Source organism: Pseudoalteromonas sp. H71 (genome assembly GCF_001468485.1).
GTDB lineage: Bacteria > Pseudomonadota > Gammaproteobacteria > Enterobacterales > Alteromonadaceae > Pseudoalteromonas.
Genome location: NZ_LODI01000046.1, coordinates 115344 through 168430 on the forward strand (window position 1 = coordinate 115344; position 53087 = coordinate 168430).

Consider the following 53087-nt stretch of genomic DNA (forward strand, 5'->3'; position numbering starts at 1 on the left):
TGTTTTTCATCAGCCAGTAAATAATCTGTTTGATTAAACAATACGCCCTGTATATCGTGATGCTCATGCAAGTAGCTGGCAAGTTCCGAAACGCTAATTTCGTTTTCAAAATCGCAATAGCAGTAGTCTTTAATGAGTTCATCAAACATCATTTTAACTAACTGGCGGGTGTTGGCCCCTGCAATTACTAGGGTGCTAGGGGCACCTCGCTTTGCACTATCAAAATAGTGACCAGCAAACGCTCTGCTAAACTCGTTATCTATATCAATTAATAGATAGTTAGTAACTTCAAATGGCATAATGTCCCAGTGCAATTAAGCAAAGTGTTATGTAAGCAGGTTTAGTGTAAGCCCAAGCGAAACATTTTTAATGTTAAATAGAAAACATGCTAATTAGTAAATAGCCTATCGCACAAAAAACGGCAAATTCAATACACGCTATACCTATGTTGTCTTGGTGATCAACTTCAAGTGCAGCATCAATATTAGGTAGCGATATTTTTTTTACAACAAATGTTAATGCATATAAGAGTATCCACATTACACCGCAATGCATTACCAGTGTAAACAGGTTTTCAACCATTTTACCGTTTTGAAACGTTGCACTTGATAAACCCGCATAGGACGCAAGTGCTAAACCAATTGATTTACCAGCATATCGAATACCAATTGAGGTGTTTTCTAAATTAAAATTACTTTGTAAAGACGCACCTTGATTGGCTTTTGCAAAGCGATGTTCACGAATTTTACTATCAAGTGCAAACATTCCTTGCAGTAAAAAAAAGCTAACTAACGCGATTAATAAGTTACTAAAACCTTGAGTGTGGGTCCATGTATAAATACCGAGTGTCATAATAAAGTTAGCTATTAACATGCCTGAATCAACCAATGCGGCGCATACATTTTGTTTTAAAATAGCGGCTTCTTCATTAAAGCGATGCAATATCCATTTTCGGTGAATTAAGTGTCCCACTTTTATAAATGAAAATAACAGTACAATTAATACAGCCACTTTAAGTGGATTGGACTGTGCGGTGTTGACACTTATTTCATCAAACAAAAAGGCAATGGTTGCAATAACAACCGAAATCTCTGATGCAAAGTTGATCCCCATAGCAAAGTTATCATGCTGGGCTAATTCATCTTTAAGCGCTTGTTTTAATTTAATTTGAGTTATTATTCTTAATAAAAAAATAGTTAAGCAAATAACAGCAAAACTAATAGTAATCGCAACAAAACTAGTGTTAGATAAAGATAAATATGACATGGTTATCCTAATTAGAGTTAACCTTTAAGGTTTTAATCATTCTAGTACGGTTACTGATGATATAAAAGAGAGGATTGATGAGTAACGTAATACAACTTCCTATTCAATTACAAAAACTTGGCCTGCAGCGTTATGAACAGCTTTACCCGCAGCACACGATAGAAAATGAAGTTGTAAGGTTATTAGCGTTAAGCGACTTTGCTTGGCGCTGTATTCAGTCGCAGCCGGATTTAAAAAGCGGGTTACTATGCGAAGCAGAAATTAAAAGCAGAGACATACCTTCTCCCTTTGAAAACTTAACATTGTCAGATATAAACGAAGCACAATGTCATCAGATACTTCGTAAATATCGTGAAAAATACTGGCTAAAAGTCGCTTTTCTAGATTTATGTTGTAACAACCCGATTGCAGATAGCATTGAATATATTAGCCTACTTGCAGATAAATTAATCCAAAGCGCTAACGAATGGGCGCACGCGCAAGTAGCCGCACTCAATGGTGAGCCTTTAGATGAGCAAGGACACGCTTTGCCTTTAATGGTGCTTGGTATGGGCAAGTTAGGCGGTAAAGAACTTAACTATTCTTCCGATATCGACCTTATTTTTGCATACCCTCGCAGTGTTAAAACTCAAGGCGGCCGAAAAAGTATCGAGGCGCAGGTGTTTTACACAAAAGTAGCCCAAAAGCTAATAGCTGCACTTAATCAAACCACAGGGGATGGACAGGTATTTAGGGTCGATATGCGCCTTAGACCGTTTGGTGAAAGTGGCCCGCTGGTCATGAGCTTTAACGCCATTGAAGATTATTACCAAGAGCAAGGGCGTGATTGGGAGCGTTATGCCATGCTCAAAAGCCGTTTAATTGGTACGCCTAATCATTACTGGGATGAATTTAATCAATTACTTAAACCTTTTGTATACCGGCGCTATATTGATTTTTCGGTGATTGAATCGCTTCGTAAAATGAAACTTATGATTGCGCAAGAAGTCCGCCGTAAACGTTTAACCAATAATATAAAATTGGGGGCTGGCGGGATTCGAGAAGTTGAATTTATTGTTCAAGCACTGCAAATGGTGCGCGGTGGGCGAGAGGCTAATTTACAAACGCAATCGTTACTCAATGCGTTAAACCAATTAGCGTTAAACCAAGTTATTGATGATAGCGAAGCAAAAGAGTTAAAAAGTAATTATCTTTATTTACGAAAAGTAGAGCAATACCTGCAAATATTTGACGATCAACAAACGCAAACTCTGCCAGATGATGACATAAACCAGCAGCGGTTAAATTACTTATTAGCAAAGCCAGACTTTGCTGCCTTAGTAAACGACATAGAGCGGGTAATGGGGCAGGTGCATAATGAGTTTATACAGGTAATAGGGGAAGAGACCGAGCCGCTAGATACCAATGAAGGCGCCTTTATAAGTGCGTGGGATCATGGCGATGTTAGTTTTTTAAATGAGCCTAAAGACGAATGGCAAGCTCCTTTACAAGACTTTAAGCTTCGTTTGTCTAAAGTCAAAGTAGGAAATAGAGGGCGTGAAATACTCGACAAACTCATGCCTGCCATGCTTAAACAGCTGAGCGACTTTAATGCCAGTGCAAGCGTATTTAGTACTGTGTGCCAAATTCTTAATAAAATTATTTCCCGCACGGCTTACTTAGAGTTGCTCTATGAAAACCCAGGCACGTTAAAGCAGTTGGTTTCTTTATGCTGCCACAGTAAGTGGATTGGCGAACATATTTCTCGCTATCCTATTTTACTTGATGAGTTAATTGACCCTGCCGTGCTTTATAAGCCAACACCATTAAGCGCCTATAAAGACGAGATTCGTCAGTATTTTTTACGAATAGAACACGACGATTTAGAGCTACAAATGGAGTCGTTGAGGCAATTTAAGCAAACTCATCAATTACGTATTGCCGCAGCAGATGCAACCGGTGTTCTTGATGTAATGAAAGTAAGCGATCACTTAACTGCATTGGCAGAAGCTATAGTTGAGCAGGCGGTAAATATTGCATGGCACAACACAGTAAAGCGCTTTGGTATGCCGCCCAATACCGACCACGAACATAAAGGGTTTGCTGTTATTGCCTATGGTAAAACGGGTGGTTTTGAAGTGGGCTACGATTCAGATTTAGATCTTGTGTTTGTGCATAATCACGATGGTTCGAGTCAAACCAGTGGCGATAAAGCAATTGATTCACGCCAGTTTTATTTAAAGCTTGCCCAACGTTTAATGCACTTATTTAATACGCGAACGGCATCGGGTATTTTATATGAGTTAGACACGCGTCTTCGCCCTGAAGGTGCCTCGGGGTTACTTGCTATTAATTTAGAGAGTTTTAATCACTATCAACAAACACAAGCGTGGACATGGGAGCATCAAGCGCTGGTTCGTGCACGTATTATTTTAGGTCAAGATGAGTTAGCAGAGCGCTTTTCACTAATTCGTAAAAATATACTTTGTCAGTCGCGTGAAACGGCTATGTTAAAAGATGATGTCATTAAAATGCGAGAAAAAATGCGCGGTCACCTTGCTAAAGGCAACAGCCAGCAATTTGATTTAAAGCAAGATGCGGGTGGCATGGCCGACATTGAATTTATTACGCAATACCTTGTTCTTAAAAATGCACATGATAACGAGCAGCTAAGTGTATTTTCTGACAATGTAAGAATACTGACTGATGCTGCTAAAATAGGGAGTATTACAAAAGAGCAAAAGCAGCAGTTAATTAAAGCGTATATTGACTACCGTTCGTGCTACCACGTATTAAGCTTAAATCAGCAAGGAAAGCTAGTTGAACGCGAACAGTTTTTACAAGATATAACGAATGTAACTGCAATTTGGAAAGCAGTTTTTGAACTGTAGTGATATGGATTTTTTAATCATATTCATTCGCTTTGTAAGCAAATAAGATTTAGTGATGTGCTGATATAAAAAATCACGCAAAAGCGTGATTTTTTATACAACTCAAATATTGAGTTTTAAACAATTAGCGCGCACATATTCAGAGGGTAATTCAGTAATAACAGCCGCTCTTTGCTTATTACAAAAGTAGGTATAGACCTCGTGTTCAAAGTCATCATTTATAGCTCTGCCCACTTGGTATAGGGCTGAGGTGAAATTACTGTCGACCCTAAAATGATCTTTAACGACATAGTCTTTACTTAAGTACCAATAAAGCTCAATACCTTCACTTTTAGCGTACTCAATTAAAACATCTTTTAATGTTGAACCGTTTTCGAAGCGTCTAGGCTCCACACTCCCTGTCCAACTTGCAGGCATGGGGGTAACAGTGCGGGTGCGTTCAGCTAAAACTCTATCGACAGTTTGATCTGGCTTCTTTAAACTCAATACGTATTGATCGCGCTCTTTGTTGCTTTTAACTTGATTTCGAATAGAGGCGTAAAAACGGGATAATCCTTCGGCAGCAGCATTTTTAGATTCTTTTAAATCTAATGTAGGCACATTTCCCATTAAAAAATAGGCCGCAAGCGCTATTAATATTACCGCAAATGACAAATATCTAATCCAAAACCACATTACAACGACCACCCTTATTTATTCTTATTATTGTTATACCATTACTACTTGTAAAATGAAGGAGTATTTTTATCAGGTCGTGTTTTAAAGCGGCGGTGAAGCCACATATATTGCTCTGGCGCTGCATTAATTGAGAGCTCCATGCGTTGGTTTACGCGTGTAACATCGGCTTTGTCATCACCGCTTGGGAAGTTTTCAAGCTCTGGGATAATTTCTAAATGGTACTTTCCATTTTCGTCTCGGCGGGTAATTAAGCTCATTGTTTCGCAATTTTTACTGCCAGCAAACATCAGCGTACCGGTCGTGGTGGCGGTATCTTGTACAGCATAAAAAGGCACAAATTCGCAGCGGTTACGGCCGTAGTCTTGATCGGGTAAGTAGTAACACACCTTTTTATTTTTTAATGCTTTTAGTAAGCCTTTTACGTCTTTTTTACCGACCAAATATTCATTGGAGCGAAGGCGACCATTAGTCGTAAAGTATTCCATTAACGGGTTATTGTGCGGCCGATAAAAACCAATACCCATACAGCCTAATCCCATTAATCGGCCTGCCATTTCAAGGTGTAAAACATGGGGTACTAATAATAAAACCCCTTTGCCAGAGCGCTGCACTCGCTCAAAGTGTTCAAGCCCTTTTAAAGACCCTAACGCTTTTTGTGCACGCCACTTTGGCCACCACCATGCCATTCCGGTTTCAACCATCGCAATGCCGGTGTTTTCCATATTTTTTAGCACTAATGCTTTTTGATCTTCGTCACTCATTTCAGGAAAGCAACGTTTAATATTTACTTCGGCGATGTGTCGGCGGCGTTTCATGTATTTATGAACTAAACGGCCAAGTAGTTTGCCCAAGGCTAATTGAAGTTTTTGCGGAAGCCAAGAAATTAGGTATAAGAAAAAAACGCCAATCCACGTCAGCCAGTATCGAGGGCCTAAAAAAGATGCTTTAAAAGGAGATGAGGTGACCACAAAAATTGCTCTAAAATTAAAAACGCTAGTTTAACGCTAAGCGCTGCAAAATACAAAAAGCCAGCATGTAGCTGGCTTTGTATGTGTTTTGTGACTGTTTAGGCTGCTTTTAAACCCTGATTTATAGCTGCTAGGTCTTTGCTTGTTAGTGTACCCGCCGCTTGCTTTAAACGCAGAGTAGACAGCACATAACGATAACGTACATCAGCAAGGTTACGCTTAGCATTGTATAGATTTCGTGTGCTTACAAGTACATCAACAATTGTACGTGTGCCTACTTCAAAGCCTGCCTCTGTTGCTTTTAAAGCACTTTGGGCAGATACAACAGCTTGCTCTAGCGCTTTATAGGTTGCTATGTCAGACACTACTTGATTGTAAGACGTAATAACCGTGCGGGTAATTGCGCGGTAATTGGCTTCGTAATCTTGGCTAGCAGCAACGTAAAATGCACGTGCTTGATCGGTAGCTGCAACTGTTGCACCCCCAGAGTATAGAGGGAGACTAAAGTTAAGCCCTACTGAGGCAGAATCTGCACGAGGTGTTCTAGTTAGGCTTGTACCGTCTATATCTGTATCTGTTAAAGAGTCGCCATAACTTGCGCTTAGGGTTAGCTTTGGATAGTGACCCGCTCTTGCCAGTTTAATTTGATCTTGCGCTATATCTACGGTTACTTTAGCAACTTGCAAGCTAATATTTTTATCTTTAGCCATATTTAAAAAATCGCTAGAGTCTCGAGCTGGCTTAGTTGTAGAAAATGTCTCTGTGTTTAAAAAGTCTAACTTTGCGTGGTATTTACCCGTAATTTCACGCAGTTGCTCACGTGCTGTTTCCACTGAGTTATTAGCAATAATTTCTTGTGCAACTGAATTATCGAACTGTGCCTGTGCTTCGTGTACATCGGTAATAGCCGTTAAACCAACAGCATAGCGTTGTTTAGTTTGTTCAAGCTGGCGCTCGATGGCGCGTTTTTCCGTTTTAATAAATTCAAGGTTATCAATCGCACTTAAAACATTAAAGTAGCCTTCAGCAACACGAACAATTAAATTTTGCTTAGCTGAATCGTATTGAGCATTTGCTTGCAAGGCTTGTTTGTCTGCAATGTCTAATGAGTTCCATGCGCCTAAATCAAACAAAGTTTGGCTTAAGCTAAGGCCACGTGTGAACTGATCGGAGTCGCTTTCGACTTTAACTTGGTTTGATAAATCCGTCACACTTTGAAAAGAGGTTGAGTCACTTTTTGTGTAACCCATTGTTAAACCAATTTGCGGCAATAATGCAGCCATTGCAGTGTCTGCTTGGTAAGATTGTGCGTCTGCTTGGGCTTTTGCTTTTAAAACGGTAGGATCGTTGGCCGTTGCAATTTCAAAAACTTGTAGTAAATCTTCAGCGTTTGCTGCTGTTGTGCCTAATGCGCATGATAAACTAACTAGCGCCGCAAGAATGTTCTTTTTCATGTGTTGTTCGGTCCTTAGACAATTTTTATACTAAAACCATGGTAACCTGTTTTACGTAATAACTAAAAATAAAAAGAGTAAAACAGTGCGTCGAAATGTAACAGAATATATTAACGTACTTCAAAGTTTTTAATAAGTAGAGGATGCTTACGTGCCAGATAAAAAACTTGTTCAGTTTACGCATAAAGATGTCAGTGTAAAGCCGGTTAAAAATTTGTATAAAGGCTTTTTTCAGGTTGATTTGTATCAGTTTGAACACGCCTTGTTTGCGGGTGGTAAATCAAAACTTATTAGTCGCGAGATTTTAGAGCGTGGAGACGCCATTGCCGTGCTGCCTTACGATCCGGTGTCAGATACTGTGCTTTTAATAGAACAAATACGTATAGGGGCTATTAAAAGCAAGCATTCTCCCTGGCTACTAGAATGTATTGCTGGCATGACTGATGGCAGTGACGATTACGAATCGGTAGTAAAAAAAGAGGCGTATGAAGAGGCTGGGCTTAATTTAACAGAACTTGAATTTATGCTTTCGTATCTTTCAAGCCCCGGTGGTACAACAGAGCGACTACATTTGTATCTTGCTCGAGCCGATTTAAGTGAGGTTGAATCTGGTGTGTATGGCCTTGAAACCGAGGGTGAAGATATAAAAACTCACGTACTTAGCGTTGATGATGCACTCGCTCGCCTCAATAACGGTGAAATGGATAATGCCGCAACGGTTATTTGTATGCAGTGGCTTGCGCTTAACCACGAAAAAATGAAACACAAGTGGACAGACTCTTCTTCATAGCCGCAAATGGGCTAACAGTATAATGGTGGTATTTTGACAGTACAATTAGCAACAAATCGATATATCCAAAGCCTCCCAAAGTATTTAACGCTTTGTGAGCACAATTACTTACGACTTTTAAAATTATTACCGCCTGAGCGAACGGTTGGCAACAGCCGAGAAGTAAAGCTGGGCAGCAGTGAGTTTGCGACTAAAGTTGATGGTAGTGCAAAATACACCATGGATATTTCGATTAAGCAGCTAAGCGGCATGCTAAAAGGGATTGCACCGCTTTATTTAACGGTTAGGTTGTATCACGATGCTAAAGTGGCTGAAATTATTCATCACGATTATCATCAGCGCATTAAGCCTTCTTATGGTTATCCTAATCCCAAAATGCATCAAAAAGATGAAAAGTACCAACTTAATGCATTTTTATACGACTGGCTTGTCGCCTGTGTAGAGCATGGACAAGCAACATTAAATTGGGATGTAAACAATGGCTTGGTTTGATGACCCTTATCGCATTGATAAATCGTCGCTACGCATAGCACACATTACCGATTGCCATTTATTCTCTGATAAAACGGGTGAGTACTTTGGCGTAAATACCGCACATTATTTTGCACATGCGCTGGCTCATATGGTTAAGCAATCCCTTGATTTTGTAATATTTGGCGGCGACCTCACGCAAGATCACAGTGCAGAGTCCTATTTTTTGTTTAGTGAGCTTATTGAGCAAAGCGATTTAACGTGCCCTGTTTTTTGGGTGCCGGGTAATCACGATGACATCATGTTACTCAACAGAATGAGTGGTGGGCAAATAAATCGCGCTAAACATATAGTCGCAAATGGCGTTGAGTTATTACTTATTAATTCAAAAGGGCCAACCCCTGCAGGGTGGGTGAGTGGGGCACATTTGGACGAAATGACTGAGCGCCTTATCGCATCTTCTAGCCCCAAAATAATATTTTGCCACCATAATCCACTCCCCATTAATGGCTACTTAGACAAACACATGCTGGAAAACGGACCACAATTACTTAATATATTAGTTAATAGCGAAAACGTTTTTGGTTTGTTTCACGGCCATGTTCACAATGAATACATGCAAACATTTAGAACGCTCCCCATCTACGCGACTCCTGCCAGCTCGGTACAGTTTAAAAAACACAGTCCTGATTGGATACAACAAGACATAGGGCCAGCATACAGGCTGATATGTATAAGCACGAAAAAAGATAATATAAGCACAGATATGGAAGTAGTATGGCTAAACGGGTAATCTATATTCATGGTTTTAATAGCTCAGATAAATCATATAAAGCTGTGCGCTTTGGCGAGCTTATGGCACACTATGACGTTGACTATTTTGTACCGTGCCTAAACCATGAGCCCATACAAGCCATCATAGCGCTTGAGCAATTACTTACACCTAATACTGTTTTATTAGGAAGCTCATTAGGTGGATTTTTTGCCACGTATTTATCGCAGCGTTATCAAATTCCTGCAGTGGTTATAAATCCCGCGGTTGCGCCATATAGTTTATTAAAGCCGTTGCTTGGTTTAAATTATAATCCGTATCAAGATTATCATTATGAATTGAATAACAGCCACATAGCGGCTTTAAAAGCATTGGCTGTAGATGACTTAAAACACCCTGAATTGCTGTATTTATTACAGCAAACAGGCGATGAAGTATTAAATTTTCAGCACGCAGTAAATTATTATTCGCAATGTAAACAAAGGGTCGAGTTTGGTGGCGATCATAGCTACCTTGGTTTTGAACAAACCTTTGCAAGTATTGTAGATTTTCTTAAAATCACGTAAAACTAGTTAAGCATAGCCTTAGCGCATATAAAGATAAAAACTATGAGTGATCAAAATTATAACGCCGAAGCCATTGAGGTACTCAATGGATTAGATCCGGTAAAAAGACGCCCAGGGATGTACACTGATACTGTACGTCCAAACCATTTAGGCCAAGAGGTTATCGATAACAGTGTCGATGAAGCTATGGCGGGTCATGCAACTAAAATTGACGTAATTCTACACGAAGACAATTCGCTTGAAGTCAGTGATGACGGCCGTGGTATGCCAATCGATATTCACCCAGAAGAAGGTATTCCTGGGATAGAGCTTATTTTTACTAAGCTGCATGCCGGTGGTAAATTCTCAAACAAAAACTACCAGTTTTCAGGTGGTTTACACGGGGTAGGTATTTCGGTTGTAAATGCATTATCTACACGTGTAGAAGTAACCGTTCGCCGCGATGCACAGCAATATAGAATGGCGTTTGAAAACGGCGATAAAGTTGAGGATCTAAACGTTATAGGCACTGTCGGTAAACGCAACACCGGGACTACCGTGCGCTTTTGGGCCGATGCCAGCTATTTTGACTCTGCTAATTACTCCATAGCCAAGCTTAATCATTTATTGAAAGCCAAAGCGGTACTTTGCCCAGGTTTGCGTATCAAATTTGTTAATAAACAAACAAAAGAAACCCAAGAGTGGTTTTACGAAACCGGCTTAAAAGATTATTTAATTGAAGCGGTTAAAGGTTTTGAAACGCTGCCACAAGACCCATTTGTTGGTGAGTTTAAAAGCGCTATTGAAGGCGTAGATTGGGCCGTAGTATGGCTGCCAGAGGGCGGTGAATCTATCGCTGAAAGCTACGTAAACTTAATCCCCACTGCGCAAGGCGGCACGCATGTTAATGGTTTACGCCAAGGCTTACTTGAAGCCATGCGAGAGTTTTGCGAATTTAGAAACTTATTACCTCGTGGTGTAAAGCTTACCCCAGACGATATATGGGAGCGCTGTAGTTATGTGCTTTCGGTTAAAATGCAAGACCCTCAGTTTGCAGGCCAAACAAAAGAAAAACTATCTTCACGCACCTGTGCGGCGCTTGTTTCGGGCGTTGTAAAAGATGCATTTAGCCTTTGGTTAAATGAACACACAGATACAGCAGAGTTGTTAGCTGAACTGTGTATATCTAATGCACAAAGTCGTTTAAAAGCCGCTAAAAAAGTAGTGCGTAAACGCGTTACAGCAGGCCCTGCATTACCGGGTAAACTTACCGACTGTAGTGCAGCCGATAACGACCGCACCGAACTATTTTTAGTAGAGGGTGACTCTGCTGGTGGCTCGGCAAAACAAGCCCGTGACCGTGAATTTCAGGCAATTATGCCTTTGCGTGGTAAAATTTTAAATACGTGGGAGGTAGAGTCTGGGCAAATACTAGCATCACAAGAGGTGCATGATATTTCGGTTGCTTTAGGTATCGACCCCGACTCAGCCGACATGAGTGGGCTACGCTATAATAAAATTTGTATTTTGGCTGATGCAGACTCTGATGGTCTTCATATTGCCACTTTGCTGTGCGCCTTGTTTGTTCGTCACTTTCCGCAGTTAGTAAAAACGGGTCATGTATACGTAGCAATGCCGCCATTATTTAGAATCGATATTGGTAAAGAGGTATATTACGCTCTTGATGAAGAGGAAAAAACAAGCATCTTAGCGCGCATTGAGGCAGAGAAAAAACGCGGTAAAGTTAACGTACAGCGATTTAAAGGATTGGGTGAAATGAACCCACTGCAGCTTCGCGAAACCACCATGGATCCAAATACCCGACGCTTAGTTCAATTAACACTGGATGAAGAAGCACAAACTATGGAAATGATGGATATGTTGCTTGCTAAAAAACGTTCACCAGACAGACGCCAATGGCTCGAAGATCATGGTAATAAGGCGCAAGTATAATTACTGGTGTTTGTCATTAGGAGATATAAATGAATAAATTACTAGCAAGTGTATTGTTGCTGTTTATAACAAGTGCCCCTGTTATGGCTAAAAATATACTCGATAAGCTCACTGTAGCACCTGGTTTTGAACTTAGCTTATTTGCAGATGACGTTGAAAATGCGCGTCAAATTGCGGTATCTAAAAAAGGTCTTGTTTATGCGGGCTCTCGTAAAGCGGGCAATGTGTATGCATTAATAGATCATAATAGTGATGGTGTAGCAGACAAAAAAATTGTGGTAGCGAGTGGCTTAAACATGCCATCAGGGCTCGCAATTAAAGAGGGGGATTTATACGTTGCTGAGGTGCACCGTATAATTCGATTTAAAAATATTGATACCCAATTAAAAGATCCAAAATTTGATGTGATTTACAGTGCACTTCCATCAGAGCGCCACCATGGCTGGAAGTTTTTACGCTTTACACCCACAGGGGAATTACTCATTCCGGTTGGTGTGCCCTGTAACATTTGTGCTGAAGATGAGCGCTTCGGTCGTATTTTCTCACTTAATGTAGAAACCAAACAAATTAAAACTGTAGCGCAAGGTGTTCGCAATTCGGTTGGGTTTGATTTTCATCCAAGTACTCAGGCTTTGTGGTTTAGTGATAATGGCCGCGACATGATGGGCGATGATATTCCACCAGATGAAATAAACCGCGTTAGCACTGAAGGTGAGCATTTTGGTTTTCCTTATATTCACGCCGGTGCAATTGTTGATCCTGAATTTGGTGAAGGTAAAAATATTGCTGATTACACTTCTCCTGCGCTGTCACTCCCTGCCCATGTTGCCCCATTAGGTATTCATTTTTACAATGCAAAACAATTTCCAGCAAGCTATAAAGAGCAATTGTTTGTTGCCGAGCACGGGTCGTGGAATCGTAGTAAAAAAGCAGGCTACAAAGTCGCTGTAGCAAACATAGAGCAAGGCCGTGTGACTAAATACACACCGTTTATTACCGGCTTTATGAAAGACGAAACAACATTTGGACGCCCAGTTGCATTTGCAGAGTTAGGTGACGGCAGTCTGTTAGTAAGTGACGATTACGCCAATGTAATCTACCGCGTAAGCTATAAGAAAAACTAGGTAAGCTTTAATGAGTGATACAGATACCTTGCTGATGCAAGGAATAGAGCAACAAACAATGGGGCGCTTTACTGAAGACGCCTATTTAAACTATTCCATGTACGTGATCATGGATCGTGCTTTACCCCATGTGGGTGATGGCTTAAAACCCGTGCAGCGTCGTATTATTTACGCGATGAGCGAATTAGGTTTATCGGCCGCTGCTAAATATAAAAAGTCAGCCCGTACCGTGGGTGACGTACTCGGTAAATATCACCCGCATGGAGATAGTGCCTGTTACGAAGCGATGGTACTTATGGCGCAACCGTTTTCGTATCGGTATCCACTTGTTGACGGCCAAGGAAACTGGGGCGCTGCTGATGATCCTAAATCATTTGCTGCAATGCGTTATACAGAAGCGCGTTTATCTAAATTTTCAGAAGTACTACTAAAAGAGCTTGGCCAAGGCACTGTTGATTGGACGCCAAATTTTGATGGCACAATGGATGAACCCTTAGTATTACCTTCGCGCTTACCGCATATTTTACTTAACGGCATTACCGGTATTGCTGTTGGTATGGCGACTGATATTCCGCCGCATAACGTGCGAGAAGTTGCCAGTGCATGTTGTTTATTACTCGATAAACCAAAAACAGAACTTGATGAATTATTAGAGCTAGTACACGCACCTGACTACCCAACCGATGCAGAAATAATTACCCCAAAAGCCGACATTCATAAAATATATAAAACCGGTCGAGGCTCGATTAAAATGCGTGCGGTGTATACCGAAGAGCAAGGCGATATAGTGATCACCGCGCTTCCGCATCAGTGTTCAGGCGGTAAAGTACTTGAGCAAATAGCAGCGCAAATGAACGCGAAAAAACTGCCTATGATTGCTGATTTACGTGACGAGTCAGATCACGAAAATCCAACACGTATAGTGATTATACCGCGCTCTAATCGTATTAAAGCTGAGCCATTAATGGCTCACCTGTTTGCGACCACCGATTTAGAGAAAAACTACCGTGTTAACTTAAACATGCTCGGGCTAGATGGCCGCCCGCAAGTCAAAGACCTGCGTAGTATTTTAAGTGAATGGCTCATGTTTAGGCGCGAAACTGTTCGTCGTCGTTTGCAGTATCGTTTAGATAAAGTACTCGCACGCTTACATATTTTAGAAGGCTTATTAGCAGCGTTCTTAAATATTGATGAAGTGATTGAGATTATCCGTAGTGAAGATAAGCCAAAGCCTATTTTAATGCAGCGCTTTGATTTAACCGATATACAAGCAGAAGCTATTTTAGAGTTAAAACTTCGCCATTTAGCTAAACTAGAAGAGTTTAAAATTCGTGGCGAGCAAGATGAGCTTGCCAAAGAGCGTGATAAGTTAGAACTAACACTTGGTTCAGATCGTCGTATGTCAACGCTGCTTAAAAAAGAAATTCAAGAAGCTGCAGAAATGTATGGCGACGATCGCCGTTCACCAGTTATTGAACGTAGCGAAGCTAAAGCCCTTAACGAAAAAGATTTAATTCCATCGGAATCAGTGACTGTTGTTCTTTCAGACAAAGGGTGGGCACGTGTCGGTAAAGGCCATGACTTGGATGCAGAAGGCTTAAGTTATCGTTCGGGTGATGCCTATAGGGCTTCTGCTCGTGGCAAGAGTAACCAGCCTGCTGTGTTTTTAGACTCCGCTGGGCGCGCGTTTGCTACTGACGCACATAGTTTACCGTCGGCACGTAGCCAAGGCGAGCCTATGACGGGGCGCTTTAACTTAACATCAGGTGCTAACTTTGAGCATGTTGTTATGGCTGAAGATAACCAAGTGTTACTTATGGCGTCAGATGCCGGTTATGGTTTTATCACTGATTTTAAAGATCTTGTGAGTAAAAATAAAAACGGTAAAGCGTTAGTGAGTGTACCTAAAGGCGGTATTTTATTACAGCCAATAAGGGTGAGCGATGTAGCTAGCGATTACTGTATGGCTATTTCTAATGAAGGGCGGATGCTTTTATTTCCACTGCGCGATTTACCTAAACTAGGTAAGGGTAAGGGTAATAAAATTATTTCTATTCCTGGTGCAAAGGTACAGGCTCGTGAAGAATTTGTGAAGGTACTGGCTGTTGTTCCGCTTGGAAGTAGCGTTACATTACATGCCGGCAAACGCAAGCTAACCCTTAAACCAACAGATTTAGAGCATTACCATGGAGAACGAGGTCGTCGAGGTAATAAATTACCGCGAGGCTTGCAACGTGTTGATGAAGCCGTTGTTGAGTTAACACCTCAAGATGAAGAGCCTGTTGAAAGTGCAACAGATGAATCATAAACGTTGAGTTAAAGTATTACGGCCTGCAATTGCAGGCCGTTTTTGTTTATAGAACTCTATTTTTATCATCTTATTGTTTTGTGTTAGGCAATTAATTTTAGTATCGACTCTATTTCAGCGTACAGTTGTTCGCTATTGTCTCGTCTGTGTCACAAAATAACGCTATAATAGTGTCATAGTGCGTAATGACACGCGCACCGCACACAATTGATTTGGAGAACGAGTTTGTTAGCTGTAATACGTGTTTTTATTATGTTTATGTTTATATTATTGAGTTGTATTTTTGGTTTATTGCTTTCATTAGTTAGGCCCTTTCACCCAAATAATGTTCATATAATTGCAGGTTGGTTTGGTTCTATGGCCAAAATGATCGGTGTTAAATTAGTGCTTACACGCCATAAAGATGCTGAAAATATTGGCCCTGCAGTGTACGTTGCTAATCATCAAAATAGCTATGATTTATTTACAGTACCAGCAATGGTACCAAAAAACTGTGTAAGCCTTGGTAAAAAGAGCTTAAAGTGGATCCCATTTTTTGGCCTGCTTTATTGGCTGTCAGGTAATATTTTAATAGATAGAGCAAATCGTTCAAAAGCGGCTGGTACTATTTCAAAAGCAGCTGAAAAAATAAAGAAAAATGGTTTATCGGTTTGGGTTTTTGCTGAAGGTACTCGCAGCTATGGACGCGGTTTATTGCCTTTTAAAACAGGTGCTTTTCATACCGCTATGAGCGCCGATGTGCCAGTGGTTCCCGTATGTATGAATACAACGCATAAAAGCATTAAGCTAAATCGCTGGGATAATGGTACAATTTATATAGAAATGTTAGCGCCTATATCACTTGATAAAAGTATAAGTGCGCGAGAGCACGCTCAAAACGTACATACTGTTATGGCTGCTAAAATAAACGAATTAGATGCTCAAGTGAGAGAGAAATAATGGAAAACTGGCGCGAAATAAGTGAAGACATCGTAAGTTCATTACTTGAAGATGGATCAGATCCTGAAATACTTTATGAAGTAGAACACCACTTTGTGTGTGAAGACTTCCCTAAGCTAGAGCAAGCTGCATTGGCTGCATTTAAACTAGGCTACGATGTTGAAGAGCCAGCAGAGCTTGAGCTTGAAGATGGCAGCAAAATTTGGAGCTTCGACATAGTAGTAGAAGCTGAGCTAGACGTAGACGTCATTATGGAAGACGTTGATAAACTAGCGGCGCTTGCTGTTGAATGCGACGTTGAATACGACGGTTGGGGCACTTACTTTCAAGAGTAATTAATAGCTCTATACAAATATCAAAAAAGGCGAGTATTTAACAATGCTCGCCTTTTTAGTTTTTAATTGATTGCTATATCAGGTTCATATCAATACTTAATAAACTTGAAGGGCTAAACCTTGGAGGCCATGGTTTAAACTTAGGTATTTAGAATAACTAAACATTTGCCTTGTCATCGACATGATTTTTCAGCCTCAAGATAGATTACTTAATACTATTAGAGCCATTTTTTATTTTTAAAATACACGCCAATACCACCGGTAAGTATCACTAAAAACACAATAAATAGCGTAAATGCGTAAGGGTTGTCTGTTCCAGGTATACCGCCTACGTTAACCCCAAGCAAACCAGTTAAAAAGCCTAAAGGTAAAAACAAGGCTGCCACTACTGACATCACATACATACGTTGGTTTAACTGCTCAGAGACATGGTTAGTGACTGTTTGTTGAATAATTTGTGCGCGCTCTATTGAGCTGTCTAGCTCTTCAAGGTAGCGAATTAGTAGGTTAGTGGTTTCGTTTAGTTTTGCTTTATCGTCATCCAAAAGCCACTCATAATTACCGTTTACCATTGTAGTGAGCGCCTCTTTTTGAGGTTTTAAATAACGTTTTAGCGCAATAGTTTGGCGGCGTAACTGCGATAGCGCTTGGTTGTCAAAGCGCTTACTTGGCTCGTCAATTTCTTCTTCAAAGTCATCAAGTGTTTCATCTAAAGAATCAATAACACTTTGCATGCGTGAAGTCAGTTTTTGTGTAATAGCGCACACAAGCTCAGATATAGAGCACGGGCCTTTATTATCCTTTAATGAAGTGAGTACATCGTCAATAGATAAAAGGCGACGCTTACGAGAAGTAATAACTATATTTTCGTTAATAAATAAACGTACCGACACCATGTCTTCTGGGCTTTGCGCCGGATTTAAGTTTACACCGCGCAAAAACAGCAAGTGCCCATTTGTAGACTGAGTAATACGTGGGCGTGTTTCATCTGCTATAAACGATTCTAATTCGTAATCGGTTAAAAGCTCACAGTGTTTGAGCCAGTTCACAACATCGGTTTGGCTATAATCCATATGGACCCATAACTTACCTTGCTCAGGTTGCCAGTTGTGAAGATCTTCGCTGCTTTGTATAGCGCGAGCACCGCCTTTTTCATCAAGCACTAGGGCGTGAAGCAAACCGTTAATCATAATAATGTCTCATAATAGTGTAATTTTAATACTATAAACTATAGTGTATCTAACTGACCAAAACATATTTACTTTTAATAAGTTAAGATACTTTTTAAATTATTGGTCTAGACTAAATGCTGGCTTAATTATATTGCAGCAAGACGTGCATTGTGAGACTAATAGGCATGAAAGATCAATCAAATCGATTCATCGGTAAGATAAATTTATTTTGTTGGTCTTTTTATTTCTATAGCGTATAAACCTCTTTTTTACTAAGGGCACATTTATGACGACAAAAATAACAATAGGTTGGCGTGAGTGGTTAAGTTTACCTGAGCTTGGTATTGAGCGGATCAAGGCTAAAGTTGACACCGGAGCACGTACTTCATGTATTCATGCTATTAACATTGAAGAATACGAAGTTGATGGCGAAAAGTGGGTTAAATTTATAGCTCAACCATTACAAGATGACGAAGAGACTCAGATTACTTGTAATGCTAAAGTGAAAAAAATGAAATACGTAACCAGCTCTAGTGGTGAAAAGCAATTGCGTTATTTTATAGAAACAATATTACACGCGGGTGAACATAGCTGGCCTATTGAAGTCACCCTCACAAGCCGCGCAACCATGAAGTTTAGAATGTTGCTAGGTAGAACAGCCATGGAGAATCGTGTCGTTGTTGACACGGCATTATCTCATTTATTATAAAAAGTATTGGGCTTATGCTGCAAAAAGCAGCCATTAAGCACCAATGCTGTAAAATTTAGTTAAGGTTTTAACTATGAAAATCGGTATTTTATCTCGTAACAGAAAGTTATATTCAACACGTCGCTTAATCGAGGCTGCAGAGGCTCGTGGGCACGAAGTGAAAGTAATAGACGCACTTCGCTCTTACATGAATATAAACTCTGAACAGCCAGAAATTCACTATCGTGGTGAAAATTTAAAAGATTTTGATGCAATTGTGCCGCGTATTGGCGCATCAGTCACCTTTTACGGCTGTGCAGTTTTACGCCAATTTGAAATGATGGGGGTATACCCAGTAAACGAATCTGTGGCTATTTCTCGTTCGCGCGATAAATTGCGATCATTGCAGTTATTGTCACGCAAGGGCGTAGGCATGCCTGTTACAGGTTTTGCGAGTAAACCAGATGATGTAAAAGATTTGTTAGAAATGGTTGGTGGTGCACCGGTTGTTATTAAATTACTCGAAGGTACACAAGGGATTGGTGTTGTACTGGCTGAAACGCGTAAAGCTGCAGAGAGTGTAATTGAAGCATTTATGGGCTTAAAAGCTAACATTATGGTCCAGGAATACATTAAAGAAGCGGGTGGTGCGGATATTCGCTGTTTTGTATTAGGTGATAAAGTAATTGCAGCAATGAAACGTCAAGCACAAGAAGGTGAGTTCCGTTCAAACCTTCATCGTGGCGGTAGCGCAACATTAGTACGTATTACTCCTGAAGAGCGTAAAACAGCAGTTGCTGCTGCTAAAGCGATGGGATTAAACGTAGCGGGTGTGGATTTACTTCGTTCATCTCGTGGGCCTTTAGTGATGGAAGTTAACTCATCACCAGGTCTTGAAGGTATTGAAATAGCAACAGGTAAAGATATTGCAGGTATGGTGATTGATTTCATCGAAAAGAATGCCTCAAGTAAAGGAACCGCAACTCGTGGCAAAGGTTAAAATTAACCGCCCTTTCACTTTACTAGGTGAAAGTATTGGTGTTGGTGAACGTAAAACGTTAGCTTTAGAAGCTGCAAAACTTTATACCCACTCACCCCTTAATATTCCTATAGAGGTTGTTAATGGCGTAATGGAAGGCCCTGTACTGATGGTATGTGCCGCTATCCATGGCGATGAGCTAAATGGGGTAGAAGTTGTTCGTCAATTACTGGCTAAAATTGATCCAAACCAGTTACGTGGCACGCTTATCGCTGTGCCAATTGTGAATGTGTTTGGCTTTATTCATAAGTCGCGCTATTTACCTGACCGTCGCGATATGAACCGCAGTTTCCCTGGTTCTGAAAGAGGGTCGCTAGCGGGTCGTATGGCGTATATGTTTTTCAATCAAGTTGCGGTGCATTGCACGCATATTATTGATTTACATACAGGGGCTATTCACCGAACAAACTTGCCACAAATACGTGCAAATTTGGCGGATGAAGCTACTGCGCAGATGGCCAAAGCCTTTGGTACACCGGCGGTGATTGATGCTTCGCTACGCAATGGCTCACTAAGAAGTGAAGCGGCTAATTTAGGCATACCGGTTATTACTTATGAAGCGGGTGAGGCACTGCGTTTTGACCCAATTGCAATAGCCGCCGGCGTGCAAGGGGTTGACTATGTAATGCGCCATTTAAAAATGATGCGCGGCAAACGCCCTAAAAAACTACCAGAGCCTGTTATTGCAAGCTCTACAAGCTGGGTACGTGCTGAAGTAGATGGCATTGTACGTGCTCAAGTGTCGCTGGGTGAGCGCGTAACAAAAGGGCAAATACTTGCTTATATAAGTAGCCCCCTTGGTGACTCTGAACTTGAGTTACTAGCACCACGAAGTGGTATTGTAATTGGTCAGCAAACTATGCCATTGGTTAATGAAGGTGATGCAGTTTTTCATATTGCTTATTTTGCTCATGCTAATAGCTTGGTTGAGCAGCAATTAGAAACATTTATTGATGAAATAAATGATTTAGATGAAGAACTAAAAACGGCAGAGTTAAATAACTAACCCTTTAGCAGCCATTAAAAAGCCGTTTTAGTTACTAAAACGGCTTTTTTTATGCAAAATTTATGATTTTTTAGGGCCTATAATTCGCTTAATTACCGGCGCTTTTGATGGTTTAGGCTCTGCGTTTAAAACGAGTACAGGGCGCGTAACAAATAAGTTATTTGGGTAAATTACGCGGTGCCCATCAATATGTTCAAGTACAACATTCATTAAGCCCATCTCGACAATTCTACCTTCAACATGATTTGCGCCGTCAATAATACGTACCCAAAAACCAACACGGCAGTCGTTTTGAATAAACATTAATAAAAATGCGGTTAGATTGCTCAGTAATGACCATGCTGCAAATAGCGCGACACCTAACATTGCAAAGAGTGACGAGCCCAGAACCAGTAGCCCTCGTAGTTCAATACCCCAAAATACTAACACTAAACATAACATGACAAAGGCGAGAATAATTTTAAGTAGTAACTCTGCGCGGTATTTACGATGTAAATCTACTTTACCTTTAATGGCTTGCTCAAGTAACTTTTTAGTTAGCTTTAATAGCACTGGAAAAAGTAACAAGGCAATAACGGTCACGATGAGTTTATATTGATCGGTGAGTAATTCTAAAACATCTAAAAATTCCAAAATAGCGCCTTTTACAGTTATGTGGTAGTTAAAAGTAGTAAATAAAGCAACACGTTAGGTTGAATTTCAACTAGCTTAAAGGCCTTAGTTTAGCGTGTTATTTTGGCGCTAAGTAGCAATTTAAAAAGATTTTTTTACACTGACAAGCCACTGCACAGAGTCGACATCATCAGCGCTATCTATGGGAGCGGCTATATCAAGATGGATCATAGTGCCTGCATTTGCTCTACTCGGCGCTAGGCGCAAACCAACGCCCACATTTTTGAGTACATGATTATTTTCGCCATTTGTTTGGTTATTAAACCATGCTCTACCAATATCTATAAAGCCCGCGCCACCTACTTTGAATAGTTGTAGTAAATCGTACTCCCAGTAGTAGCGTTTTTCTAGGCTCACTAAAAAGCTACGGTCGCCATGTTGGTAATCCATAGGGTAGCCACGCAGGCCTGTTTCGCCACCTAAGGTAAGCTGTTGGTCGGCAGTTAGGTTTTTTGTGTATTGCACGCGGCCTTTTACATACCAAGATTGATCAACACTTGTATTTAGATAATATTGTACTTGCGATGTCGCTTTAAAGTTTTCGAGTTGCTTTTGTTCTTCGTTCCAAAATCCCTCTAAATCCGTGCTAAAACGCCAAAGCGTATTATCGCCAGAAAAATGCGCTGTTTTCACATTAAGCGAATAAACAAGGCGGCTATCATCGTTACTCAACGATTCATCTGAATAACCCAGCAGTGCTTTTGCATTCCAACCTAGGTTTAAATCTTCAGTGCGATAAATGCTGTCAAAATTACGCACCTTAATAAAATTATCCTCAAACCAATGACCACTAATATAGGGATAACTGTAGCTTCTATCTTTAGCTAAAGGCTCAAATGTGGTTTGAATAGCAGTAAATGTATGCTGCTCATCTACATAACCTAAGCTAATTCGCTGAGTCCAGCTATTACTGAGTGCCTTAGAGTGGCCGATAAAAATGCGATTTAGATCAGTTGTTTGATCAAACTCACTGATCTCTTTACCACGTCGGTATAGTGATTCTTCTCGTTGTTCTGAATAGCTTAAAATACCGTAACTGTAAGGTGTATCTATGGCATAAAATGGATAAGTAAGCTCAAGTAAATGACGCTTACCATCGCTGTTATCTGCATACTCTATGCGACCACGGTAGCGGCTAGAAAAAATATTAGGATCGTCGTAAACAAATAAGTAACCACTGCGGTCGCTGTCGGTTGTGCGAGAAAAAGACAATCTTTTTCCCCAGCCAAACAAGTTTGATTCTCTAAAACCAATACTCGATTTATTTTCTCCACCGCTGCGGCTAAAGTTTATTTCTGGCAAGAGCGTCCATAAATCACGGGTAATTACTTTAACATCTATATCGCCATCACAGTTTTCTGTTGCGCTAATTTGTGCGTCGTAAAGGTAGTTTTCTTTTCGCAGCAGGCGCTCCGATTCAGAAAGTTTTTTAGCATCGTAAAGGTCGCCAGAGTTAAAAAGCAGTAGGTTTTTGATTACTTCAGGTTCGGTTTGAATGTGCGCGCGGTTAGCAAATCTAAACAGTGCGTTATTTTCTTCTTCCAGCGCAGTATTAAATACATTGAGTTGTTCTAGCGTAATAGTGGCTATTCTAGCATTTGGTTTTGTAGCAACCAGTAGCGTTTCATCGCTGAGTTGGCGACGTAATTTTTCTTCACTCAAATGTATTGATGATTCAAGCGGGCAGGTACCTGTGTTTGTAGGAAATGGCTCTGCATAAGCATTAGACATTAATAGACACAGAACAATAACCCCAACACAACAGGGTGAAAACCACGTATTACTGATCATTTAACCCCTTATTTACTGCGTAGTAAACTACACCCGTAATATTAGCTTACATCATTGTTATTTAAATGTAAGTAAAAAGCATAGGGGTTAAAAATAATTAATTTAGTTTATTAAAAACTATTTGTTTAAAAGAGCCGTTTAGGTGTTAACTATTGCCCGATTATAAAAACAGTTTATTCATCCATCGCTAAATCGGGTTAATTTAAATAAAAAGCCAACGCGGCTAATAAATGTTCTGCTTCAGGCCCTTCGCCGTTAATCCAAATACTTTGACTGTAATGCTCGTAATTTAAATTAAATGTTTGTTGGCTATAAGAAAAGCGCACCTGATGCCTATCGGCTCCCGCCGAATACTCGCTAATAGCGATATCGTCCGAATGTAGGAATAATGTACTCCACAGCTCAAAGTCTTCATCGTGAGGTGGCTCTGTCGGGGTAATGATGATGCATTGATGTGTTTGGTCGTAATCTATTTTGCTCATATTATGCTTATTGTGTGGCTAAGTAGTTGCGAATTGCTGTTAAAAAAGCACCGCCATATTTATTTAATTTGGTAAAACCAACCCCCGACACTTTTAAAAATTCACTGTCGTTAGTAGGCATGAGCTGCGCCATTTCGGCTAACGTTTTATCGTTAAATACCACATACGGTGGCACATCGTCGGCATCGGCTAGCTCTTTGCGTAATGAACGCAAGCGAGCGAATAGTTTTTTATCGTAATTAAATTGCGCGAGCTTATCTTGGTATACGTGTTTTGCTTGTAATCGAGGCTCAGCTAATTGCAGTGCATATTCGCTTTTTAATATAGCGCGGGCGGCTTCGGTTAATCGCAACGAAGCGCCTTGCGTTATATCTTGGCTTAGTAACCCTTGGTGAATGAGTTGGCGTAAAATACTCAGCCAAAACTCACTACTTCTGTCTTTACCAATACCATAGGTGCTCAACTGGTGATGATTGTTATCGCGAATACGACTCGTGTTGGCACCGCGTAATAGTTCTACAATGTACCCTAAACCAAATCGCTGCTCAGCTCTGTATACACACGAAAGTGCTTGCTGGGCAACAAGCGTTCCGTCAAAGCTTTTAGGTGGATTTAAGCAAATATCGCAGTTACCACATTGTTCTCGTTGGTATTCACTAAAGTAGTTAAGCAGTATCTGACGACGACACGTTTGCGCCTCAGCAAAGCTTGCCATAGCATTAAAGCGTTGCTCTTCTACTCTTCGACGTTGTTCATCGTCAATGTCTTCAAAAAATCGCCTTACACGGCCTATATCGGCAGGATCAAAGTACATGATTGCTTCTGCGGCTAAGCCGTCGCGTCCTGCTCTGCCTGTTTCTTGATAGTACGCTTCTATGCTTTTAGGTATGTCGTAATGCAGTACAAAGCGTACATTGGGTTTGTTTATACCCATACCAAAAGCCACAGTAGCAACGACTATTTGGATATCATCACGGGCAAACCCTGTTTGCACAAACTGGCGTTGTTCATTACTCATACCTGCATGGTAAGCGGCTGCATTAAGGCCTGCATCGGCCAGCTTTTCTGCTATGTCGTCAACACGCTTTCGACTAGTGCAATAAATAATGCCACTTTGGTTTTTTTGTTCTTTTAGGTAGCGCAACAGTTGCACCATAGGTTTAAATTTTTCTTCTATGGTGTAACGAATATTAGGTCTGTCGAAACTGCCAGTGTGAATGTAAGGCTGCTGAAGTTTTAACTGTTCAACAATATCAAAGCGTGTGGCTTTATCTGCGGTGGCGGTCAGGGCCATCATAGGCACGTGAGCAAAACGCTGCTTAAGTTCGTTTAAGCGAAAATAATGCGGCCTAAAATCATGCCCCCAATGCGACACACAATGCGCTTCGTCAATGGCAAATAAGCTTATTTTTAAATGCGATAATCGCTCTAAAAAGTCACGTTGTAATACTTTCTCTGGGGCTACATATAATAGTTTAATAAGCCCTTGGTGAAGTTGCTGATAAACTGACTGCTGTTCTTCGCGTGCTAGGCTGTTATTCACATAAGCCGCTTTTACACCTAAAGCTTGAAGCTGCGCAACTTGATCTTGCATAAGTGAAATAAGTGGTGAGATAACAATAGTAACCCCTTCAAGAACTAATGCCGGAATTTGATAACACACAGATTTTCCGCCACCAGTGGGTAGCAAAACAAGTGTGTCCTGACCATTTAAAGCGGCATCAATAACGGCTTTTTGGCCATCTCGAAATTCGCTGTAACCAAACACTTGTTTGAGGACAGTCTCGGGTTTTCGCACTAACGTGCTTGAAGGAAGCGTAGATGTATTCATTGGCGAGTATTTTAGTGTTTTTTTTATAAGATGTCTTTAGCTTTACGCTCGTAGTTTTACACAAGGTATGTTTTACTCGTTTTACCTATTAATTTCAGAGAATAATAATGAATAAAGAAATGTTAATTGAACAAGTGGGTGCGCTATTTGTAAATGGCATGCCGTTTAATCAATTTTTAAATATATCGGTAGAATCACTTAGCCCAGAACAAGCTAAAATTACATTTCCCTGGCAGGATGTTTTTATAGGTAACCCAGCTCAAAAAATTCTTCATGGTGGGATTATTTCAGCCGTACTTGATAACGTAGGCGGCATGCTTGCAGCGGCCAGTGTGATAGACAAGCTAACCGATTTAGAGATGAACAGTGTGCAAAAAAAATTAGCAACACTTGGCACTATTGATTTACGCACTGATTATTTGCGCCCAGGAAAAGGGGATGTGTTTACCGCCAGTGCCACGCTTATTCGTTCAGGTAATAAAGTGTGCGTGTGCAGAATGGAATTACATAACGAGCAATCAGTGCAAATAGCTTTTGGAACAGGCACGTATTTAGTTGGATAAAACCTGTTAGGCGAGTAAACTGGCGACCTTTTAAATCACTAAGTGTTTACTATGCCAATTGTTACCGAGCAGCGTAAAGGCGCAATTTTTGCTTGTCTTGCTTTTGTTATGTGGGGTCTTGCCCCCATTTATTTCAAGTTAATCCAACATGTGACCGCATTTGAAATCTTAATGCATCGTGTGGTGTGGTCAGTCGTATTTTTAATTTTAGTGGTGAGTGTTTTAAAGTACTGGCATAAAATTAAGCACATTATAATACAGCCTAAGCTGATGCTAATGTTAGTTATTACCTCTGGCTTACTTGGTTTTAACTGGGGTTTATTTATATGGGCGATTAACAATAACCATATGCTTGATGCAAGTTTAGGTTATTACATAAATCCGCTTTTAAATGTTTTGTTAGGCATGCTTTTTTTAGGTGAGCGCCTCCGAAAATTTCAAGGGGTTGCTGTTGGGTTGGCATTCTCTGGGGTGATACTTCAATTAGTAAGCTTTGGCTCGTTTCCTGTGGTGGCATTTTCACTTGCTATATCGTTTGCACTGTATGGCCTATTACGAAAAAAGCTGCCTGTTGAGGCGTTACCCGGTATATTACTCGAGGCATTAATATTATTGCCAGTAGCACTGGTTTACTGGTGGATGATGACACCTTCTGCTACATCAAGTTTGCCTAATAACGATTGGCTTACCAACTTATTACTTATAAGCGCAGGCATTGTTACCACACTACCGCTGCTTTGCTTTACAGGGGCGGCTAAACGCCTGCAATATACAACCCTTGGCTTTTTCCAATACATTGGGCCTAGTTTAATGTTTATACTTGCTGTGGTGTTTTACGATGAGGTATTTGATACAGAAAGGCTTATTACCTTTGCGTGTATTTGGAGTGCACTGGCTATTTTTAGTTGGGATTCTTACCATCAATCACGTAAGCGTAAAAAAGCGGCCATTACAGCCGCCGAAATTGCTTAAATTTTAGTTTAACTGACTACCTTATTTCGGCCGGATTCTTTCGCCTCGTAAAGTTTTTGGTCGGCCTGTTTTAATAACGTATCCATTTGATAAATAGGCCCTGTAGAAAAGCCTATTGAAATAGTCAGTTTTATTTTGTCTTTACTAAATTCTTGGCTGTTATTCTCTACAAAATACCTAAACCCTTCGAGTCGATTAAGCGCTTCTTGCGGGGTTTCATCTGCAAAATAAACAGCAAATTCTTCGCCACCTAAACGCGCAACTAAATATTTTTCAAAGTATTTTTTAAGGCAGATAGCCAGCCCTTTTAAAACCTGGTCGCCTGCATCATGGCCATAAGTGTCGTTAATAGATTTAAAGTGATCTATATCAATCATGGCCAGCGCGCCGTTTACCTTTTTGAGACTGAGCTCTTTAAGAGAGTTATTTGCTTGCTCAAAGAAATAACGACGATTAGGGAGGTCAGTTAGGTAATCTGTGTTGGCTTGGCGTTTTATTGTCGCTATTTGTTCAAGCATGCCAACGTTTTGGCTTAGCCTGCAATAAAACTCTTCGTTATTAAACGGTTTATGCAGGTAATCGTTTGCACCATTTTTTAGGAATAAGCTTGATAGCTCAGATGAATCAGCGCCAGAAATACCAATAATTGCCTTTTCATCGTTACTGTAAATTCTGCGAATTTCGCTACACAACTCATCGCCGTTCATATTGGGCATTTCGTTGTCGGTAATGATCACTGAGATATCGGGTGAGTTAGCAAGAACTTCTAGTGCTTTTTTTCCATCTTCAGCTTCAGATACTTGATATTTGTGACGTAACAATAAGCTCACAACATAGTGGCGGGTAGATATAGAGTCATCAACAACTAGTACTTTTACATTTTCATTGCGAGGTAAACGTTTTAACTGTTTTTCAAGATATTGATAGGCCTGTTTATTTTCTTTTATTATATAGTCAATAATAGGGTACTTTTCTACCATGTTACGCGTTTTTTTATCTATATTTCCCGTCATAACAATGGTAGGAATTTCAGCGTCAACGGTGCAGGTAATCGCTTCACCCATTGGTGCGTCAGGCAAAATAAAATCAACAACCGCACAAAAATAATCGTTTTGACTAATCAATACTTTTGTTTGTGCTAACGTTTCTGCTACATCTACCTCGTAGCCTACCTTTAGCGCTATGTGTTTTTGCACAAGCGCTATAGCAGGTGTATCTTCAACTATTAATATCTTTCGCTTCACGGAACACCTAAATCATATTATGCAAAAATGCTGCTTAATACATGTTGTAACCGTAAAAGCGCCAAAAAGCAAATTGGTTACGTGTTTATAAGCTGTCAGATTCTGAATAACTTTCATGATTTATTGGCGCAGGGCTCGATATTTTAGAGCGCCCAAACAAGGTATGAAACTTCGTTTTACACGTCGTAAGCTTTAGGTATTTTAGCCATGCTCGCTCAATCGGATTAGTTGGTTCTTGTGAGCCAGTTACTACGGCTACAAAATTTTCTTGGTGCTCATTTTGTGGTTCAATCGTCTTACTATATAAACCTTTTAAAACAATGCCATGTTGTTCTAGTATACTGGCTTCTAATAAGGTGAAATTTCCGCTGCGGCTAAAACCACGTGGAAAATTTTGATCATCATAAAATTGACGTTGGCTAACAAATGCTTGGCGTAGTAATGAAATGTTAATGCTCATAGCTATATCCTCATACCCTATTAATTAGTTGGAGTATGATGCAAGTTTGGCAATTTTTTAAACAAGTTATTTTTATCGTGAGGATAAAAAAGTGGATATCGATTTATTAAAAACATTTGTTGAAGTAGTGCGCACGCGTCATTTCGGTAAAGCCGCAGAAAACCTATATATAACGCAGTCGGCGGTAAGCTTTCGTATTCGCCAATTAGAGCAAGGACTTGGCGTTAATTTATTTATTCGCCAGCGTAATAATATTCAATTAACAGCGCCTGGTGAGCGGTTATTACCTCACGCGCAAATGATCATAACCGGTATGCAGCGCGCGAAGGTAGATGTGGCCCTTGCCGACAACATGCATAAACAAATTAGCTTAGCGGGCACCCCTAATATCTGGGATGCTTTTTTGCAGTTTGGTATTACTAATATCGTGTCGGCTATGCCGGGAGTGTCTTTGGTGGCTGAAGTTAAAGCCCAACAAGAAAGTACGCGATTATTGCTTGAGCGCACGCTTGATTTGGCCATTTTATTCGATCCACCAAAAGTGGATGAGTTAGTTGTTGAGCGTATTTGTGAACTACCTATTATTCCTGTGAGTGGGTATGACACGGCAACAAACGAGAATTTTTTTGATAATCAGTACGTGTATGTTGACTGGGGGACGACATTTTCGCTTTGGCATGCACGCCAGTTTACCGGTAAAACCCCTCCTTACTTTAGAACAAGCACCGGCCGAATTGCACTCGATTTAATTTTGCAATGTGGTGGCAGTGCATTTATTCCTCATGTTTTAGTAGAGCAACATTTAGAAAATGGTGAATTATTTCATGTAAAAAACGTAGAAAATACGTCAAGAGATATATTTGTAGCCTACCATAGAGATAACGAGCAAAAGGAACTAATAGAAACACTAATAAATTTACTTCCTACTATTGAGCTTAACGCTTAAACGTTGGAGGTTAAGTGGGTACATATTTGCTTGATTAGTGTTCGTGTCCTTTTGATTTCAAAAATAATGCAGTTTTATTAACTTTAAAAGTCAAAAATATTTCATTTGTAATATTTCTGTCATTTAGTGGTGACAAACTGCAGTCGTTTTAAAAATTAGTCTTTTGTGATTATCGAGGAAATAACATGAAATTTGTAAAATCGAGCTTATGTGTCGCTTTGCTAAGTGGTTTATCTTTTAATGTACTTGCAGACGTGGATGTTTACGGTAAAGCAAATGTAACTGTGCAGTCTACAGATGACGGTGAAGGGTCGTTTACTGAAATTAAAAGTAACGCATCTCGCTTTGGTCTTAAAGGTTCTGAAAAAATTACCGATGGCTTAGAAGCAGTTTATAAGTTTGAGTTTCAAGTTGATGTAACTGATGCAGACTCAAAAGGCGACGACGATAATATTTCTGCGCGTAACCAATACGTTGGTGTTAAAGGCTCATTTGGTCAGGTAGTAGTGGGTCGTAACGACACGGCGTTTAAACAAGCGCAAGGTAAACTCGATTTATTTAATGACCTTGAAGGCGATATTAAAAACGTATTCAAAGGTGAAAACCGTTTAGGTGATTCAATTTCTTATGCGTCAAACTCATACGAAGGCTTTAAAGTACTTGCTACTTTTATTGCTGAAGATGATGTAGATGCAGATAACGGTTATTCAATGGCTGTAACATACGGTGATTCAGCGCTTAAAAAGAGTGCAATTTATGCCTCAATTGCAGCTGACAGCGAAGTAAACGGTTATGATGTAGTGCGCGCATCAATCCAGGGTAAAGTTGAAGACTTTAAACTAGGTGCTATGTACCAAACTCAAGAAAAAGTAGACGGTTCAGCTGAAGGTGACGGTTACTTATTAAATGCGGCATACAGCATGGGTAAAAATACATTTAAGGTTCAGTATCAGGCAATGGACTTTGACGATAGCGATGATAAAACAGCTATTTCGGTTGGTGTTGATCACAAGCTTAACAAAAACATTAAAGTATTTGGCTTTTACTCAAGCTTTGATATGGACAACAACGTAGACCAAGATTACTTAGGTTTAGGTATGGAATATAAGTTTTAACGGCAGGACGTGTTGAACTTTGGTGGTTGAATTTCCAGCAGTATGTTTGGTTTTTAGGCAAGGCAGAGCCTGTGCAATGTGGTTATTCCCCATAAATAGGCGATAACGTAGCATAAATACCAAACATGCGCTGCCCTCTGGGTTCTTTCTAGGGACTATTAACTCTTTGTTGCTCGGTTTTTACTTAGCCCACTAGGTTACAAACCTCGCGCCGCGATTTAATCGCCCCTAGATTGAACAAATTTAAATCCACAAAGGTCAACACGCCCTAGTTAAAACACTCCCTTTTTAACCGCGCTGTTATTAGCGCGGTTTTTTTGCTTTAAATTATTTACTTACCCGCCCATAATAGAGCTTCATTTGGAATGAGGTGCAATTCCTCAACTGTTCCCGCAACTGTAATTAGCACTTTGCTTTAAGTCAGATACAAATCAATTTTTAATGAGCGGGCCTACTCATGCTAATTTTAATGTACTCCTTTTTGGTCGTTGCATTACAAGTGGGTACTCGTGTCTAGGACAGAGTATTGCAAACTAAAGCACCATTATTAAACGTTCAAAACCTTTCGTGGGGAATAGCAAATAAATCTATTCTCAAACATATTAATGTGCAAATACCTGCAGGTAAATTTGTTGGCTTAATAGGGCCCAATGGTGCAGGTAAATCGAGTTTAATGCGTTGTTTATATCGTTTTAATAAGCCAAGCGAAGGGGTTGTAAAGTTTAATAACCGAGATATTTGGCAGCTCAAAAGTGACGAATATGCAAAGTGCGTTGCTGTTGTTTTGCAAGAAGCACCATCGCATTTTAACTTGTCGTTATTTGATGTTGTGGCGCTTGGCCTCACTCCTCATAAATCGTTATTTAGCTCTACATCGCAAAGCGAAAAAACACAGATCACTAAAGCTATAAAAACGGTAGGGCTTGAGCAGCACACCAATCAAAATTTTGAATCGCTCTCTGGAGGAGAAAAACAACGCGCACTCATTGCACGTGCTATTGTTCAGCAACCTCAACTGTTAATAATGGATGAACCCACTAGCCACCTTGATGTTAAGTACCAAATACAGGTTATGGAACTGGCAAAGTCTCTAGGTGTTACGGTGTTTGCTTCATTTCATGATCTTAATTTAGCTGCGGCTCTTTGCGATGAGCTCGTAGTCATTAAAAACGGAGAAATAACGCATACCGGTTCGCCCGCAGAGGTACTCACTGAGCACATGCTTGATGATGTATTTGGTGTATGCGCACAGATAAATAGCCACCCACAAGAACCTCAGCTTGGCAAAAGCACACCTCATATTACTTATTTTTATGGTTATAAATAACATGCTGGCCTCTCGATTTCGCCATTCTGCGGCGCTATTTATGTTTATTGTCATTGCTACAGTAAGTCTATTTTTAGCATTGAGCTTTGGCGCAACAGACACGTCAATAAACGATGTATTTAACAGTCTTGTGCATTTTAATGATTCGTCACTGACCAGTCGTATTATTTTTGAATTAAGAGTGCCGCGCACATTATTGGCGTTTTTGGCCGGTGCAGGTTTAGCTATTGCGGGGCTAATTTTACAAACTGTGACACGTAATCCATTAGCCGATCCCTATTTATTTGGTATATCGTCAGGTGCTTCGTTTGGTGTAGTTATCCTTATGGCATTTGTGGGTATTAGCGCGGGCGTTGCCCTTTCTGCGGCGGCGCTACTAGGTAGTTTATTAGCAATGAGCTTGCTTATATTAATAGCCACAAGGCAACAAGGTGGGCAGGTTGAATCGATGTTGTTAGCTGGTGTTGCACTCTCATTTTTATTTAGTGCATTTACTAGTTTGTTACTTTATTGGAGTGAGCCGCAAGCCGTTGCCGCTATTTTATTTTGGACCTTGGGTAGTTTTGCACGTGCGCAGTGGGCAACACTATGGATACCATTTTTAGTGATTACATTGTGTACCTGCGTAATGATTAGCTTTAGGCGCCAACTTAATGCCATGTTATTAGGTGATGAAAGTGCCATAACTCTTGGTGTTAAAGTGAAACGATTTAGGTTACTGATGCTAATTTTAAGCTCATTAATAACCGCTGTGCTGGTGGCAATGTGTGGTGGTATTGGTTTTGTTGGGTTAATGGTGCCACACATTGTGCGCTTTTTTATCTCGCAGGGAACCGTCGCAGGGCTATTAATAACAAGCTTAGCAGGAGGCACATTTATGGTATGGGTCGATGTACTGTCACGTTCTTTACTACAAAATCAAGAGCTGCCTGTTGGGGTGATCACGGCCGCTGTGGGAAGTGCGTTTTTCTTAAGTTTACTCTTTTTTAGAAAATCGAAGGTATAGCCATGAAAACGCTTATGATACAAGGCACGACCTCTGATGCAGGAAAAAGCACCCTGGTGGCTGCGCTTTGTCGAGTATTTGCAAATCAAGGCATAAAAGTCGCACCGTTTAAACCACAAAATATGGCACTTAATAGCGCAGTGACAAACGACGGTGGCGAAATTGGCCGAGCACAAGCTTTGCAAGCTATTGCTGCTAGAGTCGAGCCCGAAACTGACTTTAATCCCATATTACTTAAACCCAATAGCGACACTGGCGCGCAAGTTATTATTCATGGTAAAGCGATTAGCAACATGGAAGCGGGTAAATACCACGATTATAAAAAAGTCGCTATGGATGCCGTCATTACATCACACGAGCGTTTAGCAAAACGGTTTGAGTTGTTATTGGTGGAAGGTGCGGGAAGCCCCGCTGAGATAAATTTGCGTGAAAACGACATCGCTAACATGGGCTACGCTGAAAAAGTAGACTGCCCGGTGATCATCATTGCCGATATAGATAAAGGTGGTGTATTTGCTCATTTAGTGGGGACATTGGCATTACTTAGCGAGTCAGAGCAAGCACGTGTAAAAGGGTTTGTAATTAACCGTTTTAGAGGAGATATAAGTTTACTGCAAGGAGGGCTTGATTGGTTAGAGAACTATACAAATAAGCCTGTTTTAGGTGTACTGCCATACCTCCACGATTTGACTCTCGACGCGGAGGACGCTGTTGCAATAGGCAATAACGTCACCCATGCAACTATCAATATTGCAATATTATTAGTGCCACATATTAGTAACCATACCGATTTTGACGCACTGCGTTTACACCCAAATATTAATGTTAATTATGTACGCCATACGCAGGTAATTCCTGATGTTGATCTTATTATTTTACCAGGCAGTAAAAACGTACTTGGCGATTTAACTTTCTTAATAAATGAAGGGTGGGATAGGCAAATAAAACGCCACTTACGCTATGGGGGTAAAGTGCTTGGAATTTGTGGTGGCATGCAAATGCTGGGTAATATTATCCACGATCCAGAGGGGGTTGAGTCGTCATTAAAAAGGGTGAATGGGTTGGCCTTATGTGATTTTGAAACCACACTGAGCGCGCAAAAAGTACTTTCTAAATTATCAGCGACGATGCAGTTAAATGATTTACAAACACCGTGTAGTGGCTACGAAATACATGCAGGTATTAGCAAAGGGGCCGCGCTTAATAAGCCATTTTTAACTTTTAATGAGCATCCAAATGGATTTAAAACGGATGGTTTTATAAGTGACGATAACGCAATTGCGGGCACTTATTTACACGGTTTATTTGATGAGCCCAACGCCACTATGGAAATTTTAAAGTGGGTAAAACCAACTTTACAGCTTGACCCAATAAGTATTGATACACACCGCGAACAGCAGTTAGCGCGTTTAGCAACTATGTGCGAAACACATTTAGATATAGCGCAAATTATCTCGATTTATAAAGGACACAATAATGACTGAACAGACAAACGACAAGCATAAACAGCGCCAGCAAAAAGTAAAAGAACACGTAGATGCCCGTGTTGAAGCTGCGCAAGAGGTTAAAGGTATTTTTCAAGTCATTACTGGTAATGGGAAAGGTAAATCGACCTCTGGTTTTGGTGTGGTAGCACGCTGTGTAGGCCATGGTCAAAAAGCCGCTGTGTGTCAATTTATAAAAGGGACATGGGAATGTGGTGAGCGTAATTTATTACAAGGCGCAGGTGTTGAATTTGCTGTGATGAATACTGGTTTTACGTGGGATACACAAAATAAAGAGGCTGATACTTTAGCAGCGCAAGCAACATGGCAAGAAGCAAAGCGTATGCTTGCCGACAGCAGTATTAACTTAGTACTACTTGATGAACTCACTTACATGGTGACTTATGGCTACATCGACTTAGACGAAGTAGTGAGCGCACTTAATAATCGCCCGGCTATGCAATCGGTTATTATCACAGGGCGCGCAGCGCACAGAACATTGACTGACCTTGCCGATACAGTGAGCGAAGTGCGCAATGTAAAACACGCATTCGATTCAGGTGTAAAAGCACTAGAAGGGTTTGATTACTAGTGATTAAATTGCTTTTTATAGGGTTAATGCTGTTTAGTTTACAGAGCAATGCAGGGGCGAACGCAGAGCCTGAGCCTAAAAAACTACGTATAGTTGCACTCGCCCCACACATAGTTGAAAACCTATTTGCTATTGGTGCAGGCAGCAATATTGTGGGTACTGTTGACTATGCCGATTACCCACATGAAGCAAAAAATATAGCTCGCATTGGCGGGTACTATGGCATTTCTCTTGAGAAATTATTAGCTTTAAAACCTGATTTAGTGATTGCCTGGAAAAGCGGAAATCAACAGGAAGATATAGCACAAATAGAGCGCTTGGGTATCAAAGTGCATTTAAGCAACCCTACAACCATAGAAGGCGTGCAAACTGAACTACTCACTCTTGGTAAATTAACAGGGTACGAAAAGCAAAGCCAACAGGTTGCCAAAGTATTTAAGCACAAGTTAACCGCTATTATAAAAAACCAGCAAGGGAAGCTGCCTATATCTGGTTTTTATCAGTTATGGGCCGAGCCAATGATGACCATCAGTGAAAGCACATGGATTGGTCAATTAGTAAGTACCTGTCATGTAAATAATGTATTTGCTAATAGCACGACCCAGTACCCACAAATCAGCATTGAAAATGTCATTGTTACTAAGCCTCAGGTGATTATTATTCCTGACGAAAAGTCTAATACCCCGCAGCCAAATGTTAATTGGAAGGCATGGCCAGAAGTGCCTGCGGTTAAAAATAATCAGTTTATTCGCGTTAACGCCGATTTACTTCACCGTTTTACACCGCGTATGCTAGATGGACTGGCGGATATGTGTGATAAAATAGACGCGTCACGAAAACAAATAAAGAGTATGTAATGAGCGACTGGGATACATTTTTACACAACGAGTTACAGCAACCTTATATGCAGAAAACCTTAAACGGAGTCGAAAACCGCCGAGCGCAAGGTGTTGCTGTTTATCCCCCTGAATCGCTCGTATTTAATGCATTTAATGTCACGCCTCTAAACGATATTCGTGTGGTCATTTTAGGGCAAGACCCTTACCACGGTGAAGGGCAAGCTCACGGGTTATGTTTTTCTGTTCTGCCAGAGGTAAAAAAATTACCACCCTCGCTTAAAAATATGTACAAAGAGCTGGCTACAGATATTGAGGGTTTTGTTATACCTGAACATGGTTACTTGCAAACCTGGGCTGACCAAGGCGTATTTTTACTAAATACTGTTTTAACGGTAGAGCAAGGACAAGCACATTCGCATAAACATTTAGGCTGGGAGCAATTTACCGATAATGTTATTGCTCATATTAACGCGAACTGTGATGGGGTTGTGTTTATTTTGTGGGGAGCGCATGCGCAAAAAAAAGGAAAAGGCATAGATAGCACTCGCCACTCTATTTTGAGTGGTCCGCATCCGTCGCCGCTGTCGGCTCATCGAGGCTTTTTTGGTTGTAAGCACTTTTCGCGAACTAACGAACTACTGTTAGCGCAAGGTAAAAAGCCCATAAATTGGCAGGTCTAGTTAAATAAGTTTGAACATTAAAAAAGCCCTCATAAATGAGGGCTTTTGTGTAATTGGTGGGTATAGAAATTAAAAATCTAGCTCATCAATTGCAATTGTGTCTGCAAAGTAATCAAATTCCTCTAATTCTTTACGTAGACGTTGTTTATCTTTTATTGCTTCTATTTCGCGCCATTTTCTTTTTTTGTTCTTCTGAGAGGTTTTTCTTTTTTCATCAGGACCTTCTAGTATCTCTAATATATCGTTTAGGCTATCCATGAACATCTCCTATTGATTTTATTGACCTCAAGAGTACCTATACCACAGGCCTAGCTAAAATAGAATAAAAAAGTGACAGAGATGTTACAAAATTGTGATGCTTAAATGAAGGTTTATACCAGTAAAGTATTGTTTTTAAATATGAACACGTGAAATACAGTTTACGAAAAATTTAAGCCGATGAGAGTTATTTTTCTATAGATAAAAGATGTGAGGGAGGTGGGTTTATTCGCCCGTTTTTTACAGACATAAAAAAACGCCATAAATAATACGGCGCTTTTTTATTTTTTTACAGCAAATTACATTGCCTTGAAGCGTTCTTCTAATTGCTCTTGTGCTTGTGCAAATGAACGAATACCTTCAGCTAGCTTTTCAGTGGCCATTGCGTCTTGGTTATGTAACCAACGGAATTGCGCTTCTGTAAGCGGCTCAGGTTTTGGCTCTTTAGGAATATCACTTTCTAGTAAATATTCTTGTGCGCCTTCAAGGTTACCTAAGTCTTCTAAAAGGTTAGGGCTAATAGTTAGCTTGTCACAACCTGTAAGAGCAATAATTTCACCCGTGTTACGGAAACTTGCACCCATAACCACTGTTTTGTAATCATGGCGTTTGTAAAACTCAAAAATGCTGCGTACTGATTGCACACCAGGATCTTGTAGTGGATCCGTTGGTTTTTCCATACCGTTGGCAACGTGCCAATCTAAAATACGGCCAACAAATGGCGAGATTAGAAATACATTTGCATCAGCACATGCACGGGCTTGGGCGTCGCTAAATAATAAAGTAAGGTTACATTTAGTCCCTTCTTTTTCTAACTGCTCAGCGGCTTTAATACCTTCCCATGTAGACGCAACTTTAATTAAAATTTTGTCTTTGCTTACACCTTCTTTTTCGTAAAGGCTAAGTAGAGTGTGTGCTTTAGCAATGGTTGCTTGAGTATCAAACGATAAACGGGCATCTACTTCTGTAGAAATATAACCTGGTACAATTTCACTAATTTCTTTACCAAGTAATACAGCAAAATAGTCACATGCAAGTTCTAGTTGTTTAGCTGGCTCTTGCTCGGTTTCTTTTGCATAGCTCCAAGCTTTATCTAGGTAAGGCTTATAAGCTTCAATCTCGCTCGCTTTTAATAAAAGCGACGGGTTTGTGGTTGCATCTTCTGGTTGATGCTTTTTGATCGCTTCAATATCGCCAGTGTCGGCTACGATAGATGAATGTTGTTTTAGCCTTTGTAGAGCTGAAGTCATTTGCTTTCCTCATTCCAAGCAAGTTAAAAGAATAATCTACCCTTAATATATAACATCCATACTGCAACAGTGTGACAATGCTTGATAGGTCTTATGTCCTTATCAATTAAAAAACGGCAATGTATGAATTTTTAAGGGAGGATTTATTTAAACAAAACGTGCTTTTCGTTTCATTTAATGTTGAAATTGACATTAAATAATTTACAAGTCAATAGCTAACTATGATCACTGTTATTTCACCTGCAAAAAATCTTGATTACGACACGCCACCGGCAACCGATAAGTTCACTCAGCCTGAATTACTCGAGCATAGCGAGGAACTCATGAAAGTATGCCGTGAACTAACACCTGCGCAAATTGGCAGTTTAATGAAAATTAGCGACAAGCTTTCAGGCCTTAACGCAGCGCGTTTTAGCGAATGGTCGCAACCTTTTACCTCTGATAACGCCAAGCAAGCCGCACTTGCTTTTAATGGTGACGTATACGGTGGGTTAGAGGCGAGCACGTTAACTGCAAGTGACCTTGATTATGCGCAAAGCCATTTGCGTATATTATCTGGATTATATGGTTTATTAAAACCGCTTGATTTAATGCAAGCGTACCGACTAGAAATGGGCACTAAGCTTGAAAACTCGCGAGGTAAAAACCTGTATGAGTTTTGGGGCAGTATTATTGCTGACAAACTAAACGAAGTAATAAAAGCACAAGATGCACAATATCTCGTTAACCTAGCTTCAAACGAATACTTCAAAGCGGTAGATAAAAAAGCGCTTAACGCGCAAATTATTACGCCGCACTTTAAAGACTGTAAAAATGGGCAATATAAGGTCATTAGTTTCTACGCTAAAAAAGCGCGTGGCATGATGGCGCGTTACATTATAGAAAACCAAGTAACGCAGTTAAGTCAGCTAAAAGAATTTACCGTTGCAGGTTATTACTTTAGCGCTGAGGCAACAACTAAAGAGTTAGAGCCTGTATTTATGCGCGACGAACAAAGCTAACGTGTTAAATACAGCTAAACATATATTTAAAAAGCCATGCAATGCATGGCTTTTTATATGCTGGCGCTAAACTTGCACCTATGAGTAAAGTATTCACATTATTATTTACTCATAGGTGCACAAAAATGATCAGCATACCCTCGATAACAGAAGCCGAAAAACTTATCGAAGAAAAACTCGGCGGTTGGTTTGATGTTGTTATAAGTCACATCCCTAATTTTATAGTGGCGGTTATTATTGCCATTATATTTTCAATGCTAGCGCGCTTTGCTGGCAACCTAATGAAAAACATTTTGCGCCGTTCACTCGACTCACAACAAATAGCCGATTTAATGGCCTCTATATTTAAGGTTATTGTACTGTGTGTTGGGGTGTTTATAGCGCTAGATTTTGTGGGGTTAAAAGGTACGGTTACCTCTTTATTAGCCGGTGCGGGTATTGTTGGTTTAGCCATAGGTTTTGCGTTTCAAGATATGACCGAAAACTTGATTGCGGGTATCGCAATGGGTATACGCAAACCCTTTAAAACAGGAGACGTAATAGAAACCGACGACGTGTTTGGCTCAGTACACTCAATAAACCTGCGCAACACGCTAATAGAAAGCTTTTACGGGCAGTTAATCTTAGTGCCTAACAAGGTGTTGTTTAGAAATGTGTTAAAAAACTACACCACACTCGGGGTTAGGCGCATCGAAGTACCGGTAGGCATTTCGTATGGTGACGACATAGAAAAAGCGAAAGAAGTTATTGTAGATAAGATTAACGATTTGGACTTTGTTATTCGTAAAAACGAAACCGATGTTTATGCCGAAGGCTTTGGTGACAGTAGCATTAATTTATTGGTGTGGTTTTGGATTAAATACCCAGGTGAACCAGACTTTATGACAGTGCGCCATAAAGGTGTAGTCGCCGTTAAACAAGCGTTGGATGAAGCTGATATTAGTATTCCATTTCCTATTCGTACGCTCGATTTTGGTATTAAAGGCGGTGAAAAACTCGATGCCATGATCAGCGATAAAATAAGCCAGCAATCATCAAATAAAGGCAACGCTAGTGGAGCAGATTCAAGCCAAAACGAATAAATGAGCCATTAATACCATTGGGAATTATTTACTCACTCTTAGCGCACTTTTACATTTATATGTGCGCCGTTAGCTAAAGAAAAAATGACTTACGAGTCACAACAACTAAATGCAGCTTTATAAAGCTGCATTTTTTTATGGCTACTTAAATGTTTGAGAAGGTGAGAACAACGTTAACTAATTATAAATTTATGTCTACTTACCTTTTGAGATGAAATTGGAAGCGGGCTATGTAATATATCGATAAGGCTAAGGCTATTGTGTAGTTACTTCCCGAAACCGACGATAACGCAGCATAAATATAAAACATGCAGTAACCTTTGAGGTCCCCCCATAGGTTGCTTCTCCTTGTTGCTTAAAGAATAGGTCATAAAGAGCAAGTAGGGCATATGAGCTGTATACGACTTTAAGTTATACGTACATAGGCGTAGTCATTAAAATAATGCAGAAGTAGGGACCGAGCTTACTGGGTCACAAATCGCGCACCTTAGTTATGTTACGCCTAGATAGAACACGCTTTAATAATGGCAGTTAAACAGGCCTAGCCTTAATATAAATTTATTATTTAAAGGGTAAATTGTTTAGGCAAATATCAGGTTGTAAGGTATGCAATTTACAATTGGTCTTTGGCGGTAAATAAGAGGTAATTAAAGCAAGTTTATTTTTGTAGTTAATGTGAGTTGTAAGTAACTACAGGCACAAAAAAGGCGCAGCATGTGTTGGAGTTGCGCGCTGCGCCTAGGATCAATTGAGTTAATAAAAGTGTGATTTAAATAACACTAATTTTGTTACGAATGATTTTAACCCCATCCATATTTTCTAAAAATTTTTGTGCAAGCGCACGTTCAAAACCTGTTTGCGCTTGACCATGTAATACTACCTCGCCATCTTTAACCTGAACGCGAATATTGCTTAATGCAAAGTTAGGGTTAGTACGAAGTGTGCTGGTAATGGTTTGTTGTAGGTTAGGTTGAGTTGCTACGCTGCTCACTACGGCTAGGTGCGTTGCTGCACTCACTTTGGTAGCACATGCTAACAAAAATAAACAACAAAACGAAACTAAAGCAATAGTTAACTTTAAGCGGTTCATAACTCAATCCTTTTATATCAATTAAAAATTTAGCCAAACCATTAAGTATTCTGGCTATTCTGTCTCTAATAATACAAGTTCAGTGCCATTGTTAATTTATTGAAATATAAGGTTATTTCATTAAGTGGGAATTCAGGTGGGCAATAATTACATTTAAATGGGTAGGTGTTACATGCTCTGGTTACATTTGTAACGCGTATTAAAAAGCCGGCATGCTCCGGCTTTGGTAAAAAATGCTAAGTTATTTTTTCTTTTTAACTTTCGCTTTTTTCTTCGCTTTCATTTTTACCGGATCTTTACGCTTTTTAGCGGGTGGCTTAGCTTCTTTATGCTGCGGCTCTATGCCTTTAATTACACGACGTTTAAGCTTTTGTTCAATGTAGCGTTCTACTTTGTACAAAATACCAATATCGTGCGCTTCCACTAATGATATAGCGATACCTTTTTTACCTGCACGACCCGTACGGCCAATTCGGTGTACATATACGTCAGCTGTTCGTGGCATGTCAAAGTTAATAACATGGCTAATGTCAGATACGTCAATACCTCGGGCGGCTACATCTGTTGCAATCAATATTTTAGTGCGGCCGCTATGAAAGTTTTCCATTGCTTTCATGCGCTTGTCTTGGGGCATTTCACCACGCAGCCAGGCGGCTTTTACGCCGTTATTAGTTAATTCACCAATGAGTGTTTCTAAACGCTCACGGGTTTTAACAAACACAATAGCTTTACTAACGTCTGGGCCGTTAAGGGTATTGACTAAAAGTTCTAGTTTATGGTGGTAATCATCAGCAAGGTGAACCCACTGGTGAATTTTAGCTTTTTCTTTGCGTGACGATTCAGCTTCAAGTAGAGCAGGGTCGTTTAATGTGGTTTCTGCAAATCGCTCTACGCTGTCGCCCTCAAGGGTAGCAGAGAACAAAAAGCACTGACGGCGGTTTTTAGCTTCGTCACAAATACGGCTCATTTCTTTTTTGAAACCCATGTCTAGCATGCGGTCGGCTTCATCAATAATAAGCATTTCGACGTGTTCAGCATGAAAGTTTTCAGTTTCAAGGTATTCCATTAATCGCCCTGGAGTGGCAATTAACACGTCGTTATTTTTTTCAAAAATTTCTTTATGCGTTCCGTAGTTAATACCGCCGGTTACTACACCTATTTTCAGGTGCGTACGTTTTGCTAGTAACTCACATTGCTCATGAATTTGATAAGCCAGCTCACGTGTTGGGGTCATTATTAATACGCGGGCAAAACCAGGTTCACGGCGCGGAAAATCCAATAAGTATTGAATAGCAGGAATTAAAAATGCCGCTGTTTTACCTGTGCCTGTTGGCGCAGACGCTAAAATATCACGTCCCTGAAGGGCTTCAGGAATAGCTTGCTGTTGAATACTGGTTGGCGTTTCGTAACCCATTTTATTAATGGCGTCGAGTAATTTGGTATCAAGATCAAATTCAGAAAATTGCATAGAGTGTCTAAAATAGTGGACAATTACCTTGATTATACGCGCTATGCTGCGCTTGGTGAATGAAAAGGTGAAAAAATGTCTGGTTTTGCATTTAAACAATTTAAGGTTGAACACGACCATTGCGCAATGAAGGTTTCAACCGACGGCATTTTGCTTGGCGCGTGGGCAAACTTAACAGATGCAAACACGTTATTAGATATTGGCACAGGCACAGGGTTATTGGCGTTAATGTGTAAGCAGCGCAGGCCAACATTGAGTATTACCGCGGTTGAAATAGATAAAAACGCATACAATCAAGCATTACAAAACGTAGCAAATAGTCCGTGGCCAAATATAACTATTCAGCACCAAACTATTCAAAACTTTAATAGTGATGCTCCCTTTGACGTAATCATTTCTAATCCGCCTTATTTTAATCACAGTCTAAAAGGCAATAATGCTGCCCGAAACACTGCACGCCATACTGATGGTTTAAGCTTTGAGGAGTTAATTAACGCGTTTAGGCAACTCAGTCATTCACAGTCACGATTTTGTTTAATACTGCCAAGCACTGAGGCTGAGGTATTTATTGAACTTGCCGTTAAACATGGACTTTATTTAAATGCACACTGCCAAGTACAAGCGACACCTGGCAAACCTATAAGCCGCAGTTTAATGACATTTAGCTACCTACAATCACAAACCGACAATTCAACGCTATGCATTAGAGAGTTAAACAACAATTACACCACTGATTACGTTGCTTTGTGTAAGGCGTTTTATTTAAAAATGACGTAACTGTATGGATGATTATCTAATAATAAAGGATAGTTTACCTATAATGCATACGTATTCAGTTGTTATTTAATCAATCTCAAGACTAGTGTTAACCACTTGTAAATAACGAAGAGCATGTTGTTTAGCTCGCCAACATTTGGAAACACACACTATGAAGCTGAATAAAATTGTCATCACCGCCGGTTTAAGCCTAGATTTGCTTTTACCTAACCTTGCAGCTGCTACACCCACTACGTTTGTTCATTTATTTGAATGGAGTTGGCCCGATGTCGCACAAGAGTGTGAGCAGTTTTTAGGACCAAAAGGGTACGCTGCTGTACAGGTTTCTCCACCTAACGAACATATTACAGGCAACCAATGGTGGACTCGCTATCAACCTGTGAGCTACCAACTGCAAAGCCGGGGCGGTAACCGAACGCAGTTTGTAGATATGGTTAACCGTTGTAAAAGTGCAGGGGTCGATATTTATGTAGATACCCTAATTAACCACATGGCAGCTGGGAGTGGGAATGGCGTAGCGGGTAGCACGTTTGGGAATAAACAATACCCAATTTATAGCCCACAAGATTTTCATGAAAGCTGCTCAATTAACCCAGAAGATTACGGTAATAACCGTTATCGCGTTCAAAACTGTGAGCTGGTAGGGCTTGCCGACTTAAACACATCTTCAAATTACGTGCAAAATACCATAGCGGCTTATATTAATGACCTTCAAGCTATTGGAGTAAAAGGCTTTAGGTTTGACGCGGCTAAACACGTAGCCGCTAGCGATATTCAAAGCCTTATGGCTAAAATAAACGGCTCGCCGTTGGTCTTTCATGAAGTGATTGATCAGGGAACAGAAGCCGTTGATGCCTCTGAGTATTTAAGTACAGGGCTTGTTACCGAGTTTAAATACAGTACACAACTCGGTAATACATTTAGAAATGGCTCACTTGCGTGGCTAAGTAATTTTGGTGAAGGGTGGGGCTTTATGCCAAGCTCGTCGGCGGTCGTATTTGTAGATAATCACGACAATCAGCGCGGGCATGGTGGTGCGGGTAATGTAATTACTTTTGAAGATGGCCGTTTATACGACCTAGCTAACGTATTTATGTTGGCGTATCCGTATGGTTACCCAAAAGTGATGTCGAGTTACGATTTTCATGGTGATACCGATGCAGGCGGGCCAAGTGTTCCCGTTCATAACAATGGTAATTTAGAATGCTTTGCAAGCAATTGGAAGTGTGAGCACCGGTGGTCATATATTGCTGGTGGCGTTGATTTTAGAAATAACACCGCCGACAACTGGGCTGTGACAAATTGGTGGGATAACACGAATAATCAGATTTCATTTGGTCGCGGTAGCTCAGGTCATATGGCTATTAACAAAGAAGACTCAACGCTTAATGCTACTGTGCAAACAGACATGGCACCTGGTCAATATTGTAATGTATTAAAAGGTGAATTGTCGGGCGATGCTAAAAGTTGTAGCGGTGAGGTTATAACCGTTAATAATAACGGCACTATTAATTTAAATGTGGCGCCGTGGGATGCCATGGCAATTCATAAAAACGCTAAGTTATCACAAGGGTCGACTTCAACCCCGAATGGTGATTGGCAGCGTACCGTTATTTTTATTAACGCACAAACCCAAAGTGGGCAAGATATGTTTGTACGTGGCGGAATAGATCATACCTATGCCAATACAAATTTAGGAAGAAACTGCCAAACAACCAATGTTGAATGCGCGATGCCTATTCGCCATAACAATTTAAAAAATGCCACTACAAGTCTATGGAAAGCAAACGATAACTTCCTAGATTGGTACGGTATTGAAAGCGGGCAAAGTACGCAAGCAGAGGGGACAGCAGCCGATTGGACTACAAACGTGTGGCCAAGTGCGTATGGTACACAAAAAACAGTGACCAACGATGGTTTTGGCGTTACACCGCTTAATATTTGGGGTGAACACTACTGGATGCTAGATGTCGATATGGATTGCAGCAAAGCGGTGAATGGGTGGTTTGAGGTAAAAGCATTTGTAAAAAATGGTCAAGGTTGGGAAAGCGATATAAACCAAGCCAATACGCCCTATGCCAGTACTAACCATGTGGCGCAGTGCGGAAAAATTAATATGTTTAAATTTAATAGCTCAAGTGTAGATATTCGTAGCTTTTAAACTTATGCGTTAAGTTTAGCCTTGTGCATTACTACTAAAGCCAAACACCTAAGCGTGTTTGGCTTTTTACTGCAACCATTGCGCTTGAGCAGTTAAAGCGTTTCGCCGTACTCGGTCATTACTTGCTCAACCCAGCTGGCTATGCGTTCATCGCTTAGCTCGTACTGGCTGTCTTCATCAAGGGCGAGCCCTACAAACTGTTTGCCATCGGGGGTGAGTGCCTTTGAAGCTTCAAACTCGTAGCTGCTGTCGTTTGGCCAAAAGCCAAGTTGTGTAAATGTTTGTGTGTTTATTTCGTCGTGCAGCATACCCAGAGCGTCTTGAAACCACTGTCCGTAACCTTGCTGGTCGCCCATGCCAAATAAAGCAATAGTTTTACCATGTAGGTTTACATCTTTTATGTCGTCCCATTTTGACTCCCAGTCTTCTTGTATTTCGCCAAAGTCCCATGTTGAAATACCAAAGATGATAAAGTCGTACTGCTCTGCATTTTTTAGTGGTTCGTCTTTAATATTGTGAAGGCTGACTATATCGTCACCAATAAGGTCACGAATTTTTTCTGCTGCCATTTCGGTGTAGCACGTAGTAGAGCCAAAAAATAAACCAATTTGCATCGTATTTATCACTGTGTAATTGCCTGATATGATAGGCTCAAGTTTACCGTAAGGTATTTTTAATTGATACCTTAGCAAAGCATGAGAGCATAATGTGACAACGCTATCTGACGATTTTTCAGAAAATAAAAGCAGTATGAGCACCAATAGCGACTACCTAGAAACCTTTTTAGATAGCCTTTATTTAGAGCAAGGTGTAAGCGAAAACACATTAAGTGCTTACCGCAGCGATTTAGATAAGTTTTGCCAGTTTTTAAAAGGCGAAAACTTAATGACGGTAACAGGGCACGACATTGAAAGCTATTTAGCGCACCGGGTCGACTTAGGCCTAAAGCCGCGCAGTACAGCGCGCAGTATTAGTGCGTTAAAACGGTTTTATCAGTATTTTGTACGTGAAAAACTGATTACCGATACACCTATGTTAAACATTGCTCAACCCAAAGCGGGGCAATCGTTACCTAAAACACTTTCTGAAGCCGAAGTAGAAGCGCTTCTTAACGCCCCCAATACTGAAGAGCCAATGGGACTGCGCGATAAGGCGATGCTTGAGTTACTTTACGCCACTGGTCTGCGTGTCAGTGAGTTGGTTGGGCTACGTATGGAGCAAATTAACTTACGCCAAGCGGTTGTGTTTGTAAAAGGTAAAGGCAACAAAGAGCGCTTAGTGCCGCTGGGCGAAGAAGCCATGCATTGGCTTGAGCTTTTTTTAAAAGTTGGGCGCGCACAAATGATCAAACACGCCACCGACTTTGTATTTCCGTCAAAGCGTGGTGTAGGCATGACTCGACAAACCTTTTGGCATAGAATCAAACACTATGCTATTTTGGCATCGGTTGAGTCGCCATTATCACCCCACACATTGCGCCATGCATTTGCTACGCATTTATTAAATCATGGGGCCGATTTACGTGTTGTACAAATGATGCTGGGACACAGCGACCTATCAACAACGCAAATTTATACTCATGTTGCTAATGAACGGTTAAAATCGGTACACGCGCAGCATCATCCGCGTGCTTAATTTGAAATTAAATAGTATTAAGCCGGTCAATATATTAAGTATTTTTAGGATAGAGAGAAGTTATGAAAAAATTAATGTTAGCAGGTGCCATGTTGTGCACAAGTATGAGTGCATTGGCAAATGACGTTGCAGTAACGCCAAATGCTAATGATCCTATTGTTACTAAGTTTGCGGCACTTGGCGTAACAGTTAAGCAAATAAATCCAAGCCCAGTGGCTGGTTTAAAAGAGCTAATTACAAACAAAGGCGTGTTATACGCAAGCCCAGATGGTCAGTTTTTAATGCAAGGCACGTTAATCGATTTAGAAAATCGTAGTAACCTAACAGAGCAAGCTTTAAATAGCGTGCGTGCTGAAGGTATTACAGATTATGAAGAGTCGATGATTGTGTACAAAGCACCAAACGAAAAACACAGCATCACTGTATTTACTGATATTAGCTGTGGTTATTGTCGTAAATTACACCGTGAACTAAACGATTTGCTTGATGCGGGTATTACCGTTAAGTATTTAGCGTTTCCACGTGGTGGCTTACAAGGTTCGGGCTACGCAGATTTAATGAATGTATGGTGTGCGAAAGATCAACAAGAGGCGTTAACAGAAGCTAAAGCAGGTGAAAGTACCACGGTAGTTGCAGGTTGCAGTGCGCCCATTGCTGAGCATTATCAGCTAGGCCAAAGCTTTGGTATTAGTGGCACGCCAGCCATTATTTTAGATGACGGCACAATGATCCCAGGTTACCAACCTGCTGCTGCATTAAAAGCAGCGTTAGATGCTAATAAAGCATCTTAATAACGTGTTTACGTTTATAAAAAGGCCTTAATGGCCTTTTTTTGTCTTTTTAATACGACTCAATAAGTTAAAAAACCTGCATGAAAAAACTGATCATTGCGCGCGAAAACGTTAACGACTCGCACTTACCGAGTCATTTGCATCCGGTTATAAAACAAATTTACGCGACTCGTCGTGTAGTTGATGCCCAAGAGCTCGATAACGGTGTTGCCACGCTTCACGACTATAAATTGTTTAAAGACATCGACAAAGCAAGTGCATTACTCGTCGATGCGCTTAAGGCGCAAAGCCACATTTTAATTGTGGGCGACTTTGATGCCGATGGCGCAACCAGTACTGCAACCTTAATGCAGGGGTTGCAAATGTTTGGTTTTCAAAATTTAGATTACCTCATTCCAGACCGCTTTAGCTTAGGTTATGGCTTAAGCCCCGCACTGGCCGAACAAATAGTACAAATAAAACCCGATTTAGTGATCACCGTAGATAACGGTATATCCTGTATTGCCGGTATTGATATTTTAAAATCGGTAGGTATAAAAGTGTTGGTTACAGATCACCATTTACAAGGTGAGCAGCTTCCAAATGCCGACGCCATTGTAAATCCAAACAGGCACGAATGTAACTTTCCGTCAAAGTCTATTGCTGGTGTAGGCGTGGCGTTTTACTTATTAATTGCGCTAAGAAGCCTAATGCGCGAACAAGGTTATTTTACGCAACAAGCACCGCCTAATTTAGCAAACTTATTAGACATAGTTGCGCTGGGTACAGTAGCTGATGTAGTTGCGCTTGATGCAAATAACCGAACACTAGTACACCAAGGTTTAGCGCGTATTCGCAGTGGTAAAACACGCCCAGGTATTACAGCTCTTATTGAAGTGGCTAACCGAAATGCAGCACGCCTAAGTGCCAGCGATTTTGGCTTTTCGCTTGCGCCGCGGTTAAACGCAGCAGGGCGATTAGACGACATGAGCTTAGGCATAGCCTGCTTACTGAGTAACGATATAAACCAAGCAAGGCGTATTGCAGGCGAGCTCGACAGCTTAAACCATGCAAGGCGTGAAATAGAGCAGGGTATGCAAGCTGAAGCGCAAGCTGTGCTTGATAGGCTCGCCTTTACCGACGACAACATTCCTGATGCTATCTGTTTGTTCCAAGATGACTGGCATCAGGGCGTTATTGGTATTTTGGCTGGTCGCTTAAAAGAAAAATACCATCGCCCAACCGTTATTTTTGCTGGTGGCGAAAACGGCGAAATTAAAGGCTCGTGCCGCTCCATTGAAGGGCTACACATGCGCGACCTACTCGAAGGGTTAAATACCGCGGCCCCCCACCTAATTAATAAGTTTGGTGGCCATGCCATGGCGGCGGGTTTAAGTATTAACGAGCAAAACTTTAACGACTTTAAAAAAGCGTTTGATGCAGCGGTAAGTGCGAAATTAAGCGAAGAAAGCAAGCGTTGTATTGTATTTACCGACGGCGAACTGCCAAACGACTGCTTTACCATGGATTTTGCCCAATTATTAAAGCAATCAGGTCCATGGGGGCAGCAGTTCCCAGAGCCGGTGTTTGAACATACCTTTGAATTAATTCAGCAACGAATTGTTGGCGAAAAGCATTTAAAACTGGTGCTTAAACATCAATCAGGGCGGTTAGTTGACGCTATTGCTTTTGGTATTGACGTAAAAGAATGGCCAGATACCGAAGCGCGCTTTGTTAAAGTGGCTTATCAACTCGATATTAACGAGTTTAGGGGTAAGTTTAGCTTACAGCTAATCGTCCGAGAGCTTGAAAAAGTACACTAAAAAATATGCACAATACATGCATAAAAGGCTAATAAAACGCGCGATTTTTTGTTAAAATCGGGCGTTTTTATCATTTGACGATAATTTATTGCGGATATTCCTCAAGTCGGGCCGTAATAATCTAGCCATTTTGGAGTAATGTACATGTTTGAAGTGAATCCTGTGATTAATCAAATCAAGGAAATTCGCGATCGTACTGAACTGCTTCGGGGGTACCTTTGACTACGCTCTTAAACAAGAACGCTTAGAAGAAGTTAACGCCGAACTTGAAGATTCAGCTGTATGGAATGAACCTGAACGCGCACAGGCACTTGGCCGTGAAAAGTCAGCCTTAGAGGCGGTTGTTGAAACTATCGACAACCTAGTTGCCGGCGCCGACGACGTTGAAGGCTTGCTTGAGCTTGCAATAGAAGCCGAAGACGAAGACACCTTTGACGAAGCAAATGCAGAGCTTGAAGGCTTAAACGCGCAATTAGAAGGTTTAGAGTTTCGTCGCATGTTCTCGGGCACGCACGACGCAAACGATGCATACCTTGATTTACAATCAGGTTCAGGCGGCACTGAAGCTCAAGACTGGTGTAACATGTTACTTCGCATGTATTTACGCTGGGGTGAAGCAAAAGGCTTTAAAGTTGAGCTAGTAGAAGCAACCGATGGCGATGTGGCCGGAATAAAAGGCGCAACAGTTCGCTTTGTTGGCGAATATGCTTACGGTTGGTTACGTACAGAAACAGGTGTGCACCGTTTAGTGCGTAAAAGCCCATTTGACTCAAGTGGCCGCCGTCATACGTCGTTTGCGTCTGCATTTGTATACCCAGAAATAGACGACAATATTGAAATTGACATTAATCCGTCTGACCTACGTATAGACGTGTACCGTGCATCGGGCGCGGGTGGTCAGCACGTTAACACCACCGAATCAGCAGTACGTATTACGCACGTACCTACAAACACGGTAGTGCAATGTCAAAACGAGCGTTCGCAACATAAGAATAAAGCCCAAGCAATGAAGCAATTAAAAGCTAAATTATTTGAGCTAGAGTTACAGCAGCAAAATGCTGAAAAACAAACGCAAGAAGATGCAAAGTCAGATATTGGTTGGGGGAGTCAAATTCGTTCATACGTTCTTGATGACTCGCGTATTAAAGATTTACGCACCGGCGTAGAAAACCGCAATACCCAATCGGTACTTGACGGTAACTTAGACAAATTTATTGAAGCCAGCCTTAAATCTGGCCTATAACCACCAAGCTAATAAAGAGCTAAAAAATGACTGATAAAATCCAAGACGAAAACAAGTTAATCGCTGAGCGTCGCGGCAAGTTAGATGCTATTCGCGAAAATTGCCCAGCCAACGGTCATCCAAACCAATTCCGTCGTGAGCATTACACGGCAGATTTGCAGGCTGAGTTTGGTGATAAGAGTAAAGAAGAATTAATCGAATTACAGCACGTAGTATCGATTGCGGGTCGTATTCTTGCTAAGCGTGGCCCGTTTATGTCTATCCAAGATATGAAAGGTCGTGTACAAGTTTACGCATCAAAAGACGTACAAAAAGACTTAAAAGCAAAATATGGTCAGCTTGATATTGGCGATATTATTGGTGTTAAAGGTCCGCTTAATAAATCAGGCAAAGGCGATTTATACGTAGATATGGCCGAGTACGAATTACTTACTAAGTCACTACGTCCATTGCCAGAAAAATTTCATGGCCTTTCAGACCAAGAAACTAAGTACCGCCAACGTTATGTTGATTTAATTACTAACGAAGCAACGCGCGAAACATTTCGTATTCGCTCACAAGTAGTTGAAGGTATTCGTCGCTTTTTAGCAGAGCGCGACTTTATGGAAGTAGAAACGCCCATGCTACAGGTTATTCCTGGCGGCGCATCTGCGCGTCCGTTTGTGACTCATCATAACGCGCTTGATATCGACATGTACTTACGTATTGCGCCAGAGCTTTACCTTAAGCGTTTAGTAGTAGGTGGTTTTGACCGCGTGTTTGAAATTAACCGTAACTTCCGTAACGAAGGGTTATCAACGCGTCATAACCCAGAATTCACTATGATTGAGTTCTACCAAGCGTACGCTGATTACATCGACCTGATGAACATCACCGAAGACATGCTACGTACTGTTGCAACTAACGTATTGGGTAGCCCAATTGTTATTAATACAACAAAAGACGAAAACGGCGAAGTAACCGACTCAGTCGAGTACGACTTTGGCCAACCGTTTACACGTTTAAGCATGGCTGACGCTATCTTAAAATATAACCCTGAGTTTGATGCTGCGGTATTTAACGACCCAGAAAACCACTTTGAAGAATTAAAAGCGTACGCTAAACAAGTACACGTTAAAATTCCTGAAAACTGTGTGTGGGGCCCAGGTAAGTTTTTATGTGAAATATTTGAAGAAACGGCTGAGCACATGCTTATCCAACCTACATTTATTACAGGTTACCCATGGGAAGTATCGCCACTGGCGCGTCGTAACGATGAAAACCCATTTGTTACCGACCGTTTTGAGTTTTTTGTTGGCGGACGTGAGCTTGCAAATGGTTTCTCAGAGCTTAACGATGCACAGGATCAAGCTGAACGCTTTACTCGTCAAGTTGAAGAGAAAGACGCCGGTGATGATGAAGCAATGCACTACGATGAAGACTACATACGCGCACTAGAGTACGGTTTACCGCCTACCGCTGGTGAAGGTATTGGTATTGACCGATTAGTCATGTTGTTTACTGACTCATCTACAATTAAAGACGTTATTTTATTCCCGCATATGCGCCCGCAAGCTGACTAAGCTTAATGTAAAATAACACCCTGAAACGCCGCTTAATTGCGGCGTTTTTGTTTTAATTTTGTTTATTCATAGCTAATAAGACCATTATTCATATATTAAGCTGTTGATATTTAGTTGTAATTTTTTTATGAAAATTTTTATGTGCATATAACAAATTAATGAGTAACTTTTAAACATTATGTTGTATTTTTGTAACTTTGTTAGCTACAATACGGCCAAATTTTAAACGGCCTAACTTTTAGGTGCTGTAAATAATAAAAACGGATTTATAAAATAATAAAATGACAGATAAAACTATCGAAGAGTCGGAAGAACTCAGTCAAACCGAGCGAGAGCGAGAAGCTTTTTACCGAGCATGTATTGCCGAGTTTCAACAACTAGGTTATCAAGAGCAGTACCTGGCTAGTTTAAAAGATAAATGTGCACCAACCGACGACACACTTACGCCTAACGAAGAGAGTTGATTAGCTTAAAAATTAGGCTTCTTTCATATAAAAACATAACATATGTGTGTTCTGTAACCATATAGACACTTTTGATAGAAAAGTGTTTGACATATTTTCTGAAATCTTTATTATACGCCCC

At 40.6% G+C, this 53087-nt stretch carries 50 protein-coding genes and 1 riboswitch (1 of these 51 only partly in view); of the genes, 33 read left to right on the forward strand and 17 right to left on the reverse strand.

The features are described 5' to 3' along the window. On the reverse strand, positions 1 to 299 hold the 5' portion of the coding sequence (locus tag ATS71_RS16765; protein ID WP_058405832.1) for a hypothetical protein. 178 nt of this gene lie to the left of the window's left edge; the window shows 299 of its 477 coding nt (coding positions 1-299); the start codon lies at positions 297 to 299; its stop codon lies off the left edge, out of view. 73 nt (positions 300 to 372) lie between these two features. After that, positions 373 to 1266, reverse strand: a complete 894-nt coding sequence (locus ATS71_RS16770; protein ID WP_058405833.1) for a DUF350 domain-containing protein — start codon at positions 1264 to 1266, stop codon at positions 373 to 375. A 77-nt stretch (positions 1267 to 1343) separates the two neighbouring features. Between ATS71_RS16770 and glnE the strand changes: the two genes are divergently transcribed. After that, the gene (glnE, locus tag ATS71_RS16775; RefSeq protein WP_058405834.1) at positions 1344 to 4136 is read left to right on the forward strand and encodes a bifunctional [glutamate--ammonia ligase]-adenylyl-L-tyrosine phosphorylase/[glutamate--ammonia-ligase] adenylyltransferase; all 2793 of its coding nucleotides are present in this window, start codon (positions 1344 to 1346) and stop codon (positions 4134 to 4136) included. A gap of 102 nt (positions 4137 to 4238) precedes the next feature. Here the strand turns inward: glnE and ATS71_RS16780 are convergent, their stop codons facing one another. The 3 genes from ATS71_RS16780 to tolC form a co-directional block, all read right to left on the reverse strand. Next, positions 4239 to 4811, reverse strand: coding sequence for a toxin co-regulated pilus biosynthesis Q family protein (locus tag ATS71_RS16780; protein ID WP_058405835.1), 573 nt, complete (start codon positions 4809 to 4811; stop codon positions 4239 to 4241). 44 nt (positions 4812 to 4855) lie between these two features. Further along, positions 4856 to 5782 (reverse strand): LpxL/LpxP family Kdo(2)-lipid IV(A) lauroyl/palmitoleoyl acyltransferase, encoded by a 927-nt coding sequence (gene lpxL / locus ATS71_RS16785; RefSeq protein WP_058405836.1) that lies wholly within the window; start codon positions 5780 to 5782, stop codon positions 4856 to 4858. Between the two features lie 98 nt (positions 5783 to 5880). Continuing rightward, positions 5881 to 7236, reverse strand: coding sequence for an outer membrane channel protein TolC (tolC, locus tag ATS71_RS16790; RefSeq protein ID WP_058405837.1), 1356 nt, complete (start codon positions 7234 to 7236; stop codon positions 5881 to 5883). A 151-nt stretch (positions 7237 to 7387) separates the two neighbouring features. Between tolC and ATS71_RS16795 the strand changes: the two genes are divergently transcribed. The 9 genes from ATS71_RS16795 to rraB all read left to right on the forward strand — a co-directional run bounded on the left by ATS71_RS16795 (position 7388) and on the right by rraB (position 16473). Continuing rightward, a complete protein-coding gene (locus ATS71_RS16795; RefSeq protein ID WP_058405838.1) occupies positions 7388 to 8026 on the forward strand; it encodes an NUDIX domain-containing protein in 639 nt (212 codons plus the stop codon). A gap of 33 nt (positions 8027 to 8059) precedes the next feature. Beyond that, positions 8060 to 8518, forward strand: a complete 459-nt coding sequence (locus tag ATS71_RS16800; protein WP_058405839.1) for a DUF1249 domain-containing protein — start codon at positions 8060 to 8062, stop codon at positions 8516 to 8518. Then, a complete protein-coding gene (locus ATS71_RS16805; protein ID WP_058405840.1) occupies positions 8505 to 9290 on the forward strand; it encodes a metallophosphoesterase in 786 nt (261 codons plus the stop codon). Before ATS71_RS16800 ends, ATS71_RS16805 begins: the two co-directional genes overlap by 14 nt. After that, the gene (locus ATS71_RS16810; protein ID WP_058405841.1) at positions 9275 to 9835 is read left to right on the forward strand and encodes a YqiA/YcfP family alpha/beta fold hydrolase; all 561 of its coding nucleotides are present in this window, start codon (positions 9275 to 9277) and stop codon (positions 9833 to 9835) included. The genes ATS71_RS16805 and ATS71_RS16810 overlap by 16 nt, the downstream gene beginning before the upstream one ends. A gap of 42 nt (positions 9836 to 9877) precedes the next feature. Then, positions 9878 to 11767, forward strand: a complete 1890-nt coding sequence (gene parE, locus ATS71_RS16815; protein WP_058405842.1) for a DNA topoisomerase IV subunit B — start codon at positions 9878 to 9880, stop codon at positions 11765 to 11767. A 29-nt stretch (positions 11768 to 11796) separates the two neighbouring features. Further along, the gene (locus ATS71_RS16820; protein WP_058405843.1) at positions 11797 to 12891 is read left to right on the forward strand and encodes a PQQ-dependent sugar dehydrogenase; all 1095 of its coding nucleotides are present in this window, start codon (positions 11797 to 11799) and stop codon (positions 12889 to 12891) included. A gap of 10 nt (positions 12892 to 12901) precedes the next feature. Continuing rightward, entirely contained in the window at positions 12902 to 15199 is a 2298-nt protein-coding gene (gene parC / locus ATS71_RS16825) for a DNA topoisomerase IV subunit A (RefSeq protein ID WP_058405844.1), read from the forward strand. A gap of 225 nt (positions 15200 to 15424) precedes the next feature. Then, complete coding sequence (locus ATS71_RS16830; RefSeq protein ID WP_058405845.1) at positions 15425 to 16138, forward strand: 1-acylglycerol-3-phosphate O-acyltransferase; 714 nt, start codon at positions 15425 to 15427, stop codon at positions 16136 to 16138. Continuing rightward, positions 16138 to 16473 carry a ribonuclease E inhibitor RraB gene (rraB, locus tag ATS71_RS16835; protein ID WP_006793171.1) on the forward strand — a complete coding sequence of 112 codons (336 nt, stop codon included), beginning with the start codon at positions 16138 to 16140 and terminating at the stop codon, positions 16471 to 16473. The genes ATS71_RS16830 and rraB overlap by 1 nt, the downstream gene beginning before the upstream one ends. 218 nt (positions 16474 to 16691) lie before the next feature. Here the strand turns inward: rraB and ATS71_RS16840 are convergent, their stop codons facing one another. Next, positions 16692 to 17663, reverse strand: coding sequence for a zinc transporter ZntB (locus tag ATS71_RS16840; protein ID WP_058405846.1), 972 nt, complete (start codon positions 17661 to 17663; stop codon positions 16692 to 16694). A 268-nt stretch (positions 17664 to 17931) separates the two neighbouring features. Here ATS71_RS16840 and ATS71_RS16845 point away from each other — a divergent pair, with 268 nt between their 5' ends. From ATS71_RS16845 to ATS71_RS16855, 3 genes are all read left to right on the forward strand, one after another. Continuing rightward, a complete protein-coding gene (locus ATS71_RS16845) occupies positions 17932 to 18354 on the forward strand; it encodes an ATP-dependent zinc protease family protein (protein ID WP_058405847.1) in 423 nt (140 codons plus the stop codon). Positions 18355 to 18427: 73 nt separating this feature from the next. Beyond that, a complete protein-coding gene (rimK, locus tag ATS71_RS16850; protein WP_058405848.1) occupies positions 18428 to 19333 on the forward strand; it encodes a 30S ribosomal protein S6--L-glutamate ligase in 906 nt (301 codons plus the stop codon). After that, positions 19320 to 20378, forward strand: a complete 1059-nt coding sequence (locus ATS71_RS16855; RefSeq protein ID WP_058405849.1) for a succinylglutamate desuccinylase/aspartoacylase family protein — start codon at positions 19320 to 19322, stop codon at positions 20376 to 20378. Before rimK ends, ATS71_RS16855 begins: the two co-directional genes overlap by 14 nt. Before the next feature lie 60 nt (positions 20379 to 20438). Here the strand turns inward: ATS71_RS16855 and ATS71_RS16860 are convergent, their stop codons facing one another. The 4 genes from ATS71_RS16860 to recQ form a co-directional block, all read right to left on the reverse strand. Continuing rightward, on the reverse strand, positions 20439 to 21011 hold the full coding sequence (locus ATS71_RS16860) for a mechanosensitive ion channel domain-containing protein (RefSeq protein WP_058405850.1): 573 nt from the start codon (positions 21009 to 21011) through the stop codon (positions 20439 to 20441). Between the two features lie 120 nt (positions 21012 to 21131). Beyond that, a complete protein-coding gene (locus tag ATS71_RS16865; protein WP_058405851.1) occupies positions 21132 to 22841 on the reverse strand; it encodes a BamA/TamA family outer membrane protein in 1710 nt (569 codons plus the stop codon). Positions 22842 to 23038: 197 nt separating this feature from the next. Then, the gene (locus tag ATS71_RS16870; RefSeq protein ID WP_058405852.1) at positions 23039 to 23323 is read right to left on the reverse strand and encodes a DUF3630 family protein; all 285 of its coding nucleotides are present in this window, start codon (positions 23321 to 23323) and stop codon (positions 23039 to 23041) included. Positions 23324 to 23330: 7 nt separating this feature from the next. Continuing rightward, positions 23331 to 25154: a DNA helicase RecQ gene (gene recQ, locus ATS71_RS16875; protein ID WP_058405853.1), complete on the reverse strand. Its 1824-nt coding sequence runs from the start codon at positions 25152 to 25154 to the stop codon at positions 23331 to 23333. 107 nt (positions 25155 to 25261) lie between these two features. Here recQ and ATS71_RS16880 point away from each other — a divergent pair, with 107 nt between their 5' ends. Together ATS71_RS16880 and rarD are read left to right on the forward strand one after the other, a co-directional pair. Then, the gene (locus ATS71_RS16880) at positions 25262 to 25717 is read left to right on the forward strand and encodes a thioesterase family protein (protein WP_201020880.1); all 456 of its coding nucleotides are present in this window, start codon (positions 25262 to 25264) and stop codon (positions 25715 to 25717) included. Positions 25718 to 25768: 51 nt separating this feature from the next. Continuing rightward, a complete protein-coding gene (rarD, locus tag ATS71_RS16885; protein ID WP_058405854.1) occupies positions 25769 to 26689 on the forward strand; it encodes an EamA family transporter RarD in 921 nt (306 codons plus the stop codon). An 8-nt stretch (positions 26690 to 26697) separates the two neighbouring features. Here the strand turns inward: rarD and ATS71_RS16890 are convergent, their stop codons facing one another. Next, positions 26698 to 27933, reverse strand: a complete 1236-nt coding sequence (locus ATS71_RS16890) for a GGDEF domain-containing response regulator (RefSeq protein ID WP_058405855.1) — start codon at positions 27931 to 27933, stop codon at positions 26698 to 26700. Between the two features lie 85 nt (positions 27934 to 28018). Then, entirely contained in the window at positions 28019 to 28393 is a 375-nt protein-coding gene (locus tag ATS71_RS16895) for a DUF413 domain-containing protein (protein WP_006793159.1), read from the reverse strand. Between the two features lie 91 nt (positions 28394 to 28484). Between ATS71_RS16895 and ATS71_RS16900 the strand changes: the two genes are divergently transcribed. The 8 genes from ATS71_RS16900 to ung all read left to right on the forward strand — a co-directional run bounded on the left by ATS71_RS16900 (position 28485) and on the right by ung (position 36382). After that, positions 28485 to 29339, forward strand: a complete 855-nt coding sequence (locus ATS71_RS16900) for a LysR family transcriptional regulator (protein WP_058405856.1) — start codon at positions 28485 to 28487, stop codon at positions 29337 to 29339. 185 nt (positions 29340 to 29524) lie between these two features. Next, a complete protein-coding gene (locus ATS71_RS16905) occupies positions 29525 to 30454 on the forward strand; it encodes a porin (protein ID WP_058405857.1) in 930 nt (309 codons plus the stop codon). 311 nt (positions 30455 to 30765) lie between these two features. Further along, positions 30766 to 30904: riboswitch (cobalamin riboswitch) on the forward strand. 76 nt (positions 30905 to 30980) lie between these two features. Next, positions 30981 to 31781, forward strand: a complete 801-nt coding sequence (locus ATS71_RS16910) for an ABC transporter ATP-binding protein (RefSeq protein WP_058405858.1) — start codon at positions 30981 to 30983, stop codon at positions 31779 to 31781. 1 nt (position 31782) lies between these two features. Further along, entirely contained in the window at positions 31783 to 32787 is a 1005-nt protein-coding gene (locus ATS71_RS16915; protein ID WP_058405894.1) for a FecCD family ABC transporter permease, read from the forward strand. Positions 32788 to 32789: 2 nt separating this feature from the next. Next, positions 32790 to 34271 (forward strand): cobyric acid synthase, encoded by a 1482-nt coding sequence (locus tag ATS71_RS16920; RefSeq protein ID WP_058405859.1) that lies wholly within the window; start codon positions 32790 to 32792, stop codon positions 34269 to 34271. Further along, positions 34264 to 34863 carry a cob(I)yrinic acid a,c-diamide adenosyltransferase gene (gene cobO, locus ATS71_RS16925; protein ID WP_058405860.1) on the forward strand — a complete coding sequence of 200 codons (600 nt, stop codon included), beginning with the start codon at positions 34264 to 34266 and terminating at the stop codon, positions 34861 to 34863. Before ATS71_RS16920 ends, cobO begins: the two co-directional genes overlap by 8 nt. Further along, positions 34863 to 35720 (forward strand): cobalamin-binding protein, encoded by an 858-nt coding sequence (locus ATS71_RS16930; protein WP_058405861.1) that lies wholly within the window; start codon positions 34863 to 34865, stop codon positions 35718 to 35720. The genes cobO and ATS71_RS16930 overlap by 1 nt, the downstream gene beginning before the upstream one ends. Continuing rightward, the gene (gene ung / locus ATS71_RS16935) at positions 35720 to 36382 is read left to right on the forward strand and encodes a uracil-DNA glycosylase (protein WP_058405862.1); all 663 of its coding nucleotides are present in this window, start codon (positions 35720 to 35722) and stop codon (positions 36380 to 36382) included. The genes ATS71_RS16930 and ung overlap by 1 nt, the downstream gene beginning before the upstream one ends. Positions 36383 to 36451: 69 nt before the next feature. On the opposite strand, the gene ATS71_RS16940 is transcribed toward ung, so the two are convergent. Then, complete coding sequence (locus ATS71_RS16940; RefSeq protein ID WP_006793150.1) at positions 36452 to 36640, reverse strand: DUF3545 family protein; 189 nt, start codon at positions 36638 to 36640, stop codon at positions 36452 to 36454. Between the two features lie 299 nt (positions 36641 to 36939). Continuing rightward, positions 36940 to 37890 carry a transaldolase gene (tal, locus tag ATS71_RS16945; RefSeq protein WP_058405863.1) on the reverse strand — a complete coding sequence of 317 codons (951 nt, stop codon included), beginning with the start codon at positions 37888 to 37890 and terminating at the stop codon, positions 36940 to 36942. A 221-nt stretch (positions 37891 to 38111) separates the two neighbouring features. On the opposite strand from tal, the gene yaaA reads away from it, so the two are divergent. Beyond that, positions 38112 to 38891 carry a peroxide stress protein YaaA gene (yaaA, locus tag ATS71_RS16950; RefSeq protein WP_058405864.1) on the forward strand — a complete coding sequence of 260 codons (780 nt, stop codon included), beginning with the start codon at positions 38112 to 38114 and terminating at the stop codon, positions 38889 to 38891. 125 nt (positions 38892 to 39016) lie between these two features. Further along, entirely contained in the window at positions 39017 to 39973 is a 957-nt protein-coding gene (locus tag ATS71_RS16955; RefSeq protein WP_058405895.1) for a mechanosensitive ion channel family protein, read from the forward strand. A 769-nt stretch (positions 39974 to 40742) separates the two neighbouring features. On the opposite strand, the gene ATS71_RS16960 is transcribed toward ATS71_RS16955, so the two are convergent. Further along, positions 40743 to 41063 (reverse strand): BON domain-containing protein, encoded by a 321-nt coding sequence (locus tag ATS71_RS16960; protein WP_006793146.1) that lies wholly within the window; start codon positions 41061 to 41063, stop codon positions 40743 to 40745. A 241-nt stretch (positions 41064 to 41304) separates the two neighbouring features. Beyond that, the gene (srmB, locus tag ATS71_RS16965) at positions 41305 to 42531 is read right to left on the reverse strand and encodes an ATP-dependent RNA helicase SrmB (protein WP_058405865.1); all 1227 of its coding nucleotides are present in this window, start codon (positions 42529 to 42531) and stop codon (positions 41305 to 41307) included. A gap of 75 nt (positions 42532 to 42606) precedes the next feature. On the opposite strand from srmB, the gene ATS71_RS16970 reads away from it, so the two are divergent. Next, positions 42607 to 43308 carry a tRNA1(Val) (adenine(37)-N6)-methyltransferase gene (locus tag ATS71_RS16970; protein WP_058405866.1) on the forward strand — a complete coding sequence of 234 codons (702 nt, stop codon included), beginning with the start codon at positions 42607 to 42609 and terminating at the stop codon, positions 43306 to 43308. Between the two features lie 151 nt (positions 43309 to 43459). Further along, positions 43460 to 45469 (forward strand): alpha-amylase, encoded by a 2010-nt coding sequence (locus ATS71_RS16975; protein WP_058405867.1) that lies wholly within the window; start codon positions 43460 to 43462, stop codon positions 45467 to 45469. 92 nt (positions 45470 to 45561) lie between these two features. Here ATS71_RS16975 and fldB read toward each other — a convergent pair whose 3' ends face one another. After that, entirely contained in the window at positions 45562 to 46083 is a 522-nt protein-coding gene (gene fldB / locus ATS71_RS16980) for a flavodoxin FldB (RefSeq protein ID WP_058405868.1), read from the reverse strand. A 94-nt stretch (positions 46084 to 46177) separates the two neighbouring features. On the opposite strand from fldB, the gene xerD reads away from it, so the two are divergent. The 6 genes from xerD (at position 46178) to ATS71_RS17010 (ending at position 52966) form a co-directional block, all read left to right on the forward strand. After that, positions 46178 to 47104: a site-specific tyrosine recombinase XerD gene (gene xerD, locus ATS71_RS16985; protein ID WP_058405869.1), complete on the forward strand. Its 927-nt coding sequence runs from the start codon at positions 46178 to 46180 to the stop codon at positions 47102 to 47104. 62 nt (positions 47105 to 47166) lie between these two features. After that, positions 47167 to 47895 (forward strand): bifunctional protein-disulfide isomerase/oxidoreductase DsbC, encoded by a 729-nt coding sequence (gene dsbC, locus ATS71_RS16990; RefSeq protein ID WP_058405870.1) that lies wholly within the window; start codon positions 47167 to 47169, stop codon positions 47893 to 47895. Between the two features lie 80 nt (positions 47896 to 47975). After that, positions 47976 to 49697 (forward strand): single-stranded-DNA-specific exonuclease RecJ, encoded by a 1722-nt coding sequence (recJ, locus tag ATS71_RS16995; protein ID WP_058405871.1) that lies wholly within the window; start codon positions 47976 to 47978, stop codon positions 49695 to 49697. A gap of 144 nt (positions 49698 to 49841) precedes the next feature. After that, positions 49842 to 50940, forward strand: a protein-coding gene (prfB, locus tag ATS71_RS17000; RefSeq protein ID WP_152995648.1) for a peptide chain release factor 2 whose coding sequence is annotated in 2 segments (ribosomal slippage) — positions 49842 to 49916 and positions 49918 to 50940 — 1098 coding nt in all. Because the reading frame shifts where the segments join, the coding sequence is not laid out codon by codon here. A gap of 26 nt (positions 50941 to 50966) precedes the next feature. Further along, on the forward strand, positions 50967 to 52502 hold the full coding sequence (lysS, locus tag ATS71_RS17005; RefSeq protein WP_058405873.1) for a lysine--tRNA ligase: 1536 nt from the start codon (positions 50967 to 50969) through the stop codon (positions 52500 to 52502). A gap of 281 nt (positions 52503 to 52783) precedes the next feature. After that, on the forward strand, positions 52784 to 52966 hold the full coding sequence (locus ATS71_RS17010) for a hypothetical protein (RefSeq protein WP_058405874.1): 183 nt from the start codon (positions 52784 to 52786) through the stop codon (positions 52964 to 52966). Positions 52967 to 53087: the final 121 nt, after the last annotated feature.

Coding starts and splice junctions, on each gene's coding strand:
- ATS71_RS16770 (WP_058405833.1), bottom strand. CDS start 1,266: ATGTCATATTTATCTTTATCTAACACTAGTTTTGTTGCGATTACTATT.
- glnE (WP_058405834.1), top strand. CDS start 1,344: ATGAGTAACGTAATACAACTTCCTATTCAATTACAAAAACTTGGCCTG.
- ATS71_RS16780 (WP_058405835.1), bottom strand. CDS start 4,811: ATGTGGTTTTGGATTAGATATTTGTCATTTGCGGTAATATTAATAGCG.
- tolC (WP_058405837.1), bottom strand. CDS start 7,236: ATGAAAAAGAACATTCTTGCGGCGCTAGTTAGTTTATCATGCGCATTA.
- ATS71_RS16805 (WP_058405840.1), top strand. CDS start 8,505: ATGGCTTGGTTTGATGACCCTTATCGCATTGATAAATCGTCGCTACGC.
- ATS71_RS16810 (WP_058405841.1), top strand. CDS start 9,275: ATGGCTAAACGGGTAATCTATATTCATGGTTTTAATAGCTCAGATAAA.
- parE (WP_058405842.1), top strand. CDS start 9,878: ATGAGTGATCAAAATTATAACGCCGAAGCCATTGAGGTACTCAATGGA.
- ATS71_RS16820 (WP_058405843.1), top strand. CDS start 11,797: ATGAATAAATTACTAGCAAGTGTATTGTTGCTGTTTATAACAAGTGCC.
- parC (WP_058405844.1), top strand. CDS start 12,902: ATGAGTGATACAGATACCTTGCTGATGCAAGGAATAGAGCAACAAACA.
- rraB (WP_006793171.1), top strand. CDS start 16,138: ATGGAAAACTGGCGCGAAATAAGTGAAGACATCGTAAGTTCATTACTT.
- ATS71_RS16840 (WP_058405846.1), bottom strand. CDS start 17,663: ATGATTAACGGTTTGCTTCACGCCCTAGTGCTTGATGAAAAAGGCGGT.
- ATS71_RS16845 (WP_058405847.1), top strand. CDS start 17,932: ATGACGACAAAAATAACAATAGGTTGGCGTGAGTGGTTAAGTTTACCT.
- rimK (WP_058405848.1), top strand. CDS start 18,428: ATGAAAATCGGTATTTTATCTCGTAACAGAAAGTTATATTCAACACGT.
- ATS71_RS16865 (WP_058405851.1), bottom strand. CDS start 22,841: ATGATCAGTAATACGTGGTTTTCACCCTGTTGTGTTGGGGTTATTGTT.
- ATS71_RS16870 (WP_058405852.1), bottom strand. CDS start 23,323: ATGAGCAAAATAGATTACGACCAAACACATCAATGCATCATCATTACC.
- recQ (WP_058405853.1), bottom strand. CDS start 25,154: ATGAATACATCTACGCTTCCTTCAAGCACGTTAGTGCGAAAACCCGAG.
- ATS71_RS16880 (WP_201020880.1), top strand. CDS start 25,262: ATGAATAAAGAAATGTTAATTGAACAAGTGGGTGCGCTATTTGTAAAT.
- rarD (WP_058405854.1), top strand. CDS start 25,769: ATGCCAATTGTTACCGAGCAGCGTAAAGGCGCAATTTTTGCTTGTCTT.
- ATS71_RS16895 (WP_006793159.1), bottom strand. CDS start 28,393: ATGAGCATTAACATTTCATTACTACGCCAAGCATTTGTTAGCCAACGT.
- ATS71_RS16905 (WP_058405857.1), top strand. CDS start 29,525: ATGAAATTTGTAAAATCGAGCTTATGTGTCGCTTTGCTAAGTGGTTTA.
- ATS71_RS16915 (WP_058405894.1), top strand. CDS start 31,783: ATGCTGGCCTCTCGATTTCGCCATTCTGCGGCGCTATTTATGTTTATT.
- ATS71_RS16920 (WP_058405859.1), top strand. CDS start 32,790: ATGAAAACGCTTATGATACAAGGCACGACCTCTGATGCAGGAAAAAGC.
- cobO (WP_058405860.1), top strand. CDS start 34,264: ATGACTGAACAGACAAACGACAAGCATAAACAGCGCCAGCAAAAAGTA.
- ung (WP_058405862.1), top strand. CDS start 35,720: ATGAGCGACTGGGATACATTTTTACACAACGAGTTACAGCAACCTTAT.
- ATS71_RS16940 (WP_006793150.1), bottom strand. CDS start 36,640: ATGGATAGCCTAAACGATATATTAGAGATACTAGAAGGTCCTGATGAA.
- tal (WP_058405863.1), bottom strand. CDS start 37,890: ATGACTTCAGCTCTACAAAGGCTAAAACAACATTCATCTATCGTAGCC.
- yaaA (WP_058405864.1), top strand. CDS start 38,112: ATGATCACTGTTATTTCACCTGCAAAAAATCTTGATTACGACACGCCA.
- ATS71_RS16955 (WP_058405895.1), top strand. CDS start 39,017: ATGATCAGCATACCCTCGATAACAGAAGCCGAAAAACTTATCGAAGAA.
- ATS71_RS16960 (WP_006793146.1), bottom strand. CDS start 41,063: ATGAACCGCTTAAAGTTAACTATTGCTTTAGTTTCGTTTTGTTGTTTA.
- srmB (WP_058405865.1), bottom strand. CDS start 42,531: ATGCAATTTTCTGAATTTGATCTTGATACCAAATTACTCGACGCCATT.
- ATS71_RS16970 (WP_058405866.1), top strand. CDS start 42,607: ATGTCTGGTTTTGCATTTAAACAATTTAAGGTTGAACACGACCATTGC.
- ATS71_RS16975 (WP_058405867.1), top strand. CDS start 43,460: ATGAAGCTGAATAAAATTGTCATCACCGCCGGTTTAAGCCTAGATTTG.
- fldB (WP_058405868.1), bottom strand. CDS start 46,083: ATGCAAATTGGTTTATTTTTTGGCTCTACTACGTGCTACACCGAAATG.
- dsbC (WP_058405870.1), top strand. CDS start 47,167: ATGAAAAAATTAATGTTAGCAGGTGCCATGTTGTGCACAAGTATGAGT.
- recJ (WP_058405871.1), top strand. CDS start 47,976: ATGAAAAAACTGATCATTGCGCGCGAAAACGTTAACGACTCGCACTTA.
- lysS (WP_058405873.1), top strand. CDS start 50,967: ATGACTGATAAAATCCAAGACGAAAACAAGTTAATCGCTGAGCGTCGC.
- ATS71_RS17010 (WP_058405874.1), top strand. CDS start 52,784: ATGACAGATAAAACTATCGAAGAGTCGGAAGAACTCAGTCAAACCGAG.